This is a genomic window from Streptococcus sp. DAT741, from assembly GCF_009866825.1.
GTDB lineage: Bacteria > Bacillota > Bacilli > Lactobacillales > Streptococcaceae > Streptococcus > Streptococcus ruminantium.
Map to the genome: position 1 here is coordinate 2,017,477 of NZ_CP019557.1, position 57,671 is coordinate 2,075,147.

Consider the following 57,671-nt stretch of genomic DNA (forward strand, 5'->3'; position numbering starts at 1 on the left):
GTCCCATGTCCTTGTCTTCACCGTACAGTAAAAAGATGACATCGTAGGAACCATGGGCCTGAAGATTGGTCAGTAGTACCTCACTCTCCCAACGGTAGCGGAGATTTGCCCGTGTGCAGGTGATAAAATACATCGTTTTCTCTCTTTCTAGTCAACTTGACTTCCATTATATAAAAAAATGTACCTAAATTCAAGCTAGATAGAGACAGAGAGCTACTTTTTTACTAATTTAGCCCAGTATCTATTGACAAGATAGGGTTTCTGTGATAGAATCGCTACAGATTATTATGAGGAAGTAGTACGTCAAGAGAGTACAGGAAGTCTGAGTTTAAGAGGGTTATTTTTGGGGTAACGGATGTAATTCCCACTTCTTAATGGACATGAAACTCCAGCACTTCCAGCCAAAAAACATCACCATTGCAGTGTAGACGTACGTTACTAGCCCAAGGAGTTTATTAGCTCCCCCTTGAAAGTAGGGAGAGATGATAAAAAACACTATTTGAAAGGAGCTATCATGGTAAAAGAATACAAAAAGCCTGAGTTTAAGACGGTTGTTTTTGAAGCAGAAGACGTGATTACAACTTCAAACGGCGTTGCAACTCCAGCACCTCCAACAGAAGACATAGATTAGTTTGAAGAGTTTATAAGAAAGGAGACCAGCATGGTAAAAGCATACAAAAAACCTGAGTTTAAGACGGTTGTTTTTGAAGCAGAGGATGTCATTACTACGTCTAACGGTACTGAAACGCCAGCACCGCCAGCAGAGGAAGAGCGTATCCCTTCCTAGGATCTGTTCGACGGTACTATTAGGTTGATAAATATAGTAGTTCACACTGCTAGAGGATATGACAATATCACGAAACACTATAGAAAGGCGACCAGCATGGTAAAAGCATATAAAAAACCTGAGTTTAAAACGGTTGTTTTTGAGACAGAAGATGTGATTACGACTTCTGGCGCTGAAACACCAGAACCACTAGAAACAACACCGATGCCAACCTAGGTGACACAGTTGGTGGGTACTATTAGTTTGATAAACATAGTAGTTTACATCGCTAGAGTATTATGATATAATGCTGTAAGACATTAAGGAAAGGAGACCCACCATGGTAAAGGAATACAAAAAACCTGAGTTTAAGACAGTTGCCTTCATGTCAGAAGATGTGATTACTACGTCTGGCGGTCTGGCAACTCCAGAACCACCAGTACCACCAGAATCAGATGCTACAAAAGACTATGTCTAAAATAGTACATTCAGCAGAGATAACAAAATAAGAGTATCTCAACCTTATTATACAAAACATTCAAAAACAAAACATTCTTAACAAAAGTGCGTTCCCAAAACGGGACGCTCTTTTTTATGACCTTAAAGAGAGGAAAAGTAGTCAAGCAACCGTGGTATAAAACTTGAGAGAATAGTAGGCCGCCCAGCTCCCACCTCCAGAGTAGTTTGAGGAACCATCATACTAAAAGAAAAAGACCAACCTTGAGCTGAACTGCACCCCAAAAGTTAGAGAATACATCTAACGCTTGGGGGCAGTACAAGGAGAAAGTCAGTCCCTTTCATTGTTCCAACTTGGTCTATTGCTACAGTCCATACCTCACGATAGTAGAGTCAGTACTTTCTCACTCACCGCTTCAGGATTTTAAACAACCTCTCCCGTTGCTGTTTCAGAAATCGCCGTAGGATTCGAGGATGTTTTTTCTGTATCAGCTACCATAACACTACTGGGCGCTTCAGAAATGCTAGTCTGCTTCTGCTTTGGCTTTTCAAGCGGTACAAAAGAGATGACTTTCTCTGCACCACTACCATGTAGTCCAAGACCGACTTCCTTAGAACCATCCTCTCGTTCTATCACCTGCATGCCTTCGGCTTCAAACCTTCCATCAATCTGAATATCATCAAGATGGGCAGTCGTCTCAGCATCATACGCCTTAACTGTGATTCCTGTATAATTTGATAAATTGGAATTGTCTGTCTTACTATTCTGAGCAACATACAAGATACCATTATGTTCTACTGCTCCCTGTAGCAGGCCGATATAATTTAGCTCATCCCGCAGCAGAAATTCCTGTCTACCAGTAGTCAAGTCATGTTTAAATACGATGATATTCGCCCCCTTTTCACGCTCAATGGCTGCTGTAGCATGCTTATCAAGACCGACCAGATACAGGATATTGCCATTTGTTGTTGACCGAGCTATCCCACCAATATCAATCCGAGTATTATTATCCCTCGCATACTGTGCAACCATATCAAGCTGAACAGTGGATACCGCATTTGTATCCGTATTCCAAACATACAGTTTGGTGCCACCTGATGTGATATATTTGAGATTGCCTAGAGCAAGGATGTCATTGTTATGACCAGTTGCTTGCTTGTAGATTCTATCTATTATTTTTCCTTTCGTATCAAATACAGTAACAGGAGAAGCTGCATTATCTTGCAATGAATAAAATTTTCCATCTTCGTAAAAAAATGACTGGAATTTTGTATTCCCAAAATCTACCACTTGATTCAACACCACTTGTTGACCGCTAGATACCGTACGACCATTTAGAACCTTGCCATTGATCATAACAGGGTTTACAGTTCTTGCTTTTCTACTGTCTGCGGCAACTAGCGAGGAAGGAATGGCGAGCATGGATATACATTTTGATGTAAGAAAGATTTTCGTGTTTTTTACAGCAGAATCAGGCTTGTCAATTTTAGAAGTGATGGAATCAATCTTATCAGCAAGCAGATTTCCTGATTCACTGCCACTTGGATCATTACATCCTGTTAGGACTGTACAAGCAATGACACAAGCAAGGCAAATCTTCCCCACTTTACGGTAATTACATTTAAATTTTTTCATACTGTGTCCTTTCACTAAATATTCTCAATAAAAACAGATAAGCTACTTCCTTCGTCCTCGCATTCTTTTCCTCATGCTGCAAAAACGAAGAAGTAGCAAAGAAGTATTTGCTTATAAAACCAAAATAAAAGCCACCATCTGCTCGGACGAGACAGATAATGGCATTCCTGTTGTCAAAAAAGACGACTTGAACTCACAAATCGTCTCACGCAGCAAATTATTCTAAAATACACTCCTATACACTATTCGTCATCAGTTGGAAACTTCCCATTTTTTGCATAACGAAAAAACTTACTTCATCCACTCGTCTGTTACTCATGCTCATGTCGTCGCACCACTAGACAGATGGATATACACGTCACCCTCGCTCTCTACTTGACTCTCTGTAAATCCAGATACTTTCGGATCTACTCGGAAGCTCGTATGACTTACTAGCTTAGTTTTCACTCAGCTCTCACACCTCGTTTACTAACTAACCCAAGCATACACTACCAACAAGGGACGTTTGGTGGGGTTCGCACCTTGAAATGGAAAAGACTTGTTTTTTATCCGACAATCCTATATAATGGTATTGGTTGTTTATGTGGATTGTTGGAGAGTTCTCTCTCCCTTTTCACCTTTTTTAATGTATAGAAGCTATTTAATAATCTGCGGTCTAGCTTTAATAGCTAGAATCATGCAAGCAAGAGATTGCCTTTGATTGCATGGTTGTAGCCATTAAAAAGTTTTCTATCTGTGGTAAAGTTGGTAGTGTCTTCAACAGTATCCTATCCTTTATGAAAAATGTTCCCATGGTAGACTTACACAAAGTTAGAGACTCCTTGCTACGAACTGATGTTGGATACTCAGCCGAGGACTACGAGAAACATAAAGACAGCGTTCCTTACAGTAATCCTGACCGTATATTTTTACTACCGATTGTCTTACATACTACCCAGATTGATTCTTGATAAATCAGATTATATAATCAATTGATTACGTTGTCAACCATTTTTTCAAAAAAATAATAAATCATTCGGAAAGGCTTATTATGTTTACAAGTCGCCTAAAACAATTACGAAAAGAAGCGGGCTTAACTCAAAGAAACATAGCTGATGTTTTCCACACGAGTCCTCAAAGCTATGCTCAATGGGAGAAAGGGTTAAGAAGTCCTTCTAAGGAGAGCATTGAGAAGCTTGCTGATTTTTTTAAGGTCTCCACAGACTATCTACTAGGTAATTCTGATATTAAAAAGCCAACCGAAAAATCCGAAATTGAATTATTGATTGAACAGCTCAGTGATGAACAGAAAAAGGAAACGCTACAGTTTATTAGAAACATTCTTCAGTGATTATTTCCCTCTTGTTTATGGACGGAGGTTTTTCCTTTGTCCAGCAGGCAAGATCTGCTTGATTTTTCCTATATTTTCACAGTTTTTACTACAAAAAAAGCCGCTAGAACCATGTTCTAACGCCCTTCGTATTTTGAGACAGCCCACTGGGCTGTTTTTTTCATCTAACTGCTAATGAGAATCCTACTTTTTTAGTTTATCCCAGAGGATGACCCTATTGTCCTTTAGGGATGTTTGGACATCAATAATGCGCTGGTTGGAGGAGCCGCGAAATTGCAGCATAAGATTGCGCTTGGTGCGGTCGTAGCGCCCATCCACTAAAATATCCAAATAAGATAGCAATTCCAACTTATCTGGAGTTTCTAGCATCAATTCTTCCCATGTGTAGCCTGTCCAGGACCAGATATCCTTGGTAGGTAGTTCTTGCCGAATCCGTTTCACCAAGGGCAAGACGGTGCCTGTATTGAGAAAAGGCTCACCCCCTAGAAGAGTCAAGCCCTGCACATAGGGTTGAGATAAATCATCTAGGATACGGTCTTCTAGCTCCTTGGTGTAAGGAATACCTGCTTTAAAGGACCAGGTTGCTACATTATAGCAGCCTTCACAATGGAAGAGACAGCCACTCACATAGAGGGAGCAACGCACACCTTCACCGTCCACAAAGTTAAATGCTTTGTAGTCAATAATCCGCCCTTGACTAAGCTCCTCACTCTTCCACTCCTGTGGTTTGGGATTGTTCATGTTTTGCTACTAAGAGCGACTAGAAAGTGGCACAGCACTGTAGATTTTATCTTTTTCTACATTCTGAGCTTCCTTCTCAAGTTCAATTAAACTTAGTCACTCCATTCCTTTCTACTTCTGGTTTACGGGAAAACTGCTTGATGATGTAACGGACAGGAAAAGACTTTTTTCTAAGCCGCATTTTCTTCAACAACTTCGGTCAGCCTTCTTCTATCTTGAGCCCGCCAACTGCTAAATCTTCTACGATACATCAAGTCCGTCTAGAGCTCAACCCAATAGCGCTCGATCCCTTCGCGGCAATCGTCCAAAACACCTCCACAGGCCAATATCGTCCGCTGGCTGGCTTCGTTTTTTTCCGAACAGGTCACCAAGACCTTAGAAATATGTTTGGAAGCTGCTTCCTGCAAGCCGAGTCGCAACTGTTCTTTGGCATAGCCTTTTTGGCGCTGACTAGGACGGATAGAGTAACCGATATGTCCTCCTTTGTTGAGCAAAAAGTCATTGAGCCTTAGTCGAAGGTGAAGAAAGCCAATAGCCCGACCAGTCGCATCAAAGGAAACGTATTGAATACAGGGGACAAAACCATCTGGTAGATTCAAGCCTAGTTCATAATCCTGATTTCTCTCCAACCAGTCTAAAAAATCCAAATCTTTAGAGTAAAATCCCCCATCCATGGCACTTCCTTCACGCTCAAACTCCGCAAGCATGTCCAGAATGGTATCCTTATCCTGTTGATTCGGTCGTCTGAGTTGTAACTTTTTCTGGTAAGTAGACATCTAATTCTCCTCTTGGACTCCTTGAATGGAGTATCTGATGGCACAGCCAGTGACTGAGCAAACTCGACTTCGGATCAACGGGATTTACCTTAGTCTCTAGAGACTCCAAAAACTGATGGATGATGGTTTCAAAGCCCCTTTTATACAGCGTATTTTCCCAAGCTCCGAAACCATCTTGCACTTCTTTATCTGCGGTGAATATCCGCATATCTTCCAGATTTTTCAACTGATAGGTAGCCTGCGGGGTCTGGACTTCCATTATTTCACGCCTGCTGCCTGATTGCAAGTTCATGGCAGCCACCGCAGAAGTATTTCCTGCTCGCAAAGTGACACTGACCTGACTCAAGAGTCCCTCTTCGAGATGATAGGAGAAGGTCGCAGCCTCTAACTGACTATCTAACAGATAGAGAGCTGTATCCAAGGGATGAAGAAAGAGATCAAATAGCTTGAATTGCAATTCTCCCGGACTATTCACGTCATTTTTCTCGACAAGAATCCTGCGCTTATCCGACTGCTCCTTTAGTTGTTGAACTTTTGGAGCAAAGCGACGATTGAATCCTGCCATAAGAAAGACTCCTCTGGCCTGCGCTAACTGATATAGGGCTAGAGTTTGCTCGTAGTCTTCGGACAGGGGTTTATCCATGTAGACTGGAATTCCTTGTTCTAAAAATAGTTTTGCCAATTCCACATGAGCTTGTGTTGCAACATGAATCATGACCCCATCCAGTGGAACTTTCGCCAATTCCTGCACAGAATCATAAATGTGGCTATTCACCATACCATCCGCAATCTGGCTCAAGGTCTCCTTATTTCTAGTAAAAAGGTGCCATTCAATCGTTGAAAATTGTTTTAAACAGGGCAAATAAGCTTTTTGGAAAATGCTTCCCAAACCGACCAAGCCAATCTTTAACATGTTTATCTCCTCGTCAAGCCATTCTCCGTTTTTTTCTGCGCTTGCTTCAGCAGGGCCTGCACACGGGCTTTTTTATCATTCTTTACAGTGGAATGCTTCTCATGGTAGCGTTCTACCAAGGCCTTCCCTTTATCATCCAATTGATATTTTCCCATTATATTCTCCTTTTTTTTCTATTCATTTCTATTTGTTAGTCAGTTTTCTTTTTACTCAAAAAGTCGGAAAGACTGGCGAGAAAGCATATAAGAGTCAGGTTAAAAAATTGTAGGCACATACCAATGTCCTTTTACTTTTGAGCATTGACTCAAAACCGTTGTAAGCAGACAAGGCTCTTCCAAACTCTTGATTACTTTGAAGGTTCCCTCATTCACCCGAATGGTAAAAGATAAACTGTAACGATAACAAACTTCCACAGTTGCTCAACACTGTGGAAGCACTTGTCGATTTGATTGTTGATTATAAGCTAGATCCGTTCATGTGCTTAACGCGTGCCGAAATCTCTTTGTGACGGCCTTTCACCATGGGTCTAGCTTGTGGATTACCCAAGTAACCACAGGTACGTTTGACAACGTCTACTAGCTTGGGATCGCTATTGCTGCAATTTGGGCACTTAAAACCACGCTCTGTCGGCTCAAAGTCTCCCTCAAAATCACAGGCATAGCAGTGATCAATCGGAGTATTGGTTCCCAAATAACCGACACGGTCATAGGCATAATCCCAAACTGCCTCCAAGGCCTTGGGATTTTGCTGGAGAACAGGGTATTCGCAGTAATGGATAAAGCCACCACTGGCTCCTGCTTCTGGGTAAATTTTTTCAAAGTCTAGTTTTTCAAAAGGTGTTGGATTTTTCCGTACATCATAGTGGAAACTGTTAGTATAGTATTCTTTATCAGTAATATCCTTGACAAGACCGAATTTTTCTGTGTCCATGCGGCAGAAGCGGTCTGTCAGGCTTTCAGACGGTGTCGAATAAACAGAGAAGTGATAGCCATATTCATCAGACCAGGCACCTGTCAATTCTTTCATTTTTTTAATGATACGAACGGTGAATTCTTTAGCTTCTGAATTGTTCTCCCATTCACCACCGTAGAAAACCGTTGCGACTTCATAAAGGCCGATATACCCCAAGGAAACTGTTGCCCGGCGATTTTTAAAGACTGCATCAACTGCATCCGTCTTTGCCAAGCGTTTTCCAAATGCGCCGTACTGGTAGAGAATAGGAGCATTGGCGGGAATCGCTTCCTTGACTCGTTCGACCCGATAGACCAGAGCATCTTTGGCAATTGTCATCCGCTCCGCAAAGATTTCCCAGAACTTGTCCATATCTCCTGCTGATTCCATGGCAATCCGTGGCAGGTTGACGGTTACAACACCCAGATTCATCCGACCAGAAGTCACATCCTGACCATGTTCATCCTTCCATCCCTGTAGGAAAGAGCGACAGCCCATAGGTACTTTGAAAGAGCCTGTCAACTCGACAATCTTGTCGTAGGATAGCATATCAGGATACATCCGCTTGGTCGCACACTCAATAGCCAATTGCTTGATGTCATAGTTTGGCGAATCCGGCTCCAGATTGAGTCCTCGCTTAACCGTAAAGATCAATTTTGGGAAAATAGCTGTCCGTCCTTCACGCCCCAGTCCCTTGATACGGATATTGAGAATAGCTTTTTGAATCTCTCGCTCAAACCAAGATGTCCCCAGACCAAAACCAAGCGAGGTAAATGGAGTTTGTCCATTGGAAGTGAAAAGAGTATTGATTTCATATTCCAAGGATTGCATGGCATCATAAATATCCTTTTGAGTTTTGGCACAAGCATACTCTTCCTGCTTCTCAGGTAGAACCCAATCCTTGGCATCCTTTAAATGCTTCTGGTAATTGAGTTCGGCATAGGGGGCTAGAACTTCGTCTATGCGGTCTGCCGAACATCCTCCATACTGACTGGAAGCAACATTGGCAATGATTTGCGAAATCTGAGCTGTTGCTGTCTGAATGGACTTGGGACTTTCTACATCTGCATTCCCTATCTTAAAACCTTGAGCTAACATGCCCTTAAAATCAATCAAGCAACAGTTTGTCATAGGTGTGTAAGGGCTATAATCTAAATCGTGATAATGGATATCTCCTTTTTGATGAGCATTGGCTACATGGGCTGGTAAAAGTTTTAACCCAATCGATTTGCCAACAATCCCGGCTGTCAGGTCACGTTGAGTGTTAAAAACGTTAGCATCTTTATTGGCATTTTCATTGACAACCGACTGATCCTTACTCAACAATTTGTGAATCTCAAAGTTAATGTCCGTCGCTTGGTGACGGCGAAAATCGCGCTGGGTTCTGTACTGGATATAGCGTTCTGCCAGTTCATACAGATGAGCCTTGAGTAATTCCTGCTCCACGACTGTCTGAATTTCGTAAATCTGAACATCCTTTTCAAAACGACGGACAATCTCTGCCAAAGACGCCTCCAACACAACCTTCAAACCGGCTTCTGAAACCGGATGTTCCAATTCTTGATTGGCCCGCTGAAGAGCAGAAAAAATCTTATTCTGATCAAAGGATACCATCCGACCATCACGCTTCAACACTGCTAATTCTACACTTTGTAAGACATTTTCTCGCACGTTCATTTGACTACCTCCAAAAGTTTTACTTCTTATAGTCTAGCACTTCACAAAACAAAAATCAATATCTTGTGTCAAAAAACTTAAAATTCTTTCAAAAACACAAGATATAGTTTATTTTCCTGAAAGTAACTGAAAACAAGAGCCTGTCTAGACTCTTGTTTATTCTCCTATGAGTATATAGATTGATAACGGGAGACGGATATGATAGGGGCGGTCAGACTTACGAATTAGAGGTTTCTAACTGCAAACCGCAGGCATGGATTTTATAAACTTTATCACACATTGTATCAATATCTTCTCGATTATGACTTGCAATGATAATCGTGGTTCCCTGCTTAGCCAATTCAAAGAACAAATTTCTCATATTTAGTATGGATTCTTCGTCTAGTGCATTCATAGGCTCATCCAACAATAAAATTTTTGGTTTTTCCATGATAGCCTGTGCAATCCCCATCTTTTTCTTCATCCCTAGCGAGAAGTGTTTGACCTTCTTATCCCGATGTTCAGAAAGACCAACCGTTTCGAGAGTTTGCTCAATGACCTCATTAGAACATTTTTTGTTAATACTTAATAACAACCGCAAGTTATCATATGCAGTCAGGTTAGCTAAAAAAGAAGGTTCTTCAATCAGGACACCCATATCTGAGGCAAAACTGCTGGAATTGGCTATTTCTTTACCATCTATCCAGATTTCACCTCGCTTAGGCTTTATAAGACCTGCTAGCAACTTAAAGAACACTGACTTTCCTGAACCATTCTTTCCGACAATACCAATGATTTCTCCTGCTTTAAAAGAAACCGTAATGGCATCAAATATCTGTTGATGGCCAAAACTAAAAGAAACATCTTTTATTTCTATTGGATTCATATTCTGACGACTCCCTTTCTCTGTATATGTAAAAAAATGAGCACAAGATAGATGCTTACCGAAACAAAGCTAAATCCTAGACTAGTCACCGTATCTGCTATGCTTGATTGAAAACTGATAATGCCCATATAGCAAATCGTCAAAACTGCTGCGGTATGTGTATGACCGATCCATCTATCAAGGAAAAAATACAAGCCACTTAATTGTAAGGTTAAGCATTCAACGGTCAGATACTCAACAAACACTTCAGCAAATGATGACCTTCCCGAAATGAAATAAAAAATCCCTAAGTAAGCTCCCCAATAAATAAGGCTGGCTAAGAAAATAAAACCAGAAATAGAAATAATATGACGGTACTTGTTCTTACTTCTAATGAAAACTAGTGAAAAATATTGATCCGTCATATCAATACAGTAAACAAAGGCACACAAAAAATAGACATACGGAAATAGATATTTGCCGATAGTATAAAAAGTACGGTACCCCATAAGATGGTAATTCAGTACACTGATTTCAAAGTCAGTGTCCAGTAGATATTTACCAGAAACATGTACCAAAACAAACAGGAAAAGCGTCAAAAGAAGACGGCGATAATTGACATATTTTTTTACTAAAATAGACGACATTATTTCTCCTTAATAGAATTGTTTTCTCAGGTACATCTTGCTATTTATAAAGAAAAGTAGTCCGTTTACCAAAAGCCAGTAGCATATATGAGAGACAGTATCAGCTATGTTTGCCACTCGATAGTGCTGAATCGGCAACAAAGGTACAACATAACTCATCTTGTAAACAAATGACTGGAAAAAAATAAAGGCAAGGAGCAGTAAAAAAGATAGTTTTTCTGAAAAAATAAGCCGGAAAAATGTATAGCTATTTGTCAGAAATAAAAGATAGAAAGCAAAATAGATAGTTGTAAAAAAGACCTGATGCAATAGCTCTATATCCATAGATGGCGAACTGTCGAAAATAGCACGATAGATAGAGACATTCTCCGGAGTCCATGATAGCGAAAAGGTAGAACTTGATACACTGATTGCGGCGGCGATAGCTACCAGCAACAATAGAAAGCTACCTAAGAATGCAAGCTGAACCTGCCACTCTATCGCCATAAGCTGCTTGCGGCTGTCCAAGCGAATGATGACCAGACTATTTGAAAAAAACGTAGCTGAAATGAAATAAATTCCCGATAGATATAGCAAGGGAAGTCCAACAACGGACGAATACAAATCACTTTTCAAATAGAGTTGCCACAGCCAAAAATTACCACTCCCCTTGCTCAAGCTACTATACTGCAAAAAGGAAAGGGTAGTCAGTAATACAAAAAGAAAGATATAAAACAAGTATTTCTTCCTATGCAACTTTACAAAACAATCAAGCATCTCCATATCCATCAAGTATCAGCTCCTTTTGTATTTTATAAATTCCTAACACTACCGTCAAAAATAGAATACAGCCTAATTGGCCATATACAAATAGCTCATTTGATGCTGAATTGGCTGTCAAGTCAAAAGTATTGACTGGCTCCAAAACATCTAATCCTACAAATGGAAAAACAAATGATGGAAGGTAGTAAACCAAGAATGGGGCAACTAAGGCTGTCACCTTATTAGGCAAGTAAATGGTCGATACAAAGCTAAGATTTGCGTAGATGAAGGCAAAAAAGGTGCTATGAATAATGGTTATCATCACATACCATAATTGGTTTTCCTGAAAGATAAACGACCAAGCTCCCTTAATATCTCCTAGATATATAGGAGCTCCTATCGGAAAGAGAAGCTGGTTTATAACCAACAGGAGCAACAAGGGAAGAAATAAAGATAGAGACGCTACGCAACCGATCGCAAAGAACTTTGTAAAAAAATAGTTCCTTACAGTCGTTCGCGATAGCACTGCGTAAATCATATTGTGTTCGGTATCCTCTATGTAGGAATGTGAAAAAGGAAAAGACACCAAAATCGGTATAAGGATTGGTAAAATCGCTCCTCCTCCTAGAGAAAAAGCATACAGAAAAAAGGATAGCCCTCCAATACCTTGAATAGACGACCAGCCATTCACCACTCCAACCATCAAGGCTATAAAGGTCAAAGAACAACTAATCAAAAACATCTTTGACTTCAGCCCTCTTTGTAGCTCTGCTAAAAAATAGGACATGAGGGTACTCCTTCTATCATTATCTTATTTTCTCATTTATTTTGATTTTCATCAGGTGTTAACGAATAGGGGAAGAGTCTCCTCATCCCCCTAATACAATTGCCATCGCACTTAAAAAGTTACCATATCACGCTATTTTACCACTCATCTGGACTCCAAGATCCCTGAGCCTGAACTCTCACTACTGTGGTAAGAGGAGTAGCCAAAGCTAGAGTAGTCGTACTACCCGCATAGGCATCTCCACCACCATTGTACCGTAGTATGATGCGACTGCCCGAGGACATCTGTAGACTAGGAGTAATATCTCCACCAGTTCTAGTCAATCGGATAGAGGTCGTCATTCGTTTATTTCCACCTATCGCATAGTTTCGGTTGACACCATTTGAAGAGTTCTCTTTGTAGACTCTACCTGTTGTGATTGCTCCAAATCTAGGAATCGTGACATCATAGTCTGCTATGTCCCGCCCTGAGACATGACTAATCATCAAGACAATACCCATAACCACTAACAAAGCTAGACAACTTCCCGATTACCCTTTTCATACAAAATCATACGAAGCAATCATTCAATTATCTAAACAATATCATTTTTAGAAAACGGTGTCAAACAATAGTTCAAAAAAGTAACCAAAAATTCATATTCCATGCATAGTACACCTCCCTTCCTAAAAAGAGCTTGGGACAAAAAGATTTTCAATTTTGAAAATCTCAATTATCAAGTCCTTTAGATTTATAATTGAACAAAAAAAGCAAACAAAACTAGTTTTCTGACAATCAGAATCTTGGTTTGTTCGCTTTTTATATATGAAATTGGACTATTGTCCCAACCTCTTGATAGGTACTACAACTGTTTCTTCAACTCTGCCACTGCCATCATGACTTCCATCGGTGTCATATTGTAGATGTCTAAGTTTGCCAGTTCATCTAGGACTGGATGTGGGAGAGTTTCTGCGAATACAGCAGGCTGTTCATGCTCCGGCTCGCTCACCAGACTGACCTGACTAGATTGGGCAGACGGTGCATGGCTTTCCAATTCTTTCAAAATGCTATCTGCTCGCTGCAAAAGCTCCTCTGGCATGCCCGCAATCCTAGCTACATGAATCCCATAGGACTTATCAGCTGGACCAGCAGCAATCTTGTGGAGGAAGGTCACTTGCCCATCTTTTTCCAAGGTTGAAACATGGACATTTTCTAGGTGAGAAAGCGTCTGATTGAGCTCGGTCAACTCGTGGTAGTGAGTAGCAAAAAGGGTTTTAGCGCCTATCTTATCGTGAATGAACTCAATAATTGACTGAGCCAAGGCCATACCATCATAAGTAGCCGTTCCCCGTCCCAATTCATCAAAAAGAATAAGGGAGCGCTCCGTGGCCAAACGAACAGCCTTGTTGGCCTCCATCATTTCCACCATAAAAGTTGATTGACCACTAACCAAATCATCCGCTGCCCCAATCCGAGTGAAAATCGCATCAAAAATTGGTAGTTCTGCTTGATCCGCAGGCACGTACGCCCCCATCTGAGCCATGATGACAATCATTGCCAACTGCCGCATGTAGGTTGACTTTCCACTCATGTTTGGACCTGTAATCAACTGCATGTGTGTTGTTGTATCCAAGTGAATAGAATTTGGAATATAGGTCTGCTTACCCATCACCTTCTCAACAACCGCATGACGACCACGATCAATCATCAATTCTCGCTTCTGCGTAAACTGTGGACAGACCAAATATTGTTGCTCAGCAAGAACCGCAAACGCTTGAAGAACATCAATGGTTGCGATGGTTCGAGCCAATTTTTGCAAGCGACCGATGTACTTTTCCACCTCTTGGCGGATGCGCGTGAAAATCTCATATTCCAAATTGGCAGACCTATCACGCGCTTCCAGCATCTGACCTTCAATTTTAGCCAACTCCTCCGTTCCATACCGTTCGGAATTTTTCAAGGTCGCCTTACGAAAGAAATGAGCAGGCACATTGCCCAAGTTAGAATTAGTCACATGAAAATAGTAACCATCTTTTTTATTGTAATCAATCTTGAGATTATTGATTCCTGATGCTTGCCGCTCCTTGGCCTCAATCTCTGCAATCCAGCCTGCCCCCTCACGCATCACCAAGCGATACTGATCCAAAGTCTCATCAAAGCCTGTCTTGATAATATTTCCATCCGTAATAGCCCCCTGAGCTTCTGGGTCAATAGCAGAGCTAATGAGAGCGTGGAGTTCTGGGATCGGGTCTAGCCCAGCCACCAAACTGGCTAAGGTAGGCTCGGCCATCTGTTGTAAAATATTTTTGATAGCTGGCACCTTTCCCAGGGTCTGAGCAAGTTGTAACAAATCCTTGGGCAAGGTCTTACCAAACGACACCCGACTGGCCAGACGTTCAATATCATAGACCCCCTTCAAGGCCTCAATCAAATCACTACGCTCAAAGAAATAATCCAGAAAAACCTGCACAACAGCCTGACGATTTTCAATCCTTTTTTGATCTATCAAAGGACGATTGATCCATGTCCGCAACAACCGCATCCCCATAGCCGTCTTCGTCTCATCCATCAACCAGTACAAACTACCATGTTTCTTTCCTGTCCGACTATTTTCCAGCAAATCAAGACTGGATTTTGTTGCATAATCCATCTGCAAATAGTCTTTGATTTCATAATGAACTACCTTTTGCAGGTGAACCAAGTCACGCTTTTGAGTCTGATGGATATAGCTGAGCAATTTTCTAGCTGCTGCCTGCTCCAAGTCTGTCAATGACGAATCAATCAAATGAATATCGTCAGACAACTCATTTTCAAAAGACAAGAGCAGATTCATCTGATTGGCAAGAACTTGCTCCTCTTCTTCCGAAAGAGCATAGCCAATCACTAGTTCACGCGCCCGTAGGTTACGGATTTCCCCACAAAGGCTGGAAAAATCCTCCAAACTCGTCACAAAAAATTGTCCTGTCGCTACATCCATGTAAGAAAGTGCAAAGTGAATCCCTTCCCGATCAATCGCCACCAAAAAGTTACTATCGGCACCCATCTTGGAAGAGTCTGTCACCGTACCTGGAGTAATAACCTGAACCACTTCGCGTTTTACCACACCGACTGCCTGCTTGGGATCTTCCATCTGCTCCGCAATAGCAACCTTATGCCCCAATTCGACCAAAGTATCAATGTACTGCTGGGCTGCATGGTAGGGAACCCCAGCCATAGGGATGGGGTTTTCTGCGTTCTTATTCCGACTGGTCAAAGATAGTTCTAAAATCTGGGCGGCCTCCACCGCATCTTCATAAAATAACTCGTAAAAATCTCCCATACGGAAAAGCAAAAAAGCATCTGGATATTGAGACTTAATATCCAAATACTGTTGCATTCCTGGAGAAATTTTTTCCACTGCCATTGTTTCTCCTCTCTATTCCAAATAGTAATTTATCTCTGCCTCAACCTGCTGGGCTGCTAACTCATCACGACAAATCACCAAGAGTGTGTTAGCTCCTGCCAATGTCCCCAGAATGGTTTCTGGCTTTTCTGCATCAATAATATTGGCCATTAAAGCCGCTTCCCCCAGCTCAGAATGTAGGACAAGAATAAAACTAGCCCTGTTCACCTTGTATGCGTACTGTGCCAATAATTGGATAAAATTTACTCGCTCTTCCTCAGCTGCCAAAGAATAAAATGAACGCCCATTCTCATGAATTTTTATCACTCCCAACTCACGTAAATCACGCGACAAAGTTGTTTGAGTTACCACTACACCTTGAGCTTCTAGAATCTGTTGAATGTCCATTTGACGTCCTATCTTTTCTTGACGAATCATCGACTTGATTAGTTCATGTCGCTCTGCTTTATTCATCATTGTACCTCAGAATGTATATTTATAGAGATATTATAACATTTTTCACTGCTATTAGCCTAGAAATATGATAAAATATAGTCAAGTGCAATTACTTTCAGACACGAAACCGAGCATGGCATCCAAGTCAGGGGTGACGAGGTGCTAAAGTAATTTCAAAAGACTATAGTTTCAATACCTTTGGAGGAAATCCTATATGAACCAAAAACAGATAATCGCCGAAAGACTGGCAGCTGTGCTTCCAAGTTTGGAAGTTGAGGCTGTCTATGCCTTGCTAGAAAAACCAAAATCGTCCGAAATGGGTGACATCGCATTCCCCGCTTTCTCACTCGCTAAGGTAGAACGCAAGTCCCCACAAGCCATTGCAGCCAGTATCGTAGAAACACTCGATACTACCGGCTTTGAAAATGTCGTAGCAACTGGACCTTACGTAAATTTCTTCTTGGACAAGGCAGGTGTCTCACATAAAGTGCTGACTGATGTCATCTCCGAAAAAGAGCACTACGGTCAACTAAATATCGGTCAAGGAAAAAATGTGACGGTTGATATGTCTAGTCCAAACATTGCTAAGCCATTTTCAGTAGGACATTTGCGTTCGACAGTTATCGGTGATGCTCTCGCTAATATCCATGAAAAACTCGGCTATAAGCCAATCCGTATCAACCACTTGGGTGACTGGGGCAAACAATTTGGTATGCTAATCGTAGCCTATAAACTATGGGGGGATAAAGCGGCTGTTGAAGCAGACCCAATCTCTGAACTTCTCAAACTCTACGTCCGTATCAATGCCGAAGCAGAAGAAAAACCTGAACTTGATGATGAGGCTCGCCAATGGTTCAAGAAATTGGAAGACGGAGATCCAGAAGCACAAGAACTATGGCAATGGTTCCGTGACGAAAGTTTGGTCGAATTTAACCGTATTTACGACAAGCTCGGTGTAACATTCGACAGTTTTAATGGTGAAGCCTTCTACAACGACAAGATGGATGAGGGGATTCAAATCCTCGAAGACAAGGCGCTCTTGCAAGAATCAAAAGGTGCAAAAATTGTAGATCTTGAAAGCTACAATCTTCCACCAGCCCTCATCATGAAAACAGATGGTGCAACCCTCTACATCACGCGCGACATTGCAACAGCTATGTACCGTAAGCGCACCTACGACTTTGTAAAAAGTATCTATGTCGTTGGTCAAGAACAAATCAACCACTTCAAGCAACTCAAAGCCGTACTGAAAGAAATGGGCTTTGACTGGAGTGACGATATGACCCATATCACCTTCGGACTTGTCACCAAGGATAAGAAGAAATTATCAACTCGTAAAGGAAATATCATCCTTCTTGAACCAACTCTTGATGAAGCAATTTCACGCGCTCTCGCACAGATCGAGTCTAAGAATCCTGATCTCGAAAATAAGGAAAAAGTGGCCCATGCAGTCGGTGTTGGTGCTGTCAAATTCTACGATCTGAAAACAGACCGCGACAACGGCTACGACTTTGATTTGGAAGCAATGGTTTCTTTTGAAGGAGAAACAGGTCCTTATGTGCAGTATGCCTATGCCCGCATTCAGTCTATCTTGCGCAAAGCAAACTTTGCACCTGAAGCAGACAACAACTACAAATTAGCTGATACAGAAAGCTGGGAAATCATCAAACATATCCAAAACTTCTCAAATGTTGTAGAACGTGCCGGTGACAAATTTGACCCATCACTGATAGCTAAATATACTATCAATCTAGCTCAGGCCTTCAACAAATACTACGCCCACACTCGCATTTTAGACGAAAGCCCCGAACGTGACAGTCGATTGGCTCTTGCTTACGCTACAGGTGTAGTCCTCAAAGAAGCTCTCCGCCTTCTCGGTGTTAAAGCTCCAGAAAAAATGTAACCACCTCCAGTAAGTGAGACACAAGAGAAACCTCCGTATAGTTCTACCCCACTAGAATGTATACAGAGGTTTTTTCTGGTGTTCAAAACATATCTATCGAAAGTAGCAAGATAAAAACCATCAGTCTACTCGCCAATAACAAGAGCAAAAGCAGTAATAACCGAAGCAAAACACAATGGAAATAGGCCCAAACAAAGAAGCCTGTACCTTTAGTCCTTGTAAGGAAACAGCTGTATAAAGCAAGAAAGAACCTAATTGATAGGAAACTGGTGAACAGAATATTCTAAAAAATGAACTCCTATTACGAATAAGTATGTAAGAGGAATTGTATTCCCTCTACACTTTTTCAAAGGAGAAACTATGAATAGTAGATTATTCACAAGTTCAAAAACGAAAAGAATGACTTATTGTCTCATGACAACCGCCTTTATCACAAGCCTTAGCTTTCAAGCTCCGCAGCAGGTTTTTGCCAATGCCAGAGGAGACGACTATCCCTATACTGCTATTGATGCAGTAGATCCTTGGAGATTGTACACACGACAATGCACTTCTTTTGCAGCATTCAGGCTGAGCGCCGTCAACAATTTTACCCTGCCACCAGCTTACGGAAATGCTGATACATGGGGCCATCGTGCCAGACAAGAAGGATATACCGTAGATATGAATCCAGCAGTGGGCTCCATTGCTTGGTTTGAGATACCTATGCATGTAGCCTGGGTTTCTGCTGTAAATGGTGATTCTGTAGAGATTGAAGAATACAACTATGGTGCACGCTATACCTACGGGCGACGAACAATCCCAAAACACAGTGCCAGTGGCTATATTCATTTCAAAGATCTAGAGAGCGCAAACTCCAGTACTATCTCCACACTTCCTACAGCGACAACATTGGCATCCAGTGGTACCTATACCTTTACCGATCAAGTAGCCATCAAATCCCAAGCTAGTTCTGCTAGTTCTACTATTGATTACTATTTTGCAGGAGAAACTGTCCGTTATGATCAGGTCATCGAAGCCGAGGGCCAACAATGGATTAGTTATATCAGTTATTCTGGTGCTCGACGCTATATTGCCATTGAGACAGTAACAAATACTCTCACTCAACAAGCCACAGTCTATTCTAGTCTCCCTCCATCAGGTATCTACACCATAAAGACACACTCTAGTGTCCGCAACAATCCAAGTCTATCCAGTCCTGAGGTTGCACATTATGATACCGGTGCGAGTGTCTACTACGATAAAGTCGTTACCGCCGAAGGCCGACAATGGATTAGTTATATTAGCTATTCTGGTATCCGTCGCTATATCGCTATTTCTTGACTATGCAAAAGATGCACAATCTCAGGCGATTATGCATCTTTCATTTTTCTAAAAATCTGTTGAATGGTTGGTTTCGCTCAACTCTTGCTTCGGTTTACGCAAGTGGAAGAAGATTGTCACACCAAAATAGATAAGAAAAAGAACAATATTGACTACATAGAAAGCCAAAGTTTGAATCTCTACTATTTGGCGAGTCGTCAAATCTGTATAAATCTGAGTTAGTCCTTTGCTGCCAACGAAAGAGTAGGTATGCAACAAGAGAGTTCCAATGAGATAACCCAGATAAGTGCAGGAAGCCTGCTTATTCTTCCCAAGGAAAAGGAGAACAACTACAGCAACCAAAGTCAATAAAAGAACCACTGCAAAAGCTTTATTGATAAGGTTCGTCTGGAAAGAGATAGACTCTCTCATAAATGTAAACATGGCTTCATCAATTCCCTCTAAATTCTGGAATAATTGACGCATAACTGTTTCATCATATTTGGAGAAGAAGACATTAAAGATACGCAACAAGCTAGCAATGGACGATAATATAACAAAAATATATAAATGTACTGTTTTTTTCATAAACAACCTCCTTGCGTATATTCTACGATTCCTTACAAGTTTTGTCAACGCACTCTCCTAAAGATATGGTATACTAAAAGAAAAGGAGGTGCTGATTATGAAGAAACTTCCCACTTCTATTGGGATAATTATTTTCCTTTCTACTCTGTTGGTTAACTGGTTTTTCCCAAATCTTGCAAGGATACTGAATATCTTTCTAATCTGGGCGATTCTGATTTGCCTTTGCTATACTCTTTATTATTGGTTTCGTTATTGGAGCTATGTCCGTCAACAGAAAAGGTAAAATACAGGCAGAGAGTGGTTTGATAAATTTTGAAAATCTAGTGTTTTCTGCCCGTTCAAATTTGTATTCCTCTTTGAATCCAGACTTGGCTATCTCAATAAAGTGTCGCAAAAAGAGGTTGGGACAATAGTCCAATTTCATATATAAAAAGCGAACAAAACCAGTTTTCTGACAATCAGAATCTTGGTTTGTTCGCTTTTTTTGTTCAATTATAGATCTAAAGGACTTGATAATTGAGATTTTCAAAATTGAAAATCTTTTTGTCCCAAGCTCCTTTGGGTTAGCTGTTAAAGAAACTTCCCTTATTCTTAGCTATTTACATTGACCCGGCGGTAGGTCTCCGTCAGATCTCGTAATTCTGCTTCAATGGTTGGTGTTAGCTGATCTGCTGTCATCCGCCATGTCCAGTTGCCGCCAACCGTATTTGGCAAGTTCATTCGAGCCGAACCATCTAAGCCCAATAGATCCTGCATAGTGACTACTGCCATAAATGCTGGCGAGCCAAAGAGGAGACGGAAAAGAGCATGGTTAATTGTTTCCTCTTCGCGACGGTTGCTGTACTTGTCTAGGAATGCACGCGACCCAGCACTTGTTTCATTTTCATACCATCCAAGAATGGTGTCATTATCATGTGTACCTGTATAGGCTACAACATTGTTGGGATGGTTATGTGGCATTTCGATACTATCACCATTTGGATCAAAGGCGAATTGAAGAACTTTCATCCCTGGAAATCCAGTAGTATCACGTAATTGAATCACTTTATCAGTCACTGAACCAAGATCTTCCGCAATAATATTCAAATCTCCCAATTCACGTTTAATAGTATCAAAAAGTTCAAAACCAGGTGCCTCCACACGACGACCATTGACTGCTGTTTCCTCACCTGCTGGAATTTCCCAGAATGAAGCAAAGCCGATAAAGTGATCGATGCGAACCATATCATAAATCTTGAATGATTCACGCAAACGGGCTACCCACCATGTAAAACCATCATTTTTCATCGCCTCCCAGTCATAAATAGGGTTCCCCCAAAGTTGACCGATTTCTGAAAAAGCATCTGGTGGACACCCTGCAACCACACTGGGCTTGCCTTCTTCATCCGTCTTGAAGAAATGAGGATTAGCCCACATGTCCGCAGAATCTGCCGCAATATAAATCGGCATATCGCCAACAAGCTCAATCCCTTTGGCATTGGCATAAGCCTTTAAAGCACGCCATTGGGTAAAGAATAGATACTGGCTGATGCGATGGTAATCAATCTGGTCTGCAAGTAGCTGACGATAGTATTCTAAGGTATCATGATAGCGCAAACGAGCTCCTTGATCCTCCCAATCTGTCCAAGGTTTTAAATCAAAATGCTCCTTGATCGCCATGTACTCAGCAAAGGTATGAATCCAAAAATCATTCTCCCCTAGAAATGTCCAATAATCCTCTGGCAAACCCTGAGCTTGCATATTTGCAACAACTTTCTCCAATAAAGGACGTCGAGCATGAAAAATTGCTGCATAATCTACTTCAGATGGATTCTGACCAAAATCGATCCCCTGCAAGTCTTCCGCTTTTAGCCAGCCTTTGTCAATCAACAGATCAAAATCAATGAAATGAGTATTCCCCGCAAAAGCTGAAAAGGATTGATAGGGAGAATCTCCATAACTGGTCGTTCCCAGTGGCAGAATCTGCCAGTAGCGTTGCTTCGTCCGAACCAGAAAATCAACAAACTCATAGGCCGCTTGTCCCATGGAACCAATTCCATATTTTCCTGGTAGAGATGAGATGTGCATGAGCACACCACTTTGTCTTGTTTTCATAAGCTCTCCTTATCTAACTGCTTACATAACGCAAACGTTTTCTTCCTCATTATATACTGAAAACGGTAACAAATCAAGAGGCTTTCCAGTTATTATTCCAATATTCAGCAATTTTCATAAATTTTTAGTTTCCTATACTTTGTTTACACATTGTAAAAATCTTCCTCTACTTTTTAAACTTAAAAATTTTTTAAAATTTTTTTATAAAAACCCTTGCAAACGCATTCATTATGTTGTATAATGAAATCAGTTTAAGAAAACGTTTGCGCAAAGCATACGTCACAAAATATTATTTATCTTCGGAGGGAAGAAAATGAAACACAAACTTCTTAAGAGCGTTGCTCTTCTTGCTGCATCAACTGCTGTTTTGGCTGCTTGCTCAAACTCAGGCTCATCAACAAAGACATCTAAGCCTGCAGAAGGCAGCAAAGAATTGACAATTTATGTTGATAAAGGCTATGAGAAATATGTCAACGAAGTCAAAGCTAACTTTGAAAAAGAAAATGGCGTAACCATCAAAGTTAAAACAGGCGATGCCTTGGCTGGTTTGGACAATTTGTCATTAGACAACCAATCAGGATCAGCTCCAGACGTTATGATGGCACCATACGACCGCGTAGGTAGCCTTGGATCTGAAGGTCAACTTTCAGAATTGAAACTTGCAAGCGATAGCAAAGCAGATGACACAACAACTGCTCTTGTAACAAATGGCGGTAAAGTTTACGGTTCACCAGCAGTTATCGAAACACTTGTTCTTTACTACAACAAAAACTTGTTGAAAGAAGCACCTAAGACATTCGCAGAACTTGAAACACTTGCCAAAGATAGCAAATATGCTTTCGAAGGTGAAGCTGGTAAAACAACTGCCTTCCTTGCTGACTGGATAAACTTCTACTACACTTACGGTCTTCTCTCAGGCCACGGTGGCTATGTATTCGGTGAAAACGGTACTAATCCAAAAGACATCGGTCTTGACAACGAAGGCGCTGTTAAAGCAATTGAGTATGCTAAAACTTGGTATGAGAAATGGCCTAAAGGTCTCCAAGATGGTACTGCTGCAAGCAACTTGATTAACACTCAATTTACAGACGGTAAGGCTGCGGCTATCATCGAAGGTCCTTGGAAAGCTGCCGCTTACAAAGAAGCTGGTTTGAACTATGGTGTTGCAACAATTCCAACACTTGCAGATGGCAAGAAATACTCAGCATTTGGTGGTGGTAAAGCATGGGTTGTTCCTACAGGTTCTAAAAACAAAGAAACTGCACAAAAATTTGTTGACTTCTTGAGTTCTACAGACCAACAAAAAGCACTTTATGATGCTACAAACGAAGTGCCTGCTAATACTGAAGCTCGTAAATACGCTGTGGGTAAAAATGATGAGTTGACAACTGCGGTTATCAATCAGTTTGACTCAGCTCAACCAATGCCAAACATCTCTCAAATGAGTACTGTTTGGGAACCAGCAGGTAACATGCTCTTTGAAGCTGCAAGTGGTGCAAAAGATGCTAAAACTGCAGCAACAGATGCTGTTAAATTGATTAAAGATACAATCACTCAAAAATACGGCAACTAGTCAGGTTTAAAGTTGGACTGGGAAGAACTCCCAGTCTACTTTATTACTCAATGAAAAAAGTTGAAAATATATGGTTTATTGGAACAGTTCTCTACACTCATCAATTCAAAAGACCATCTTTAACATCAACAAAGCCAAAAAACAATGAAGGAGACTATGACTATGAAACAAAATCCAGGTAAAGCACTCCTTTTGTCCCTGATCCCAGGTCTGGGACAAATCTATAATAAGCAAAAAGCTAAAGGTTGCATATTTTTAGGAGTTTCTCTTGCCTTCCTTGTTTATTTTATTGCTATTGCCGCCGGTGAATTAGGAAACTTAATCACACTCGGTAGTCAATCTGGGCAAGATAACTCGCTCTTCATGCTGATTCGTGGTTCTTTCCACCTAATCATCACAGTTATCTATCTTGCTTTTTACGCACTCAACTTAAAAGATGCCTTCGATACTGCTAAACGCTGGAACTCTGGCATGCCAGTTGCAACTACTCTGAATGAAATGGTTAAAGGAATTTATGAGAATGGTTTCCCATATCTCTTAATTATCCCATCTTATATTGCAATGACCTTTGCCATCATTTTCCCTGTTGTAGTTACCCTATTTATCGCTTTTACCAACTATGATTTCCAACACTTGCCTCCGGGTTCACTCTTGGACTGGATAGGATTCACTAACTTTTCAAATATCTGGAAACTTAGTACCTTCCGTGCAGCATTTGGTTCTGTCTTAGGTTGGACAATTATCTGGGCTCTTTGTGCTTCTACAGCACAGATTGTTATCGGTATCCTGACAGCTATTATTGCTAACCAACCATTTATCAAGGGGAAACGTATCTTCGGTGTCATCTTCTTGCTTCCTTGGGCAGTACCTGCTTTTGTGACCATCCTGACGTTCAGCAACATGTTCAACGATAGTGTGGGGGCCATCAATACACAGGTATTACCATTTTTGAGCAAATTCTTGCCATTCATTGATAACTTCTTAATCCCTTGGAAAACAGATCCCTTCTGGACTAAAGTTGCCCTCATCATGATACAGTCTTGGCTCGGATTCCCTTATATCTATGTGTTGACACTAGGTATTTTGCAATCTATTCCAAACGACCTATACGAGGCAGCTTACATTGATGGTGCCAGTGCTATTCAAAAATTCTGGAACATCACCTTCCCAATGATTTTAGCTGTGGCAGCTCCTACTCTTATCAGCCAGTACACTTTCAACTTCAATAACTTCTCTATCATCTATCTGTTCAACAATGGTGGTCCAGGTAGTGTCGGTGGCGGTGCAGGCTCAACAGACATCTTGATTTCATGGATTTACAAATTGACAACTGGTACCGCTCCGCAGTACTCTATGGCCGCAGCAGTAACCTTGATTATCTCCATGATTGTCATCAGCATTTCCATGATCGCCTTCAAGAAACTAAACGCTTTTGAAATGGAGGATGTGTAAGATGAAACTATCTGTAAAATTTAAACGCAGACTCAATCATACTTTAACCTATCTCTATCTAATCGCTTTGTCTGTTATCATCATCTATCCTCTTTTGATTACCATCATGTCCGCCTTCAAGTCCGGAAACGTAGTGGCATTTAAATTGGATAGTAGTATTAACTTTACACTAGATAACTTTAGCAAACTCTTTAGCGAAACTCTTTATGGAACCTGGTATTTCAACACTCTAATTGTTGCGTTCTTGACAATGATTATCCAAACTAGCATCGTTGTTCTGGCTGGGTATGCCTATAGCCGCTATAACTTCATCGCTCGCAAGCAAAGTTTGGTCTTCTTCTTGATCATTCAAATGGTGCCAACAATGGCGGCCCTCACAGCCTTCTTCGTCATGGCTCTTATGCTCAATGCGCTTAACCAAAGCTGGTTCCTCATCTTCTTATATGTTGGTGGCGGTATTCCAATGAATGCTTGGCTTATGAAAGGCTATTTTGACACGGTTCCAATCTCACTTGATGAGTCTGCAAAACTTGATGGTGCTGGTCACTTCAGACGGTTCTGGCAAATTGTTCTTCCACTCGTTCGCCCTATGATTGCTGTACAAGCTCTCTGGGCCTTCATGGGACCTTTTGGAGATTACATCTTATCCAAATTCTTGCTTCGTGAAAAAGAATTCTATACTGTAGCTGTTGGTCTTCAAACCTTCATCAGTGATGTGAAGAATATGAAAATTGCTTACTTTGCAGCAGGTGCTATTCTCATCGCCCTTCCAATCAGTATTCTATTCTTCTTCCTACAAAAGAACTTTGTATCTGGTTTAACAAGCGGTGGCGACAAGGGGTAAATCCCTGTCCCACCTTTTCCCTTTTTGGGGCAGAACATTGATATTTATGAAAGGACCAACGAATGCTTCCCTACCCATTTTCTTATTTTTCTAGTATTTTCTCACCGAGAGATATGTTTGCCAACCGCAGATTGATGAAACTTTGGCAGCGGCTATTTACAACGCTTTTTCTGGTTGCGCTTCTGGTGATTCCTAGTTCTTTGCAAACCGTTAGTCTGAAAACCTATCCTTTGGAAAATTTTGTAGAAGGCATCTATCATCCATTGACGGATCAAGTGATGGAAGATCTGCGCCAACATGCAACGATCGAAAACAACCAATTATCCTATACTGGAAATGCAAATTGGGAACAAGTTACCTTTGGCGACACCCCTAGCTCCAGCTCAAATTTTTCTTATCAGTTCGCAAAGCAATTTCTCGTCATTAGAAAGGGAACGGACATCCTAAGCAAACTGACCTATGATGGCATAACAGCCGCTGATTTTTCTAGTAAAGAAAGATTGACAACGGCTATTTCTAAAAGTTGGTACCAAGCCAATCGAGCAATCGTAAGTTTAAGTATTACCTTTGTTTCAACCATCATTTTAGCCAGCAATCTGCTCTTCATTTTATTGGGAGCAAGCTTCTTTCTCTTTCTTACCAAGAAATCACGCTTCTTCCATTTTAAAACATTCGCAGAATGTTATAATTTTTCTCTCAACTGCTTAGGTCTGCCAACTATCATTGCTTGTCTGATTGGACTTTTTGGTCAGCCTGTGACGACCCTTCTAACCATACAAAATATCCTATTTGTGCTATGCTTGTTATGGGTGTTTTTCAAAACGAAATTCAGAGATAAAATCTAGGAGGTCTATATGCGTGCTACTATCAAAGATGTAGCTAAATTAGCTGGTGTCTCACCATCTACAGTTACTCGTGTTATTCAAAATAGCTCTGCCATTAGCCAAAAGACAAAAGACCTAGTCCGAAAAGCTATGGTGGATCTCAATTATCATCCCAACCTCAATGCTCGTAGTCTAGTCAGCAGCTATACGCAAGTAATTGGACTAGTATTACCAGATGATTCGGATGTTTTCTATCAAAACCCCTTCTTTCCCACTGCTTTGAGAGGAATCTCACAGGTAGCTGCCGATCATAATTATGCTATCCAAATCTCTACGGGTAAGAATGAAGAGCAGCGCCTTGAAGCTATTTCTCAAATGGTCTATGGTAAGAGAGTAGACGGTCTCATCTTCCTTTACTCTAAGCCTGATGATCCTCTGGTTCAATTAGCCATTCAGCATAAATTCCCCTTCCTCATTCTAGGTAAGGCAGACTCTCCATTCATATCCCTAGTCGACAACGATAATATTCAGGCTGGATTTGAAGCAACCAACTACTTCATCAATAAAGGCTACACGAATATTGCCTTTGTAGCTGGTAACAAGGAGCTCGTCGTATCACAAGACCGTTATACAGGCTACAAAAATGCTCTCAAGTCTCATCATATTCCTCTAGATGAAAACAAGGTCAAATTTGTTTCAGGCTTCCTTTTAGAAGATAGTTCCTATAAAATTTCCAAGAAATTACTCAAACAAAATATAGATGCTATCGTTACAACCGATACGATGGTGGCTGAAGGCATTGTCAAATATCTCAATGAAGTGGACATCAAATTACCAATTATTTCCTTTGACTCTGTTAAACCAAAACTCAATATTGAAGCCTATGTTGATGTTCATGCCATCAAGCTAGGACGTGTAGCCTTTAATACCTTGCATCAGATTATCAATGACAACAAGCAGGATAAACAAGTCTGCTATCGACGTGTCATTCCACACACTATTATTGAACTTTAATGCTCAAAAACACCAAACTCGTACGAACTCAAATTGTTCATTGAACAACCTGTGACTGAAAATCTATTCGTATCGTAAAAATGAAGATAACGTTTTACTACTGCCAAATCTAGGTATAGACTAAACACTTCGTATGAGCTTGGTTCACTCACCTGCAAGAGCAAACCAAGTATAAGTTTCATGTATAACCTTAGAAAGGAGCCATTTGACTAATGGCATTACGACAATTCCAAGCATTTCTTGATGATGTAGCGACTATTCGTTTGGTTATGGAAAAACGATTTGATTCTGAAAATATGAACTTCTCACTCGAATCGAGCGATGCTACCTCTCAACTGTTTATCCACTCTTGTCTGGAAGTTGACAACCTCATCATTTATTATTTAACCAGCCTACATGCTCTGACACTGGATACAGACTACACCGTCTATGATCAGGATCGTAATAAGGTTGAATTGGGGTACGGTCACATCGTCCGCTCTGCTATTTTCGAGCAAACCTACACCTACAATGGAAAAGACTTGGGGGCTACATACAGACCGCAAGCTACAATTTTCAAGCTCTGGGCTCCGATTTCCAAACAAGTCTTCTTGATTCTTGAAGATCAACCCTATGCGATGACAAAAGGGACAAAAGGTGTCTGGGAAGTAACGGTTGAAGGGGATTTAGATGGCTCTAGTTACCACTATCTTCATAAGGTAAACGGAGAATGGATTTCTGTCCACGATCCCTATGCCCTATCCTCCAAGACCAATTCAGGCGACAGCTACGTAATCAATCTCGAAAAACTCCATCTCGTTCGCCGAGCAAAAACACAATATCCTATTTCTCAGGCTATCGTGTATGAAATGAGCGTGCGAGACTTCTCTTGGCAAAAAGAAGCCGGCTTTAAGCATCGGGGGCAATTCCTAGGCTTGACAGAATCTCCAGTTATGGATGGTATGAAGTTGGGGATGGATTACATCAAAGATCTAGGTGTCACACATATTCAGCTACTACCCGTTTATGATTTTGGCAGTGTTGATGAAAACAAGCCGCAAGCAGTTTATAATTGGGGTTACGATCCTATGCAGTACAATCTGCCAGAAGGCTCTTATTCTAGCCAGCCAAATGATCCTTATGCTCGCATTTTAGAATTGCAAGAAACTATCCAAGCCTATCATGATGCAAATATTTCAGTCATCATGGATGTAGTGTACAACCATGTTTACCATGCTGAGAAGTACTCCTTCGAACTTATTGTTCCTGGTTACTTTTATCGTTATGACGACCATGGCATGCGAACAGATGGCACCTTCTGTGGCAATGATGTAGCCAGTGAGCGCAGTATGGTTCGCAACTACATCAAACAATCTCTTTGCCAATGGTTAGAACTCTATGGATTTGACGGCTTCCGTTTTGACTTGATGGGTATTTTGGACATCGAGACAATCAATCAAATCCAAGCAGAATTATCTGCTATCCATCCAAATGTTTACCTCTACGGTGAAGGATGGAAAATGGCAACTGGGCTAGAGTTTGAAAAGTTGGCACATCAGTATAATGCCGAACAGTTACCACAGATCAGTTTCTTCAATGACGACTACCGAGACACTTTCAAAAAGATACTGCTCAATCCAACTCGTTTAGTTGATAAGCAATTGCATGAAAAAGTACAGCACCTTTTGACCGGTAGCCGCCTCACTCACTTCTTGACTCCTCAACAGTCGCTCAATTACATTGAATGTCATGATAATGCTACTGCTTTTGATTACTTCCATATCGAAAATCCAAATTGGACACCTCAACAGCAAAAGCGTGCTGCTAGCTTCGGTTTGCAATTGATTTTGATTTCTCAAGGGATGGCTTTCATTCACAGTGGACAAGAATTTTTCCGTACCAAGAATGAAATTGATAACACCTATAACACTCCTGACAGTATCAATCGCCTAGATTGGACTCGCGCTGTTTACTACAAGGAGCATATCACATTCCTTCAAGAATTGATTACCTTCCGTAAAAATAATCCTATCCTTAGTCAAGATAGCTATGAAGGCATCCAGAAGACTTGTGATTTCTACTGGTTGACAGAGTATGTTCTCCGTTATCAGGTTCAATCAACTGATAAGACCATCCAGTTTATCATCAATTTTGCTGATAGTGACTTCATCTACAAACGCGAAGAAGACAAAGTAGTTCTCCACAATTACCCTCCGATTGAAAAACACGAAGAGCAGGAAATCATCATTGCTGGACAAAGTATTTGTATCCTTGAGGGATAAAATAGGACCTGAGACGGATGTATCCTGCATCAAATTGAGTTATACTATGCTCAATCCTAAATATTTTTCATAATCTCCTTGAACTCATCGGTCCACTGGCCGGTGAGTTTTTGCATTACAAAAGAAGACAAATCAAAATGAACCCAGTGTTTTTGATTTCCCCTGTATATTCTAGTGGTTCGTTTCACTAGTTACTACAGAGAGACCTCAAGCAACTGGGTTCATCTTCTTATTTTTTCATCAAATCTATAATTTTTCGACCGATACGTTCAAGATCATCCTGCATTCCACGCAGTTCAAAGGTATCAATAACTGGAAAACCAAAACGTTGCGAATACTGTTTTGCTGTCAGACAGTATTGGTGGTTAAAGTTTTTGTTCCCTGATCCAACCACTCCTAGACACCAGTCAACATTATCTTCAATAGCGATAAAATCACCCAAGGGATTCGTTAAAATTTCCACATCACCGTTGTCTACCCCATTTCCTCCCTCTAAATAGGTCGGTAAAAAGGCAACAAAGGGGGCATCTAAGCCATAGAAGGGAATGTCTTGCTTCACCAGATCCTTGACATGAATCAACTCAATCTCCCAATCTGTTTGAAACAGAAAGAAGGACTTCAAGCGTTTGACAAAACTTTCTGTATTGCCACTCAAGCTGATATAGACTAGATAAATTTTTTTCTTCATACGTTTCCTCTTTATCATAAAAAACACTACATATAGAATGTAAATACTATTTTACTCCTACATGTAGTGTTTGTCAATTAGTCACCTTCCACAAAGCGCCCAATAATATTAACATTATCAGCTACCGAGACAAAGGCAGACTTGTCCGCTTTTTTCATGATGTGCTTAAATTCATTAAATTCTGCACGAGTAATAATGGTGATCAGAACAGTCTTTTGTTCATGATTGTAAGCACCCTCTGCCCCATTGATAATCGTTACACCGCGATGAAGCTTCTTGTGAATCATCTTAATGACGCGTTCTGGATGACTTGTAATAATCATAGCCTGCATTCGCTTTTGTTTAACAAAGATGGCATCCGTCATCCGACTAGATATAAAGAGGGCTACCATCGAATACAGAGCATATCGCCAACCAAACATCATCCCAGCAACTAAAAGAATCATGATATTTACAATCAGAGAGATTGATCCTACCTGACGACCAGTCTTCTTCCGAATGAGGATAGACACAATATCCGTACCACCACTGGAAACATTATTCCTAAAAGCAAATCCTATACCTGTACCTAGCATCAACCCTCCGAAAATAGCATTTACCAGTGGATCTGTTGTCAGTGTTACGGGGGGCATAAATTGGATAAAGAGCGAGCTAAATGATACTGTGATAAAAGTAAAAATCGTAAATTTATAACCAATCTTGTACCAGGCTAAAACCAGCAAGGGGATATTGAAAGCATAATAAACCAGGGCAATCGGTACATCCAAGCCAGCATAAGAGTCAGCCAAAGCCGATACAATCTGAGCCAAACCTGTGACACCTGACGAATAGACATTCCCAGGTCGAAAAAAGAAATTCACAGCGATACTAGATAGGAGTCCATAGATGATGGACCCCGACATTCGTTCAGCATATTTTTCTTGAGAAATTCCTGAAATAATGGACCAAAACTTATTTTTTCTGGCCTTTCTTAAAAAACAAACACGTTGCTTTCTGAAAAATTTATTCATCTTCATGTTCAATGCTTAAAGCCAATTCTTCTAATTGAGCACCTGTGACGGTACTTGGAGCTTGGGTCATTGGATCGGAAGCCTTATTGTTCTTCGGAAAGGCAATCACTTCACGAATATTATCTTCACCTGCTAGCAGCATGACAAAACGATCCAAACCAAGAGCTAAACCACCATGTGGTGGGAAGCCATACTCCATTGCTTCCAATAAGAAGCCAAACTGTTCATACGCATCCTCGATTGAGAAGCCAAGCGCTTTAAACATGCGTTCCTGCATTTCCTTTTGGTTGATACGGAGACTACCACCACCTAATTCATAGCCATTTAATACAATATCGTAGGCAACTGCACGCACCTGTGCTAAATCGCCATTCAAATGATGAACCGTATCTTCTGTTGGCAATGTGAATGGATGATGGGCACTCATGTAGCGTTCCTCTTCTTCTGACCACTCAAACATCGGCCAATCAACAATCCAAAGGAAGTTGAACTTGCTTTCATCAAGTAACCCCTGCTCCTTAGCCAGACGGCTACGCAAAGCACCCAAGGTATTGTTGGCGATTTCCAATTCATCCGCCACAAAAAGCACCAAGTCCTTATCTTCCAACTGTAAACTTTCTGTCAAGTTATCTGCAACACCTGTCAAGAACTTGGCAACTGGGCCGACCAGTTCTCCCTTGTCAACCTTGATCCAAGCAAGTCCCTTAGCACCGAATTGCTTAGCGTAATCCGTCAGCTTATCAATATCCTTACGAGAGTGGCTATCTGCAGCTCCTTTGACAACGATAGCCTTAACAACAGGCGCTTCCGAGAAGACTTTAAAGTCAACTTCCTTGACAGTTTCTGTCAAATCTTGTAAAAGCATATCAAACCGAGTATCCGGCTTGTCTGAACCATAAAAGTTCATGGCATCATCATAGGTCATACGAGGAAAAGGGAGGTTCAACTCAATACCTTTAGTATCCTTCAAAACCTTGGCAATCAACCCTTCTACAATATCTTGTATCTCCCCTTCATTCAGGAAAGAGGTTTCCAGATCAACCTGTGTAAACTCAGGTTGACGATCCCCACGCAAGTCCTCATCACGGAAGCACTTAACGATTTGGTAATAACGATCAAAACCAGCATTCATCAAGAGTTGCTTGGTAATCTGCGGACTCTGTGGAAGGGCATAGAAATGCCCCTTGGACACTCGAGATGGCACCAAATAATCACGCGCTCCCTCTGGCGTTGATTTAGTTAACATCGGTGTTTCCACATCAATAAATTCCAATTCATCCAGATAGTTACGGATACTATGAGTCACTGCTGCTCGCAATTTAAGATTATTCAACATCTCTGGTCGACGGAGATCCAAGTAGCGGTACCGCAATCGAGTATCGTCACTAACTTCAATGCCATCTTTAATTTCAAATGGAGTCGTTTTTGCAGCATTTAAAACGGTCAGATTGGTCACCTGCAATTCGACAGCTCCCGTTGAAATAGCAGCGTTCGCCTGCTCTCTCTCTACAACGATACCCGTCACTTCAATGACAAACTCACTACGGAGCCCCTCTGCGCACGCCATCAAATCGGCATCAACCGACTCAGGATTGATGACAAGCTGCATGATTCCTTCGCGATCACGCAAGTCAATAAAAATCAAACCACCCAAGTCACGACGACGACCAACCCAGCCTTTCAAGGTAATTTCTTGTCCGACATGCTCCTTACGAACACGACCAGCATACATAGAACGTTTCATTTTCTTCCTCTTTTACTGATTTTATACCATTCATTCTACCATAAAACAGCTGATTTTTGGGGGAATTTAACAATAAAATTGAAAAACCAGCTTTAGGAAGCTGGTTTAGTATAAAGCATATCCAAATGAGGAATTCCATCCTCCAGATATACTTCAGAAACTGGTTTAAATCCAAGTGATTGATAGAATTTTTCTAAATACGCCTGTGCACCAATCTTAATCTTCTCTTCTTTCCATTCCTTGGTGATGTATTGAATGGCACATTCCATCATGGGTCTACCTAGTCCTCGCCCACGATGACTCGACCTGATGACGACACGGCCAATGGAAGCTTCCTCATAGCTCTGTCCGGATGGTAATAGCCGCAAATAGCCCACTAACTCATCACCATCCATTCCTAAAAGATGAAGACAAGCTGGATCTTTTCCATCCAATTCTGGGTAGGGACAAGCTTGTTCCACAACAAATACATCTGTCCGGAGTGTCAACAAGCTGTAAAGTTCCTGTAAACTTAGTTGATCAAATTCTTTTATTTTCCACTGCATAGGCACCTCTAAGGCAATATATTGCCTGCACTTCTATAAATCTCATACCATTCTGGACGAGTCAGCTCAATCTGCTTTGCTTGCGCAATCTTTGTTAAACGCTCTGGATTCATAGAACCAACAATTGTCTGAATCTTAGCTGGATGACGTAAAATCCAAGCTACCACAATTGTTTCATGTGAAACATGGTAGCGCCCTGCTATTTTTCTAATCGTCTGATTTAATGCAACATAGTCCGGATGGTTATCAAAAACTCCCTGTTGCAAGTCAATCAAAAACGGAGACCAAGCCTGAATCGTAATTTTTTTGAGCTGACAGTAATCAATAAGACCTCCATCTCGCATAGTTGCTGCATCATCTTTCATGTTAACATGAAATCCTGCATCAATCAGTGGAGTGTGTGCCGGTGACAACTGCAACTGGTTGACTGCGAGCGGCTGTTCCAAATAAGACTGGAGCAATTCCATTTGATAAATATTTTGATTGCTGACTCCAAAATGATGAACCTTCCCTTCTTTTTTCAGCTTATAAAATGCTTCCGCTACTTCCTCAGCCTCCATCAAGGCATCTGGTCTATGCAAGGCTAAAACATCCAAATAATCTGTATCTAAGCGCCTAAGAATCCCATCTACCGACTCCAAAATGTAGTCCTTAGAAAAGTCAAAATACCCCTTCCGAATACCACACTTAGACTGGAGAAAAATATCCTCACGCCTGATCCCCACCATTTTAGCCGCTTGAGCAAAACGAACCTCAGATTCTCCACCATCATAAATATCTGCATGGTCAAAAAAGTTAATCCCTTGACCAACTACCGTCTCCAATACTCTAGCTGCTTCTTGCTCGCTCAGACTAGCCATCCGCATACAGCCCAGAGCAATACGTGGCACCTCTATGCCTGTCTTTCCTAATTGTTGCATCTAGTCAACTCCTTTGTAAACGCTTTTCTTATCCTATTATAACAGAAAAACCCAGTTCTCACTGAGTTTTAATTAAAACCATAAATTCTTTTGGCAATCTTATAAACAGCATTAGAAATTTTTCGACCAGGATAACCGTACAAGTTAGTCAGTTGTCCTAACAATCCATTACGGACAATTTTGAACAAAGCTGGATTGTGATCTCGTATATAGTGCCAAAGTTCCTGTTTTTTCATCATGTGTTCAGCAGTTCCTGCACGATTGAGAAGGGCGCATGAAATAATGGTTGTAATCTCCACATGATTGAGCAAATAACTCCGTAAATCGGGATTTATAATCTCCTCCAAATTTAGATTATCTACCAAAATACGATTGACCTTAAGCTGCTGGTCAATCCTCTTAATCATGACAGATTCATTGACGGACTGATCATCTCGACCGATAAAGTAGCGATAAAAATCTACTGGTAAGTAATACATCCTCTCCACAGCCTGTAAAGGTGTAAAAACAAAAATATTATCTACATAGAAGGTGTGTTCTGGCAAGACCAGACCAACTTCGCGTAGTAATTCTGTCCGATAAATCAGGGAATGCATCATGATGTATTGCCCCTTAGAAAAGGCTCCTACATCTTCCCAGCCAAAAATACGATTTTCAGGTAAAACTGTCCGATAGGACATGGACTTTTTCCGAGATTGCTCCTCTTTTTCGTAAACAAAATTGGAGATAAAGGCATCAACAGGAGTTCCTTGATCCTCCAAAGCCTGCAAACTTTCTAAAATTTTCAAATAGGCTCTAGTATCTACCCAGTCATCTGAGTCCACTACCTTAAAATACCTACCACTAGCCTCTCGAATTCCTCTATTGACTGCTCCACCATGCCCCTTATTTTCTTGGTAAATAGCACGAACATTTGGAAATTGAGCCGCCAACTCTTCTGCAATTTCTTGGGTTCGGTCAGTTGAACCATCATTGATAATCAAAATTTCAACCTTGTCTCCACCAATCACAAGGGACTGGACACAGTAATGAAGGTAGGCTTCCGAATTGTAACTCGGAATAGCAATGCTTAGTAAGGTCATCTTTCTCTCCATTTGACACAATTTGTTACTATTCTATCATATTTTTAAGAAAGTTGCTTTTGGTATTTTATTTTTGTTCGGTAAGCTCTCCATAATTGCACAAGTCCTTTGAAAAAATGTCCATTTGCTATCATCAAAATTCCCTCTACCATAGCCCGATCCAGCAAATCTCCGGTCATCTTAGCCATGGCTCTAAACGGCATATTGTAAAGGAAGAGTAAATTGAGATCTGGAGTTCCTTTTCGTTCTGCCTTTTTGAGCAAACCTGCTAACACCTTGTGAACAAATCGCGCCAAAACACTCTTGGCAAATTGAAGCTTCAACACAGGATCATTCATACCTAGTTCTTGACCAACCTGCCACAATTCTTCCGGAACTGGACGACCAAGTAATTGGGAAAACTCCCGATTGGACACTGCTTCAACTTGCACTGCCAAATAGGAAGGAAGCTGCTCAGAGATGGGAAAATTCTCACTCGTTCCTTCCTGTATGATTTCACCAACAATCCGAATATCACTGCTACTCGCTCCGATATATAACAGGTAACTGCCACCTTCCACTTCAAACTGACCTGTCTGACGATTGAAATAACGGAAAGTATAGGTATCAAATGGAATAAAAATACGCTTGGATTCTCCTGCTTTTAGATAGACCTTGTTAAAGCCTTTCAATTCCTTGGTCGGACGATATATTTGACTGTCTTCTTTTCCTACATAAAGCTGAACAACCTCTGCACCGGCTACTGATCCGATATTGGTTACTGTTATAGCTGCTCCTGCTTCGGATACTTCTAATTGATCATACGCAAAACTTGTATAGGACATGCCATACCCAAACGGATACTTGACAGGTTTGTCAACACTTGTAAAGTAGCGATAACCAACATAAAGAGCCTCTTTATAAAGAGCAAATTCTCCTTCTGCTGGGTAATTTGCCGATGATGGAATATCCGTCAAGCCAACAGGATACGTTTCACTCAATTTCCCACTTGGGTTGACACGACCTGTCAAGGCATCGAGCATAGCAGTTGCACCGGCCTCACCTGATAAATATCCATGAAGAATTCCGTGAACATTCCGATCCCAGCTCATATCTACAACAGATCCTGCGGATAAAACAACAACAATCTTTTTGCCAGTCTGTACTAACACTTCTAATAGATCTAATTGATTTTTTGGAAGACTCAAATGACGACGATCCAAACCCTCACTCTCACTCATCTCATCAAGTCCCATGTAGTACAAGATTACTTCTGCCTTCTGAGCTAGCTTAACAGCATTGTCAAGCAAGTCCTTATCTTCCTTGTCTACTCGCTGATAACCTTGTTCGTACCCAATGATGGTTAAAGGATAATCCTTAACACAATCTACTGCTTTTTCCAGTTGTCTAGTATTGATAAGAGAAGAACCGGCTCCTTGGTAGCGTGGATTTTTAGCAAAATCACCAATAAGTGCAATGTTTATATCGCTGGATAGAGGCAAAATATCATCCTGATTCTTCAACAGTACAATGCTTTCTGATGCAGCTTTACGAGCTAACTCATGCTGTCTAGCATAGTCTACAGATTGTCGCGCAGTCTTAGTCAAGTCCAATACAAGGCTGAGCAATTCATCTACACGCTCATCCAATACTTTTTCTGATAAACGTCCTGACTTGACAGCATCAATAATCTCTTTTTGTCCAACTTTCTTGGTACCAGGCATTTCCAGATGACTCCCATTTTCAACACCTAGTACATGGTCATTTGAGCCACCCCAATCCGATACAACAAAACCTGTAAAGCCCCATTCATCACGAAGAATATCGATCAATAGTCGCTTATCCTCATTCGCATAAATACCATTTATTTTGTTATAAGCCGACATAAGAGCCTGAGGCTTTCCTTCTCGTACAGCTATTTCAAATCCAGTCAGGTAGATTTCTCGCAAAGTACGTTCGTCCACTACTGAGTCGGAAGCCATACGACGTAGTTCCTGACTATTTACAGCAAAGTGCTTTGGTGTTGCTGCAACTCCTTGGGATTGGATTCCACGAATCATTGCAGCCGCCAACTTCCCTGTCTGATAGGGATCTTCTGAATAATACTCAAAATTTCGGCCACATAAGGGACTGCGTTTGATGTTAAGCCCTGGTCCCAAAATAACATTGACCCCTAAACTGTTAGCCTCTGCACCAAGACCTTGCCCAACTTGCTCGACTAAGTTCACATCCCACGAATTTGCCAAAGTAGCAGCTGTCGGAAAACAAGTAGCTGGAATAGAGGCATTGAGACCTAAGTGATCCCCTTCGCCTTCTTGTTTTCGGATGCCATGTGGTCCGTCAGATAAAAAAATAGACGGAATACCTTTTTCGGGATAGTCCTGCGTTTCCCAGACAGACTTTCCTGACATAAGAGCTGCCTTTTCTTCTAGCGATAATGTTTGAATAAGATCTGCGTACTTCATGCTATTCTCCTTATCTTCTATCATCCCTATCTTAGCAAAGATAAGAGGTGATTAAAACGCTTTCTTCATAATCTGTACAATTTCAAGCATAATCTGTTCACCTCCAATGAAAATCCAAAATAAACAAGGAAATACAATTGATTACGGAACCTTTCATTTTTTAGAATAAGCTGAAGACTGCTTGAAAAGATTTTCGCAAAGTATCCAAAAAGTCTCCCTAAACTATCGCCTAGAGAGAAACTTTTCATCCTACTTCATGATTACAAACTTCATCATCGGATAGTTAACCGCTACCTGGACCAAGATATTGACCCAATTAGCCGCTATCTGTGCCCATCCCAAACTCAAGCCCCAAGATGTGAAGAGTTGAGTGGTATATGGTGGCAGAACAATAGACAAAATTCCTGCAATTAGAACAGTCAAGATATACCAATGGAGAGTTTTAGAAATATCATTTTCTGCTCCAAATACCAACTGCCTTTGAACAATATAGTTGACAACTTGTGCTACTGCATAGGCTAAAAGGAAGGATAGAAAACCATTCAAACCACCATTTTCTATGGAATAATGAAAGATAAACCAGTGGAAAGGTTGACTTGACAGGACTGTAAAGAAATAATTGGTTGACAGCCAAAGAACACAAAAGTTTGTAATCGTCGCAATATTTGATAGGACATTAAACTTGATAAACTCCCACAAATCTGGGTGTTTGGCAATCCATTCTTTCATATAACCTCCTTGAAAGCAAGAGGGAAGTTCCCCCTTGCTAGGCTACTTCCTTCTCTTCTTTTTTCTTATTTGTTAACTTATACATGCCTAATGCAGTCAGACTGACAAGAATAACATTACCAGCTACAAGAGAAATTAACCACAGTTTCACTTTTGGTTTATAAATATCAAAGGCTGCTGAGTGGGCAACTGTGTAGAGGATATTTTTTGAAGCTCTACGCAAGGCAGCTACTCCTTCCTTTGTACCGGTTGAAGCGACCGTTGGAGCATCTCCAAGCGTTGACAACATGAGATCTCCACCGTTACGAATAGCCTGATCTGGGTTCATGTAACCATGTCCATCATAGTCAGTAATCACCATTCCTCGGAACCCCCATTCGTCGCGCAGAACTGTACTTAGAAGATCCTTATTTCCTCCCGCCCAAAGAGTACCAATACGGTTGAAGGATGACATAATCGCTGTTGCTCCACCTTCTTTAACTGGAATTTCAAAAGCTTTTAGATAAATTTCACGGATCGCTTGCTCATTGGACCAAGTAGCTACCCCTTCGCGGTTATCTTCTTGATCATTGAGTGCAAAGTGCTTGGTGAAAGTATATACTCCATTTTCAAGCGCTTTAGCAACAAGAGAACTTGCCATTTTACCTGAAATCAGTGGGTCTTCTGAATAGTATTCAAAGTTACGTCCTGAGAATGGTGAACGGTGAATATTCACTGCCGGTGCGTATAGACCGACAATACCATGCGCCAATGCTTCCTTAGCAAAAGCATCTCCCATTTTCTTCGCTAGATCTGTGTTCCAGGTAGATGCAACCACAACTTCTGAGTTATACTGAATCCCCTTGATCCCTTGGAAGATACCATTTATACCCGCAGGGCCATCTAAATCAGCTACCGCTGGTTTATCAACTGACTTAATCGCTCGAGTGGCATAACCTCCAAAACCGATTAGACTAGCCATTTCATCAACAGACATTTGAGCAACCAATTTTTCCCAACGCTCATCATCATAATCTGCCTTAATGAGATCTACCAAGCGAAGACCATTATTTTCAGTCTCTACTTTTTCACTTGATGTTTCTGATTTTCCATCAAAACGGAAGTTTGTATTATCAATTTCCTTAGCAATTTGTTCACTTGCTTCCTTGTCCTTTGTGCGCTCTGTCTGCTCAGTACCACTCCAATCATGACGGCTAAGGTAGTTCACATCACCAACTGCGTATTCAAAAGCATTTGTTACTTCTGCCTTATCTGTTGAACGTTGCTTACGAACTTCTTTTTGAGACACTGTATATGTTTTAGAGTCTAAAACATCGTGAGCATTATTCATCAATTTAATTTCGTAGTTTCCAGCATCCAAAACATATGCCTTTTCCGTTTTATAGTCATAGGATGCCAAATCATCGCGGTTAAATGAAATCTTCAATTCTTGGCTTGCTCCTGGTTCCAACTTGTCAGTCTTACCAAAACCTGCAAGAACAACATGAGATTTTTCGATACCACCAGCTACGTAAGGAGCTGTATAGTAAACCTGTGCTACTTCTTTACCAGCAACATCTCCGGTATTAGTAACCTTTACATTTACCTCAATTTGGTTACCATTTTCTTTCATGCTGGTAATATTTTGTGTGAATCTTGTATAACTAAGACCATAACCAAATGGGTATTGAACCGTTTTATGATAAGCTTCCTCGTCAATTTTCCCTGTTGTATTGTCCACAAAACGTGTTTCATAGTAGCGGTAACCGAGGTAGATTCCCTCTTGGTAGTTGACAAATTTGTAATTGAATGTCTGTGGTTCCTTCGCTCCCCAAGGTGTTTTTTCATATGTGGTATTCGTATATGAGAAGTCACCTGTGTTCCAATAAGTTGGGTTTGTAGTCATGTCATAAGCGTAAGTATCCACCAAACGACCTGATGGGTTGACATCACCTGCAAGAATTTTAGCAACGCCATTAAGACCTGTTGAGCCTGGACCACCAATCCAAAGTGCTGCATCAACACCCGTGTCTTTCAAGAAGCCCAACTCCATTTCATTGGAGGAATTGACCAACACAACAACCTTATCAAAATTAGCCGTTACTGTCTTTAGCATAGCTTTTTCAACATTCTGAAGTTCAAGATAATGCTTATCCTTGTCTCCTTGTTGGTAGTTAGCCATATTTTGCGGAAGATCAGCGCCCTCACCACCATTACGTGAAATAACAACTAAGGCCGTGTCGGAGAACTTTTTAGCATTTTTCAATAATGTATCTGAATACTTGTCCTGAGTCGGCTCATAAATATTATAGTCCCCGCCATTCAGTGAAAAGATGTTCCCACCTTCTTTTTTAGGAAGATGCCCCTTGTAAAATTCTGTCAACTCAGCATTCACTTCAAAACCTGCATTTTCAAGACTTTGTTGCAAGTTTATATTTTTTGACTCATCTGCCGCACCCGAACCAGAGCCACCATAGGTCACAGCTACAGAAGAAATCCCAAAAATATTAACTTTTGATGACTTTTTGAATGGTAAGGTTTTATTCTTGTTTTCAAGAAGTACCGTTCCCTCTTCCTGAATTTCTGTTACCAAATCTTTAGAGACGGTTTCTGCCTCCACAATTTTTGCTTGATCTGCGTAAGATGGAGCAAAGTAGGTATCAATGACATTGACAAACATATTGACTGCGTAGTTAGCACCAATAATGATAACACCTAGGAGGGCAAGCAACGTAGTGAAAATTTTGCTTTTCTTACTTGTGAAAACCTTGTTCTGCACTCCACGATAAATAGTGTAACCAAATAAAGCAACTACTGCTAGACCTGCACAAAGCAAGGTTGTTTTTACAACCATAGCTGCATCCCAAGCCTGATAGGAACGAGCATAATCTTCTGCAAATACAGTTACTCCAGCATTACCTGCTAAAGTAGCTAGACCTGCTAAACTAACTTTTTTCAAAGTCCTCATAGAACTTCCTCCTAAATGTTCCAGCTTTTATGTAAGCCTTTTCTTTTTCTTGAATATACTATATCAACTAACTCATCTCATGAAAACCCTTTCTTGATAATCTGTCGTTTTTGCTTCATAATTTGCACTTGCAATCTTTAGGCATATTTGATAAGTCTATTATTCTACAAAATATAAAATTTTGATTGAATATTTACAATAAAAGTGATACTATTATCCCAAAATAGGGGGTGGATACTAGAGTATAAAGACTTGGTTCAACTACTTCATCCAGATTTTTCTAAGAAAAAAATACAAGATGCTTCTATCTCTCTTAGGAAATTAGGGCACAGCTAACAACTCTCCCTCAAACGAAGCATTCATCACCTAATTTTAAGGAGAAGTCTCATGAAAATCGCTATTGTGGAAGATCAAAAAGCTGAACAAGAAAGACTATCAAGTTACATCAGAACCTATTGTCAACAAGCTGGAATAGCTGTCGAGATCAACTGTTTTAATGACGGTCTCCATATTACTAGTGACTATCAAAAACAATTTGATCTTATTTATCTGGATGTCGAAATGGAGGTTATGGATGGTATGACCACCGCCCAAAAAATTCGCTCACTAGATAAGGAAGTCCTATTGGTCTTTGTCACTAACCATTCCCATGTCGCCATTCAAGGTTACTCTGTTGAAGCCATTGATTTCCTTCTAAAACCACTCAATTCCTTTGTGTTTGAGGAACATTTCAAAAAAATTCTCAGAAAATTACTTGCTGCTCAGGAAAAACAAAGCTTGTATATAAAGAGCAAACAATCCACTTTGAAGCTATGTCAGGAAGACATTATCTACCTTGAAAGTCAGGGTCACCAAGTTCATATCCATACAATAGACGGTGAAACAACTATCACTCACAACACACTCAAAAATTTAGAAGCCTTGCTGGATAGAAAACTCTTTGTACGAACACACTCAGCTTATATCATCAATCTCTCTCAAGTTCAAAAAGTAGAAGGAAACCTAGTCTATGTAAAAGGTATCGTTCTACCAATTAGTCGACCAAGGAAAAAGGAGTTTATGGCCGCCCTCACACATTTTATAGGAGATAGTCTGTTATGATTGTCAGTTTCCCGGATATTCCTCGTGTCTACACTGCCATGACAGAAAGTTCAGCTTGTTTATTGGTGTGTTTTTATATCATATCACACGGAAATTGGTTGCGGTATAGTCTGCGAATTACCATCATTTTTCTTGTCCAAATTTTGCTTCAGACTCTGGCTAGCACACTTCCCCTGCTCCTTTGGCCCTTAGGAATGGGAGTCAACATCACTTGGATGTTTATATCTGTTCAATGGCTAGGAGTTATCCACAAGAAAACCACTCTCTATTTGACAGCAAAAGCCTTTATTGCTGCAGAATTAGTAGCCTCAATCACTTGGCATCTCTACTGTTTAATAATTCATCAACAACCTGTGGATAACTTGTGGACACAAGGGGTATTCCTGTTGATAAGTTCATTGGCTGCTTATTTTCTTATCTACCTCCAAGATAAAAAAATTCACTTGGAAGAACTGGAGAAAATCATCGAACAGCGAGATGTCACTGTTGCAGTTTTTACAACCTTATCCATCTTTGTTCTCAGTAATATTGGTTTCATCCTATCTGGCACACGTCAATTTCAAGATTCGACTAATATTTTTATCCTCCGAACAACTGTTAATCTCTCTGGTCTCCTGCTCCTTTTCACTCAAGAATCCCAACAATATGACCGCTACCTGCGACAAGAATTGACTTCAATCAATAATATTTTTCAACTTCAATATAAGCAATATCAAGCCTATCGTGAAAATAGTGAACTCCTTGACCGTAAGGTCCATGATTTGAAGCATCAACTGGCCATCATTCAGCAAGAAGCAGATAAAAATAAGAAGGACCAATATTTACGGGAAATGAGCGAAGTTATTCAGGCACTTGAAGCTAAAATTGAAACCGGCAATCCCGTCCTAGATACCATTCTCAGCCAAAAAAACCATTATTGTCTACAAAACGGCATTAACTTTACCTGTATCGTCCAAGGAGAACTACTCCACTTCATGGATGTCATGGATATTTCAGCTCTCTTTGGAAATGCCATCGACAATGCTATTGAAGCTGTGGAAAAAATCAATCATTCTGAGCAACGCCTAATTACCTTAAAAGTAGCTAGCCATGAGCAATTTCTCATCATCCGCTTAGACAACTATGATACCTCCTCGCTAGACTTATCCACAGGTCAACTCCCAGAAACCTCAAAATCCAATAAAGATTATCACGGATTTGGTCTGAAAAGCATGGAATATGTAACCAATAAATATGGAGGAAATCTGACACTCAATAAGGAAGATAACTGGGTACAGCTAAAAATTATCCTCCCTCTATATCCATAGAAAAATCCCACTTGTCTTGGGATTTTTTCATGTCTATAAAAGAATGTAGAGACCCATCAACATTTATACCTCTTTCCCAAAAACTCCCAGTAGCACCTTCGATAACCTGGTGCAGCTTAAAAAAAAAGATCCTATCCAAAACAGATAGAATCTTATCCTTCATGAAACTTCCAAAAAAGGATGATTATTTTTTCGCAAAGCTTGCTGCTTGCTCACCAGCCTGACGACCAAATACGATGATGTCCGCCACTGCATTACCACCGATACGGTTTTGACCATGAACTCCGCCAGTTACTTCACCAGCAGCATACAAGCCAGTGATTGTTGAACCGTCTGTCTTCAATACTTCAGTATTTGTATTGATCTTCACACCACCCATCGTATGGTGAACACCCGGAGCAACTTTAATAGCATGGTAAGAACCTGTGTTCAAAGCATGGTCCATACCTGATTTACGCCCAAAGGCCTCATCATTTTTATCTGCAACAGCCTTGTTCCATGTATCAAGTGTTTTTTGGAGAGCATCGGAAGAAACACCAATTTCTTTAGCCAAATCTGCAATGGTTGCACCAGTCTTCACAAGACCTTTTGCTTCATACTGAGCAATAGCCTTCACACGATCTTTCAGCGCACTATCAAAAACAACGTAGGCATAGTTTGGTTCCAAAGCATTGATAGCTGCTGAAACTTTATCGCGTGTTTCCATTTCGTTGAAGAAACGCTCACCTTTAGAATTTACAAGAATCGCACCCTCACCACGGACTGCTTCCGTAATCAAGTAAGAAGTTTCTTGTTCGACAGTTGGGTGAATTTGGATTTGATCCATATCTACAGTCGCACCACCCTCTGATTCAGCAAGTGCGATACCATCACCAGTTGAACCTTCTTGGTTTGTCGTCACATAACCTTTAAGAGCTGGTTTGAATTTAGAAACCATATCCAAATCTGCACCGAAACCACCTGTAGCCAAGACAACTGCTTTGGCAGAAACTTTCTTAGTTTCGCCGGCAATCTTCACTTCAACACCTGTTACAGCACCGTCTTTATCTTGTAGTTTTGTAACGTCTGCATTCACAAAAATCGGAACTTTCCGTTCAACAAGATTACGATAAAGGCCATTGACCAAGTACCCTCCAACAGCTGAACCATCCGCTGGGCGGTGAGTACGTTTTTCACTCATACCACCAGTGGTAGTAAGGTTGCTAAGGGTAATCCCCATACCATCTAACCAGTCAATCGCAGGAGCCGAATGATCTACAAGGTAACGAAGTAATTCAGGATTATTTGTTCCCTTACCACCCTTGAGTGTCTCTTCATAGAATTTATCATTTGTATCCTTAATACCCTCTGCTTCTTGGAATTTCGTCTGAGAAGCATTCATCCCAGCCGATGATTTGGCAGTGTTTCCGCCAACAATAGGCATTTTTTCCAATACGACAACATTGGCGCCAGCATCTTTAGCTGAAATTGCAGCAGACATCCCCGCACCACCAGAACCAATGACGATAACATCATAGCTATCTTTCAGCTCAGATGGATCAGTATATACTTTTTCAGATGCACCCGATACAGCCTCTTCTTTTGAGGAAGATGTTGTTGCAGATGAAGATGTCTTAGCCTTCTCTGACTTTCCTCCACATGCTACTAAAAACACTACAGCAAGTAGACTCATCAATAAGCCTAACCAAGCCTTCTTTTTCATGGTAAACCTCCAATTTTTATCTTACTCTAGTATTATACAAGATTGTGAAATGTTTTTCAATGTATTTTGAAAGTTTTTTCACAAACTTGCATCATTAAAGTATGTCCCTGTTAAATATCTGTGCACATTTAGAAGCATGGAGTTGATGTTTTGTCTACTTCTGCTTGATATTATAATCTGAAGCATAAACATAAGGGCGGAATGATTCTAAGAGTAAACAATTTTCTCTACAACACAAAACTAAAAAGTCAGAATCCCACTAAAGTGCGAGTTTCTAACTTTTTTTGTGAAACCTTTGGGATTAAAATAACCACCCAAATGGCATCTATCATTTTCCAACAACTGGTGGAATCGAGAGAACTGCAAATAATAAGGAACTGGTACATAGTAATCCCGCAATAAACCAATATCTTAATCTTTTCATTTCAATTCTCCTTTAATATGTTCTCGCATTGATTCAGCTGCAATTCTTACCAAATCATCATTTTCAATCTGATAAACAGCAATCGCTTGTTCTAACACAGATAGAGCTTCTCTTGGTAAACCCTTAGCATAAAGAATATTAGCTCTTAAAAGCAAAGTATGGCCTAACAAATATAAACTGTGATGTTCTCTCTGTAAGTTCAAACTTTGATTTCCATGAATTAAAGCCTCATCATACCTTTCAGCTAGGACAAGAGTTCTGGAAAATCCATAAAGAAAATGGAGCTGCTGCTGAATTTCAAATGCTTGACGATAATGAGGCAAGATGCTTTCAAAAATGGAAATAGCCTCTTCAAATTTCCCTATTTCTGAATACAAAGTTCCCAACATCGTTCCAGCACGTAGACGCAAAACCTCATCCTCGGCTTCATGAAACAGAGTAAAAAACTCTTCAATGGCTTCCTGAACATCTCCCTGCTTTCCATAATAAATCATGGCTTGCATGTATTTGAAATATTCCCGTTCCTGACGCGTAACCTGATTCTTATTTGTAACTTTAATAATGTAGGCTAGTGTATCATAGTCTCTTTTGTACAAGAGATTTCGGATTTTAGCAGTGTAAAAGCGATTGCTCCCTTCCATATTTTCCTGAAAAACCTCCTGAACGTAGTAGGGATCAATTTTTAACTTTTTAACCAAAGCATCAAATAGTTCGACTGATGTACTAACTTCTGCTTTTTCAATTTTACTGATGAGAGCTTGGGTACAAATACCCTCTGATAATTTTTTTTGGGTCCAACCCTTTTCTTTTCGTTTATTTTGAATTAAACGAGCAATCTTTTCTCTCATCATCTCTACCTGTCTTGCTGTTATTTATTTCATTATAACACGAATCTGGGCGAAAAGATTTTGTATCATCTATTTGATTGCTCTTCCATTCGTTATTTTATTCAGAATTAAATTTATACTTTAGTCATTGACTCGATAACCACTTGTCCATTTCTTAATTCCCAGACTTGATTGTAAAGCATCTTATCCGATTCACTATAATGATGTGCAATTTCAATAAGTGTAATATCCATTTCCAATAGCATTTTTCGGATATGCTCAGCAATCTTCTTATCCAAAGAAGCAGAAAATTCATCCACCAAAAGGATATTGTACTGTCTTATCAAAACTCTAGCGATAGCTAGCCTTGCTCGCTCACCCCCTGACAACTCTTCCCCGTTATTGCCAACTGAAAAATCCAAACCTCGTTTCATTACAAGCTCACCTAGGCCAACTCGTTTCAAAGCACTGATAAGCTCATCTTCTAGAAATTCTTCCCCAAGCGTCACATTAAAGCGTAGTGTATCATCAAATAGTACAATCTCTTGTGGGATATAGCCAATCGTCGCATATAAGTCGTCTTGAGAAAACTCACCTAATACACAATTGTCTAAACGAATTGTTCCGCTGATAGGATCTATCTCTCTAAAAATAGTTTCAAAAAGGCTAGATTTCCCCGCACCAGACTCCCCCATTAAAAGGATCTTATCATTTTTCTTAACTTTAGCATTTAGTGTGTATAAAGGTTGTTCATGTCCAATCGCGCTATTTTCAAAAGAGAACTGATTAACTGCCCTCTTCTTGCCTGTTGAACGAGGAGGTAAGCTGTTCTTCTCTAAATATCTTTCTACCTTATGTTTGATGGGCTTTGCAGCATTGATATTATTCCAGTAGTTAAGGGCATTTTCTAAAGGACTTAGGACTCTATCACTTGCTAAAAAGACAGCAACAAGTCCACCGACACTAACTTTACCCTCGACCGCCAACCATCCTCCCAAGGCAAATGGTAGTAAACCTGCAACTCCTCCAGCAACCCCTAATACCAGATTGATCCAATTACGAATAAGTCCCAATCTATAGCAACTCTGCTCAGCCTTATTTAAGGATTTTATAAAACGCTCTAGAAAATAAGAACTTCTTTGATAATGTTTAATAGTTGAGATAGCTCGCAAATTTTCATTCACTTCCCTGATAAAATTCTCATTGGCTTCACTTGAGACTTCACTTGATTTTTTGATCATTTTAGAAAAAAACTGAGGAAGAACTATCGGAAGAAAAGAAAATCCGATAAATATGGAGGATACCTGCCAACTAATTGTAAAAATATAAATTGCAGAAACCGCAGAAAACCAGATACAGTAGATTAGTTTGATCCAAGAGTCTAAATAATCACTTTGCAAGGTAGCAATATCATGATACAGCATGTTTTGGATTGTTTCAGTTACCTGACGGCTTGTAAAAGTTCGCTTAAAAACTGCCAACTTTACTTTTTCAGAGAAATAAATGAGTGCCTTATCGTTAAAAACTTGCCATAAACAATATGTTCCTTTCAATAAGATATAACCTGATATACCATATAGGCAGACCTTAAGCAATCCCTGTAAGTCCCCACTTTGAATATTTTCTATGATGCCGCTTACCATAACAGGTATGACGAGAGTGTCTAAACCCGTTAATAGAGCAAAAAACAAAGCTGCACCAATATATCTATAGTTGAAATACTGTGTTAATCTCATGATAACTCCTTATCTAAAGTGAAAAAATAGCTTGGGACAATGATGTTTTCTGTTTTGAATACATGGTATCTTTTCAAAACAAGAAGGATCCCTGAAGTACCAGTAGTTAAATCAGCTAACCACGAACAAAGAAGGAAGCTTACATCCACTCTACTTACAATGAATACTTTTGAGTCCTTAATCCCCATCAATTTTATCCATTTGATAAGTATGGATTGTATGTTTATAACTACTACTGTTACATAATCCTCCGCGGAAAATAAGCAAATTTGCACCAGCTTCCTTTCGAGACAATTTTTAAATTGTGCAATACTGACATATCGGATTCCTATTTCTTCTGGCTTTTTAGGATGATTCAATATTATATCTTTTCTTATTTTATGTAAACACATTTTATAACAAATTCCACCTTTTTTATTTAAATATAATTATTTTGATATTTTTTTAGCAAAAAACATTGCATCCATTCCTCTTCAAACTTACAAAATGTGTTATAACATATTGCAATCTCAACCATAGTAAGCACTCAAAAATACCAAATCAATATGCCACAATATCGGATTCCACGGTTTCCGCCATACCCACGCTAGTTTATTGCTTAATTCTGGCATTCCTTACAAGGAACTTCAGCATAGGTTAGGCCATTCGACCTTATCCATGACCATGGATATTTATAGCCACCTCTCAAAAGAGAACGCAAAAAAGGCCGTCTCGTTTTACGAAATAGCCCTAAAAGCTCTTTAACTGAACAAATCACTGAACAAATGCAAAAAACAACGTTTTAAGACAAAGCAAAAAGCCCACTGTTGTAGGCTTTTCGTAAGATATTTCTTAAAATTAAAGCATTTTGTTGTAGAATTCTACGACAAGAGCTTCGTTGATCTCTGGGTTGATTTCATCACGTTCTGGCAAGCGAGTCAATGAACCTTCAAGTTTTTCAGCATCAAACGATACGAAAGCTGGACGACCAAGAGTTGCTTCAACAGCTTCAAGGATAGCTGGAACTTTGATTGATTTCTCACGAACTGAGATAGTTTGACCAACTTCTACACGGAATGATGGAATATCAACACGTTTACCATCAACAAGAATATGACCATGGTTTACGAATTGACGAGCTTGACGACGAGTAGTTGCAAGACCAAGACGGTAAACTACATTGTCCAAACGACGCTCCAAAAGAAGCATAAAGTTGAAACCAAGAGTACCTTGCTTGATTTTAGTAGCTTGTACGAACAAGTTACGGAACTGTTTCTCACCCAAACCGTAAGAAAAACGCAATTTTTGCTTTTCAGCTAATTGCAAACCGTATTCTGACAACTTGCTACGGTTGTTTGGTCCATGTTGACCTGGTACGTAGTTACGACGTGCCAATTCTTTACCTGTACCTGTCAATGACAAGCCAAGACGACGAGCTTGTTTCCAAGATGGTCCTGTATAACGTGACATAATAATGTCCTCCTAAAAATAATACTATTTGTAGGAAATAACGTCTTAGACAAACCTAATTCGTGCAGCTTGCCTTCGCCCAAACAGCAAAGGTTACTGGTATTGCAGACAAGCTGTTGACGAGCTTTATTTTGTCCTGCTGTTATTTCACACGAACTTTAGTATAACACAAAAAAAAGGCTCTGTAAAGCCCTTTTCATTCTCTAATCCAAATAGTGAATTAAAATCTTCTCTGTTAAAATATCAGAGTAAGTATAAGATTCCACAAAAGTATTATTGGGATCTTCAAATTCAACGATAAAGAGTGACTGGTAAACCTCCACAATGCGCCCTTGTTTATTCTTTTCACGTTTACGGCCATTCTCAAGCGTTAGCTCTACAATTTGACCCTCATGATCCTTAATATCTTGCTTGATTTGCTTCATCTTAGCAACATCTGTAAATGCATCGCTCATTCTCTATCCATCCTCTCTCTTGGAAATACTTGCAAATTTATTGTACTCTTTTTGGAACATGAGTTCCACGGTACCACGTGCACCCGAACGGTTTTTTTCAATAATGACTTCAACCGTATTATTCGGAATACCTCCGTTTTCCTGCTCTCCACGTTCATAATAGTCATCACGATAAAGAAATGCAACAATGTCTGCATCCTGCTCGATAGATCCCGACTCACGAATATCCGATAAGACAGGACGTTTATCCTGACGTTGCTCAACGCCACGAGAAAGCTGACTAAGAGCGATAACAGGCACTTTCAATTCCTTAGCCAGAATTTTTAACTGACGGGAAATCTCTGAAACCTCTTGTTGACGATTTTCACGACCTGTCCCAGTAATCAGCTGAAGGTAGTCAATCAAAATTAAGCCAAGATTCCCAGTCTCCTGTGCTAATTTTCTAGAACGAGACCGAATTTCTGTAATTTTAATCCCCGGTGTATCATCAATATAAATACTAGCTCTAGCTAAATTTGCCTGAGCCACCATATACTTATTCCATTCTTCCTGAGTCAAGTGTCCCGTACGAATGGACCGCGAATTGATAACTCCCTCCGATGCCAACATACGATCAACCAGACTTTCCGCACCCATCTCCAAAGAAAAGATAGCCACAGTCAACCCTAATTTTGTCCCAATATTCTGAGCAATATTGAGGGCAAAAGCTGTCTTACCAACTGCAGGACGAGCTGCTAGAATGATCAACTCTTCCTCATGAAGCCCTGTTGTCATAGCATCTAAAGCCGGATAACCTGTTGCAATACCTGTGATCTCAGAAGTCTGCTTAGCACGAGTTTCAAGGCTATCAAAATTCACGTTCAAAACGTCATCAATCCGCTTGAAACCGCTACGACTAGTACCCTCACTGACATCAATTAAGGCCTTTTCTGCATTAGCAATAATATCATCCGAACCATCTGCTCCTTCATAAGCCTGGTTCACCGCATCTGTCAAATGAGCAATCAACTTACGAAGGTTTGATTTTTCCGCAACAATCTTGGCATAAAATTCTGCATTGGCCGCAGTTGGCACAGAGCTAATAATCTCTGCCAAATAACTTAAGCCACCAATATTTTCCAAGTTACCATGATTCACTAAATAATTGCGCATGGTGGTTGCATCAATCGCCTCATTCTTATCAGAAAGTGCAATCATAGCTTTAAAAATAAGCTTATGAGCATGCTTGAAAAAGTCTTCAGCCTCAATGTATTCACGGACAAAGACCAATTTACCTTCATCTAAGAAAATTGCACCTAGAACCGACTGTTCAGCTAAAATATCCTGAGGTTGAACCCGTAACTCTTCTAACTCTGCCAAGACTTCTACCTCCTCACTGACTATTGGGCTTAAGCCTCTTTAATACTTAAATGAATAATGCCAATTACATCTTGGTAAATCTTAACTGGTACATCAATTAAACCAAGCGCACGAATCGGATGATCCAGTTGAATATGTCGCTTATCTACTTTGATACTAAATTGTTTTTCTAACTCCTCGGCAATCTTCTTACTGGTGATAGAGCCAAAGGTACGACCATCTGGTCCAACTTTTTCGATAAATTTTACTAAAGTCGCTTCTTCAGCTAGTCTAGCCTTAATACTTTCTGCTTCAGCCATCATCTCCGCATGCGCTTTTTCCTTGGATTTTTCTTGACCACGAAGAGCACTAATTGCCTGATTGGTCGCCTCTTTCGCCAAATTTTTCTTAATCAAGAAATTTTGGGCGTAACCAGTGGGAACTTCCTTGATTTCTCCCTTCTTTCCTTGACCTTTTACATCTGCTAAAAAGATTACTTTCATATTCTATCCTCTAACTTTCCTTTACTTCTTCACGGATCTTATCCGTCAATTTTGCACAGACTTCTTCAAGTGTTTGATTGTAAACCTGAGCTGCTGCTAGATTAAAATGACCTCCGCCGCCCATTTCTTCCATAATACGCTGAACATTAACCTTGCTATGGCTCCTTGCAGAAATAGCTACATACCCTCTGATATTTTGCGTCACCACAAAAACTGCTTCAATCCCTGCCATATCCAAAATCGTGTTGGCTGCCTTACTCGGAATAATTGTATCATACTCCTTAGTTTTATCAGCACAAGCGATAACAATATGTGGCTCAACTTTTTGTCCACGCAAAATTAGCTCATTGATCTGACGATAATCATCAAAATCTGTTGCCGAAATTTGCTGAATCTCCAAACTATCACTACCATGTGTCCGCAAATAGCTAGCCACATCAAAAGTCCGACTCGTCACGCGAGATGTAAAGTTTTTGGTATCTAGCATAATTCCTGCCATCAGCAAACTGGACTGTATGCGATTTAATTTATGGTGCTTATCATTTTGGAATTGGATCAACTCTGTCACCAACTCACTAGCAGAACTAGCTCCACTTTCGATATAAGTTAATGCAGCATTATTTGGAAAATCTGCATCTCGACGATGGTGGTCTACAACCACCACCTGTGTAAATTGCTCATAAAAATCCTTATCCAAGGTCAAACCAATTTTCGAATGGTCTACCATGATTAACAAGGACTGAAAGGTCACCATCTTCTTAGCTTCCTCAACGGTTATCAAATTAGAACAATTTTCATCCTTCAGTCTTTTTATCGCACGCTCAATATCTGGTGCCATCTCAGCAGGATTATATACAGTATAGGCATTATTCATAATATTTTGAGCAAAGTACTGCATTCCAACTGCTGAACCCAGCGCATCCATATCTAGGTTACGATGGCCCACCACAAATACAGCATCAACCGACTTGAGCTTATCTGACACCGCTGTCATCATAGCACGAGTTCGTGTACGAGTCCGTTTTACCGATGAGGCTGACCCACCACCAAAGAACAGTGGCTGCTTACTCTCATCATTTTCCTTTACAACAACCTGATCTCCACCACGAACCTCGGCTAAGTTGAGATTTTGAAGAGCAATTTGCCCAATTTGGTGATGATTTTCATTGCCATAAGCCAAACCCATACTCAAAGTTAAACCAAGATCCAACTTTTTAGCTTCTTCACGAAACGTATCAATAACAGAAAATTTATTCTCAATCAATTTCTCTAAAACAGCATAATCCGTAAAGAAATAGAAACGATCCATCGTCCCACGACGGTAGTAAATGCCATAATCATGACAGAAATCTGAAACATACTGGGCCAAAAACGAATTGACCTGACTGATCTGTGAATCCGTCACAGTATCTTCCAGCTCATCATAATTATCAACCGATATAATCCCGATAACCGGACGACTTCCAATCAAACTATTGGTTGCTGAATATTCTGTAGAGGCATCAAAAAAGTAAAATAAGCCTTTCTCAAAGTCAACAGATACAGCGTACCTCTTACCAGAAAAATTTGCATAAACTCGCTCATCATCCAGACCAACATTGATAATTTCACGTAATTTTTTCTGATCAAACTCACCATTTTCCTGAGCAAAAATCAACTCAGCAAAAGGATTGAACCACTCTACTTGATTGTTATCTGGTCGAACCTTAATAACTCCAACTGGCATCTTATCTAGCAGTGCCATCAAGCCAGAATTAGCTTGGTTGTTTAGGTACTCAATCTGCTCTAATTCACTAAATTCATAGGAATGTTTTTGGTAAATAAACAACGTAGTCAGCAATAAAAGGCTCATAAACAACGCAAAAACTGCATAAAATCCCATTGGAAACATGCGATAAACAAGAGCTAATGCTCCAAATAAAATAATGCCTATCATGACAAAGTGAATTGTCGAAAATCGAAATCTTTTCATCACTAACCTCTGCTTGCCATTCTACCATAAATTCAGCTAAAAAGCTACTTCTCACACAATTTTAAAATAGTTGACATATAGATGAAATAGAGAGAAAAAACAGCCTTATTGACTGTCTTTTAACTTCTTCTTCGAAATGGAGCGACTACGCCCTTCAAGGTAGACCATAAGGATAGAAATATCCACTGGATTAACCCCTGAAATCCGACTGGCTTGCCCAATAGTTTCTGGAGAGATTAACTTGAATTTTTGACGCGCTTCTGTCGCAATGGAATCAATATCATCCCAATCAATATCAACCGGAATGCGTTTTTCCTCCATACGTTTCATCTTTTCAACCTGATCCATGGCTTTGGCAATGTATCCCTCATACTTGACCTCTGTCTCAATCAGTTCAATAGTCTTAGCATCCAGAACCTCTGCTGCAGGACCTATAAAGGCTACCACATCAGCATAAGTCACGTCTGGTCGACGCATGAACTCCTTGGCTGTCAATGCATCTGTCAACGGCTTAAAGCCCATGGCAACAACTTTTTCATTGATTTCTTTAATTGGCTTGAGTTTAATAGAATCCAAGCGTTTCATCTCATTATCAAACTTATTTTTGTGAATTTGAAATACTCGCCAACGATCATCGTCCACCAAACCTACTTGCCGACCGATTTCTGTCAAACGCATATCCGCATTGTCATGCCGCAAAATCAAACGATACTCAGCACGACTTGTCAAGAGACGGTAAGGTTCTACTGTTCCCTTGGTCACTAAATCGTCAATCATGACCCCTATATACCCATCGCTTCGTTTCAAGATGAGTTCTGGTTTTCCTTGTACCTTGAGAGCAGCATTGATCCCTGCAATAATCCCCTGACCTGCCGCTTCTTCATAGCCTGATGTTCCATTGGTTTGCCCCGCTGTAAAGAGACCTGAAATTTTCTTAGTTTCAAGCGTTGCACGCAACTGGTGAGGCATAATCATATCGTACTCAATCGCATAACCTGTCCGCATCATTTGGGCATTTTCCAACCCTTTAATAGAGTGAATCAAGTCCTGTTGAACATCTTCTGGCAGACTAGTAGAAAGACCTTGCACATAGATTTCATCTGTATTACGGCCTTCTGGTTCTAAGAAAAGCTGATGGCGGTCCTTATCAGCAAAACGGACAATCTTGTCTTCAATGGATGGGCAGTAACGCGGCCCGATTCCTTTGACAATCCCTGAAAACATAGGCGCCCGATGAAGGTTACTGTTAATAATCTCATGGCTTTTCTCATTGGTATAGGTCAACCAACAAGGGACTTGCTCTTGTAGATAGTCGTCATCTTTGGACAAGAAAGAAAAGTGATTTGGCTTTTCATCACCTGGTTGAATTTCAGTTTCTTCGTAGTTAATACTCCGAGCGTTGAGACGTGGTGGCGTTCCTGTCTTGAAACGACCGATTTCCAACCCCAACTCTTTTAGATTATCTGCTAGTGTAATCGAGGCCAAACTATTATTTGGTCCTGACGAATATTTGAGATCTCCAATGATAATCTCACCACGCAGTGCCGTACCAGTTGTCACAACAATCGCCTTAGCAGAAAATAGCTGATTGGTCGCAGTCCGAACGCCAACTACCTTGCCATCTTCCACCAAAATCTCATCGATCATGGTTTGACGCAGAGTCAGATTATCCTGACGCTCCACTGTTCGTTTCATCTCTGCCGCATACTCAGCCTTATCTGCCTGAGCGCGTAGAGCTCGAACAGCCGGTCCCTTACCCATGTTGAGCATTTTCATTTGAATATAAGTCTTGTCAATATTCCGTCCCATCTCACCACCAAGAGCATCGATTTCACGTACCACAATTCCCTTGGCAGATCCACCAATAGATGGGTTACAAGGCATGAATGCCACCATATCCAGATTGATAGTCGCAAGCAGGGTCTTACATCCCATACGACTAGCTGCCAGACCTGCCTCTACACCAGCATGACCTGCTCCAATCACAATAACATCATAATTTTCAGCAAATGTGTAAGTCATGTTCTATTTTCTCCTTCACGTTCGTGATGTGTTTCATTTGTCCATTCCAATTTGGCAATTCCTTTGTCAGAAAGGCTGGTACCACATCTAAGTTTACAAGATTGTCAAGGTCAATCCATTCACAAGCTTGTTTTTGTTCACCTTCTATCATCTCATTCGGCATTTCTCCAAGAGGTTGGACTATAAAGTGAAACTCAATATTATGAAAGGTTAGTTTCTCTTGTGTAAATTGATTTTCAACGACAAAAGCTAGTTGATTAACCAGACAGTCAACACCCAATTCCTCTTTGACTTCTCGAATAACAGCATCTCGTACTAACTCATTGACTTCGATCGCTCCACCAATCGTGTAGTAACGTCCCTTATCGTCTTTAGTTAGAAAAATCTTCCCGTCTTTTATGATTAAAGCAGTCGCACGAACACCAAAGGACTGATTAGCCATTATCGTACGAAAATCCATTTTCTATCCCCCATATCAAAAAATAGTCAAAACTCTCGAAAACTGTACGTCAAAAACGCACAATTCCCATGAGCTTTGACCATCATAGTTCTTGTTATATTATTCTATCAAAATATGCTGACAAGTCAAGTCAAAAAAACTTTACAAACCTGTCAACAAAATATATTCAAAAATCGCTCAAACTTTACAGATTTGTCAACTCTTCTACTACTTAAGTCTATCTGTTTATCATGGAAAACGATAACTTGTTAAAATAATTTTAGCACTTTTTGACATCTAAAAGCCGATTGGCTTGACATGGTGCCAATCGGCTATCCTAATTTCTTCCCTTT

48 protein-coding genes and 1 pseudogene (1 of these 49 running past the window's edge) are annotated in these 57,671 nt (G+C 40.4%); 14 read left to right on the forward strand and 35 right to left on the reverse strand.

From position 1 onward, the window contains the following. A protein-coding gene (locus BZG42_RS09530) for a PqqD family protein (protein WP_155995292.1) crosses the window boundary here: on the reverse strand, positions 1-133 show its start. 1,058 nt of this gene lie to the left of the window's left edge; only the first 133 of its 1,191 coding nucleotides appear in the window; it begins with the start codon at positions 131-133; the stop codon falls past the left edge of the window. Between the two features lie 528 nt (positions 134-661). Between BZG42_RS09530 and BZG42_RS10225 the strand changes: the two genes are divergently transcribed. Together BZG42_RS10225 and BZG42_RS09535 are read left to right on the forward strand one after the other, a co-directional pair. Further along, positions 662-787 carry a hypothetical protein gene (locus tag BZG42_RS10225; protein ID WP_265574959.1) on the forward strand — a complete coding sequence of 42 codons (126 nt, stop codon included), beginning with the start codon at positions 662-664 and terminating at the stop codon, positions 785-787. Positions 788-1,106: 319 nt separating this feature from the next. Further along, positions 1,107-1,244, forward strand: coding sequence for a hypothetical protein (locus BZG42_RS09535; protein ID WP_155964201.1), 138 nt, complete (start codon positions 1,107-1,109; stop codon positions 1,242-1,244). A 402-nt stretch (positions 1,245-1,646) separates the two neighbouring features. Here the strand turns inward: BZG42_RS09535 and BZG42_RS09540 are convergent, their stop codons facing one another. Further along, on the reverse strand, positions 1,647-2,858 hold the full coding sequence (locus BZG42_RS09540) for a hypothetical protein (protein WP_155995293.1): 1,212 nt from the start codon (positions 2,856-2,858) through the stop codon (positions 1,647-1,649). 1,030 nt (positions 2,859-3,888) lie between these two features. On the opposite strand from BZG42_RS09540, the gene BZG42_RS09545 reads away from it, so the two are divergent. Beyond that, the gene (locus BZG42_RS09545) at positions 3,889-4,188 is read left to right on the forward strand and encodes a helix-turn-helix domain-containing protein (protein ID WP_155964198.1); all 300 of its coding nucleotides are present in this window, start codon (positions 3,889-3,891) and stop codon (positions 4,186-4,188) included. A gap of 183 nt (positions 4,189-4,371) precedes the next feature. Here the strand turns inward: BZG42_RS09545 and nrdG are convergent, their stop codons facing one another. The 12 genes from nrdG to argR all read right to left on the reverse strand — a co-directional run bounded on the left by nrdG (position 4,372) and on the right by argR (position 16,100). Then, complete coding sequence (nrdG, locus tag BZG42_RS09550; protein ID WP_120172400.1) at positions 4,372-4,929, reverse strand: anaerobic ribonucleoside-triphosphate reductase activating protein; 558 nt, start codon at positions 4,927-4,929, stop codon at positions 4,372-4,374. Between the two features lie 260 nt (positions 4,930-5,189). Beyond that, on the reverse strand, positions 5,190-5,705 hold the full coding sequence (locus tag BZG42_RS09555) for a GNAT family N-acetyltransferase (RefSeq protein WP_155995294.1): 516 nt from the start codon (positions 5,703-5,705) through the stop codon (positions 5,190-5,192). After that, a complete protein-coding gene (locus BZG42_RS09560; protein WP_155995295.1) occupies positions 5,653-6,618 on the reverse strand; it encodes a Gfo/Idh/MocA family protein in 966 nt (321 codons plus the stop codon). Before BZG42_RS09560 ends, BZG42_RS09555 begins: the two co-directional genes overlap by 53 nt. 2 nt (positions 6,619-6,620) lie before the next feature. After that, positions 6,621-6,773, reverse strand: coding sequence for a hypothetical protein (locus BZG42_RS09565; protein WP_120172403.1), 153 nt, complete (start codon positions 6,771-6,773; stop codon positions 6,621-6,623). Positions 6,774-7,074: 301 nt separating this feature from the next. Next, positions 7,075-9,246, reverse strand: a complete 2,172-nt coding sequence (gene nrdD / locus BZG42_RS09570; RefSeq protein ID WP_024532289.1) for an anaerobic ribonucleoside-triphosphate reductase — start codon at positions 9,244-9,246, stop codon at positions 7,075-7,077. Between the two features lie 217 nt (positions 9,247-9,463). After that, positions 9,464-10,111 carry an ABC transporter ATP-binding protein gene (locus tag BZG42_RS09575; RefSeq protein ID WP_155995296.1) on the reverse strand — a complete coding sequence of 216 codons (648 nt, stop codon included), beginning with the start codon at positions 10,109-10,111 and terminating at the stop codon, positions 9,464-9,466. Continuing rightward, on the reverse strand, positions 10,108-10,737 hold the full coding sequence (locus BZG42_RS09580) for a hypothetical protein (protein WP_155995297.1): 630 nt from the start codon (positions 10,735-10,737) through the stop codon (positions 10,108-10,110). The genes BZG42_RS09575 and BZG42_RS09580 overlap by 4 nt, the downstream gene beginning before the upstream one ends. 9 nt (positions 10,738-10,746) lie before the next feature. Beyond that, positions 10,747-11,454, reverse strand: a complete 708-nt coding sequence (locus tag BZG42_RS09585) for a hypothetical protein (protein ID WP_155995298.1) — start codon at positions 11,452-11,454, stop codon at positions 10,747-10,749. Positions 11,455-11,485: 31 nt separating this feature from the next. After that, the gene (locus tag BZG42_RS09590) at positions 11,486-12,265 is read right to left on the reverse strand and encodes an ABC transporter permease (RefSeq protein ID WP_155995299.1); all 780 of its coding nucleotides are present in this window, start codon (positions 12,263-12,265) and stop codon (positions 11,486-11,488) included. Between the two features lie 137 nt (positions 12,266-12,402). After that, entirely contained in the window at positions 12,403-12,771 is a 369-nt protein-coding gene (locus tag BZG42_RS09595; protein ID WP_227985522.1) for a hypothetical protein, read from the reverse strand. Positions 12,772-13,106: 335 nt separating this feature from the next. Then, positions 13,107-15,647, reverse strand: a complete 2,541-nt coding sequence (gene mutS / locus BZG42_RS09600) for a DNA mismatch repair protein MutS (protein WP_155995301.1) — start codon at positions 15,645-15,647, stop codon at positions 13,107-13,109. Positions 15,648-15,659: 12 nt separating this feature from the next. After that, positions 15,660-16,100: an arginine repressor gene (gene argR / locus BZG42_RS09605; protein ID WP_024532295.1), complete on the reverse strand. Its 441-nt coding sequence runs from the start codon at positions 16,098-16,100 to the stop codon at positions 15,660-15,662. A 196-nt stretch (positions 16,101-16,296) separates the two neighbouring features. Between argR and argS the strand changes: the two genes are divergently transcribed. Further along, a complete protein-coding gene (argS, locus tag BZG42_RS09610) occupies positions 16,297-17,985 on the forward strand; it encodes an arginine--tRNA ligase (protein WP_024532296.1) in 1,689 nt (562 codons plus the stop codon). A 360-nt stretch (positions 17,986-18,345) separates the two neighbouring features. After that, positions 18,346-19,305: an SH3 domain-containing protein gene (locus BZG42_RS09615; RefSeq protein WP_227985520.1), complete on the forward strand. Its 960-nt coding sequence runs from the start codon at positions 18,346-18,348 to the stop codon at positions 19,303-19,305. 48 nt (positions 19,306-19,353) lie between these two features. Here BZG42_RS09615 and BZG42_RS09620 read toward each other — a convergent pair whose 3' ends face one another. After that, entirely contained in the window at positions 19,354-19,872 is a 519-nt protein-coding gene (locus BZG42_RS09620; RefSeq protein ID WP_155995302.1) for an ABC transporter permease, read from the reverse strand. Positions 19,873-20,463: 591 nt separating this feature from the next. After that, a complete protein-coding gene (malQ, locus tag BZG42_RS09625) occupies positions 20,464-21,966 on the reverse strand; it encodes a 4-alpha-glucanotransferase (RefSeq protein ID WP_024531527.1) in 1,503 nt (500 codons plus the stop codon). A 313-nt stretch (positions 21,967-22,279) separates the two neighbouring features. Between malQ and BZG42_RS09630 the strand changes: the two genes are divergently transcribed. The 6 genes from BZG42_RS09630 to pulA all read left to right on the forward strand — a co-directional run bounded on the left by BZG42_RS09630 (position 22,280) and on the right by pulA (position 29,934). Next, positions 22,280-23,539: an extracellular solute-binding protein gene (locus tag BZG42_RS09630; protein ID WP_024531526.1), complete on the forward strand. Its 1,260-nt coding sequence runs from the start codon at positions 22,280-22,282 to the stop codon at positions 23,537-23,539. Positions 23,540-23,695: 156 nt separating this feature from the next. Next, positions 23,696-24,991: a sugar ABC transporter permease gene (locus BZG42_RS09635; RefSeq protein ID WP_024531525.1), complete on the forward strand. Its 1,296-nt coding sequence runs from the start codon at positions 23,696-23,698 to the stop codon at positions 24,989-24,991. A gap of 1 nt (position 24,992) precedes the next feature. Continuing rightward, a complete protein-coding gene (locus BZG42_RS09640) occupies positions 24,993-25,835 on the forward strand; it encodes a sugar ABC transporter permease (RefSeq protein WP_024531524.1) in 843 nt (280 codons plus the stop codon). Between the two features lie 134 nt (positions 25,836-25,969). Continuing rightward, a complete protein-coding gene (locus BZG42_RS09645; RefSeq protein ID WP_236563890.1) occupies positions 25,970-26,680 on the forward strand; it encodes a hypothetical protein in 711 nt (236 codons plus the stop codon). A 9-nt stretch (positions 26,681-26,689) separates the two neighbouring features. Next, positions 26,690-27,673 carry a LacI family DNA-binding transcriptional regulator gene (locus tag BZG42_RS09650; protein WP_155964901.1) on the forward strand — a complete coding sequence of 328 codons (984 nt, stop codon included), beginning with the start codon at positions 26,690-26,692 and terminating at the stop codon, positions 27,671-27,673. Positions 27,674-27,885: 212 nt separating this feature from the next. Next, positions 27,886-29,934: a type I pullulanase gene (gene pulA, locus BZG42_RS09655; protein ID WP_024531521.1), complete on the forward strand. Its 2,049-nt coding sequence runs from the start codon at positions 27,886-27,888 to the stop codon at positions 29,932-29,934. A 229-nt stretch (positions 29,935-30,163) separates the two neighbouring features. On the opposite strand, the gene nrdI is transcribed toward pulA, so the two are convergent. The 9 genes from nrdI to BZG42_RS09700 all read right to left on the reverse strand — a co-directional run bounded on the left by nrdI (position 30,164) and on the right by BZG42_RS09700 (position 42,043). After that, positions 30,164-30,622 carry a class Ib ribonucleoside-diphosphate reductase assembly flavoprotein NrdI gene (nrdI, locus tag BZG42_RS09660; RefSeq protein WP_024531520.1) on the reverse strand — a complete coding sequence of 153 codons (459 nt, stop codon included), beginning with the start codon at positions 30,620-30,622 and terminating at the stop codon, positions 30,164-30,166. A 77-nt stretch (positions 30,623-30,699) separates the two neighbouring features. After that, complete coding sequence (locus tag BZG42_RS09665) at positions 30,700-31,638, reverse strand: YitT family protein (protein WP_155963412.1); 939 nt, start codon at positions 31,636-31,638, stop codon at positions 30,700-30,702. Then, complete coding sequence (aspS, locus tag BZG42_RS09670; RefSeq protein ID WP_155995304.1) at positions 31,625-33,376, reverse strand: aspartate--tRNA ligase; 1,752 nt, start codon at positions 33,374-33,376, stop codon at positions 31,625-31,627. Before aspS ends, BZG42_RS09665 begins: the two co-directional genes overlap by 14 nt. Before the next feature lie 92 nt (positions 33,377-33,468). Beyond that, the gene (locus tag BZG42_RS09675; protein ID WP_120172416.1) at positions 33,469-33,921 is read right to left on the reverse strand and encodes a GNAT family N-acetyltransferase; all 453 of its coding nucleotides are present in this window, start codon (positions 33,919-33,921) and stop codon (positions 33,469-33,471) included. An 8-nt stretch (positions 33,922-33,929) separates the two neighbouring features. Further along, the gene (locus BZG42_RS09680) at positions 33,930-34,841 is read right to left on the reverse strand and encodes an aldo/keto reductase (protein ID WP_155995305.1); all 912 of its coding nucleotides are present in this window, start codon (positions 34,839-34,841) and stop codon (positions 33,930-33,932) included. Between the two features lie 68 nt (positions 34,842-34,909). Then, positions 34,910-35,923, reverse strand: coding sequence for a glycosyltransferase family 2 protein (locus BZG42_RS09685; RefSeq protein WP_024531515.1), 1,014 nt, complete (start codon positions 35,921-35,923; stop codon positions 34,910-34,912). Between the two features lie 44 nt (positions 35,924-35,967). After that, the gene (locus BZG42_RS09690) at positions 35,968-38,367 is read right to left on the reverse strand and encodes a glycoside hydrolase family 3 C-terminal domain-containing protein (protein WP_155995306.1); all 2,400 of its coding nucleotides are present in this window, start codon (positions 38,365-38,367) and stop codon (positions 35,968-35,970) included. Positions 38,368-38,616: 249 nt separating this feature from the next. Next, the gene (locus tag BZG42_RS09695; RefSeq protein ID WP_120172419.1) at positions 38,617-39,096 is read right to left on the reverse strand and encodes a GtrA family protein; all 480 of its coding nucleotides are present in this window, start codon (positions 39,094-39,096) and stop codon (positions 38,617-38,619) included. A 37-nt stretch (positions 39,097-39,133) separates the two neighbouring features. Further along, on the reverse strand, positions 39,134-42,043 hold the full coding sequence (locus BZG42_RS09700) for a glycoside hydrolase family 3 protein (RefSeq protein WP_155995307.1): 2,910 nt from the start codon (positions 42,041-42,043) through the stop codon (positions 39,134-39,136). A gap of 387 nt (positions 42,044-42,430) precedes the next feature. Here BZG42_RS09700 and BZG42_RS09705 point away from each other — a divergent pair, with 387 nt between their 5' ends. Further along, positions 42,431-43,144 carry a LytR/AlgR family response regulator transcription factor gene (locus BZG42_RS09705; RefSeq protein WP_155995308.1) on the forward strand — a complete coding sequence of 238 codons (714 nt, stop codon included), beginning with the start codon at positions 42,431-42,433 and terminating at the stop codon, positions 43,142-43,144. Beyond that, positions 43,141-44,451 carry an ATP-binding protein gene (locus BZG42_RS09710; protein WP_227990244.1) on the forward strand — a complete coding sequence of 437 codons (1,311 nt, stop codon included), beginning with the start codon at positions 43,141-43,143 and terminating at the stop codon, positions 44,449-44,451. The genes BZG42_RS09705 and BZG42_RS09710 overlap by 4 nt, the downstream gene beginning before the upstream one ends. A gap of 184 nt (positions 44,452-44,635) precedes the next feature. Here the strand turns inward: BZG42_RS09710 and BZG42_RS09715 are convergent, their stop codons facing one another. The 3 genes from BZG42_RS09715 to BZG42_RS09725 all read right to left on the reverse strand — a co-directional run bounded on the left by BZG42_RS09715 (position 44,636) and on the right by BZG42_RS09725 (position 49,140). Next, complete coding sequence (locus tag BZG42_RS09715; protein WP_120172422.1) at positions 44,636-46,153, reverse strand: flavocytochrome c; 1,518 nt, start codon at positions 46,151-46,153, stop codon at positions 44,636-44,638. A 420-nt stretch (positions 46,154-46,573) separates the two neighbouring features. After that, a complete protein-coding gene (locus BZG42_RS09720) occupies positions 46,574-47,425 on the reverse strand; it encodes a tetratricopeptide repeat protein (RefSeq protein ID WP_159780134.1) in 852 nt (283 codons plus the stop codon). 113 nt (positions 47,426-47,538) lie between these two features. Next, positions 47,539-49,140, reverse strand: a complete 1,602-nt coding sequence (locus BZG42_RS09725; RefSeq protein ID WP_155995310.1) for an ATP-binding cassette domain-containing protein — start codon at positions 49,138-49,140, stop codon at positions 47,539-47,541. Positions 49,141-49,692: 552 nt separating this feature from the next. Here BZG42_RS09725 and BZG42_RS09730 point away from each other — a divergent pair. Then, a pseudogene (locus BZG42_RS09730) lies at positions 49,693-49,884 on the forward strand (tyrosine-type recombinase/integrase); the annotation flags it as partial. A gap of 93 nt (positions 49,885-49,977) precedes the next feature. Here BZG42_RS09730 and rpsD read toward each other — a convergent pair. The 7 genes from rpsD to BZG42_RS09765 all read right to left on the reverse strand — a co-directional run bounded on the left by rpsD (position 49,978) and on the right by BZG42_RS09765 (position 57,339). After that, positions 49,978-50,589, reverse strand: coding sequence for a 30S ribosomal protein S4 (gene rpsD / locus BZG42_RS09735; RefSeq protein ID WP_024531503.1), 612 nt, complete (start codon positions 50,587-50,589; stop codon positions 49,978-49,980). A 203-nt stretch (positions 50,590-50,792) separates the two neighbouring features. Further along, positions 50,793-51,044, reverse strand: coding sequence for a Veg family protein (locus tag BZG42_RS09740; protein ID WP_002938218.1), 252 nt, complete (start codon positions 51,042-51,044; stop codon positions 50,793-50,795). A gap of 3 nt (positions 51,045-51,047) precedes the next feature. Continuing rightward, positions 51,048-52,403 carry a replicative DNA helicase gene (gene dnaB / locus BZG42_RS09745; protein ID WP_024531502.1) on the reverse strand — a complete coding sequence of 452 codons (1,356 nt, stop codon included), beginning with the start codon at positions 52,401-52,403 and terminating at the stop codon, positions 51,048-51,050. Positions 52,404-52,432: 29 nt separating this feature from the next. Then, entirely contained in the window at positions 52,433-52,885 is a 453-nt protein-coding gene (rplI, locus tag BZG42_RS09750; protein ID WP_155963199.1) for a 50S ribosomal protein L9, read from the reverse strand. Between the two features lie 10 nt (positions 52,886-52,895). Beyond that, positions 52,896-54,857 (reverse strand): DHH family phosphoesterase, encoded by a 1,962-nt coding sequence (locus BZG42_RS09755; RefSeq protein WP_024531500.1) that lies wholly within the window; start codon positions 54,855-54,857, stop codon positions 52,896-52,898. Positions 54,858-54,962: 105 nt separating this feature from the next. Further along, positions 54,963-56,879 (reverse strand): tRNA uridine-5-carboxymethylaminomethyl(34) synthesis enzyme MnmG, encoded by a 1,917-nt coding sequence (mnmG, locus tag BZG42_RS09760; RefSeq protein WP_155974358.1) that lies wholly within the window; start codon positions 56,877-56,879, stop codon positions 54,963-54,965. Next, the gene (locus BZG42_RS09765) at positions 56,860-57,339 is read right to left on the reverse strand and encodes an NUDIX hydrolase (protein ID WP_155964909.1); all 480 of its coding nucleotides are present in this window, start codon (positions 57,337-57,339) and stop codon (positions 56,860-56,862) included. Before BZG42_RS09765 ends, mnmG begins: the two co-directional genes overlap by 20 nt. Positions 57,340-57,671: the final 332 nt, after the last annotated feature.

Excerpts from the sequence above, each read along its gene's own strand:
- BZG42_RS09630 (WP_024531526.1), top strand. The coding sequence starts at position 22,280 with ATGAAACACAAACTTCTTAAGAGCGTTGCTCTTCTTGCTGCATCAACT.
- BZG42_RS09740 (WP_002938218.1), bottom strand. The coding sequence starts at position 51,044 with ATGAGCGATGCATTTACAGATGTTGCTAAGATGAAGCAAATCAAGCAA.
- BZG42_RS09705 (WP_155995308.1), top strand. The coding sequence starts at position 42,431 with ATGAAAATCGCTATTGTGGAAGATCAAAAAGCTGAACAAGAAAGACTA.
- BZG42_RS09720 (WP_159780134.1), bottom strand. The coding sequence starts at position 47,425 with ATGAGAGAAAAGATTGCTCGTTTAATTCAAAATAAACGAAAAGAAAAG.
- BZG42_RS09620 (WP_155995302.1), bottom strand. The coding sequence starts at position 19,872 with ATGAAAAAAACAGTACATTTATATATTTTTGTTATATTATCGTCCATT.
- BZG42_RS09675 (WP_120172416.1), bottom strand. The coding sequence starts at position 33,921 with ATGCAGTGGAAAATAAAAGAATTTGATCAACTAAGTTTACAGGAACTT.
- BZG42_RS09555 (WP_155995294.1), bottom strand. The coding sequence starts at position 5,705 with ATGTCTACTTACCAGAAAAAGTTACAACTCAGACGACCGAATCAACAG.
- argS (WP_024532296.1), top strand. The coding sequence starts at position 16,297 with ATGAACCAAAAACAGATAATCGCCGAAAGACTGGCAGCTGTGCTTCCA.
- BZG42_RS09560 (WP_155995295.1), bottom strand. The coding sequence starts at position 6,618 with ATGTTAAAGATTGGCTTGGTCGGTTTGGGAAGCATTTTCCAAAAAGCT.
- BZG42_RS09755 (WP_024531500.1), bottom strand. The coding sequence starts at position 54,857 with ATGAAAAGATTTCGATTTTCGACAATTCACTTTGTCATGATAGGCATT.
- BZG42_RS09650 (WP_155964901.1), top strand. The coding sequence starts at position 26,690 with ATGCGTGCTACTATCAAAGATGTAGCTAAATTAGCTGGTGTCTCACCA.
- nrdG (WP_120172400.1), bottom strand. The coding sequence starts at position 4,929 with ATGAACAATCCCAAACCACAGGAGTGGAAGAGTGAGGAGCTTAGTCAA.
- mutS (WP_155995301.1), bottom strand. The coding sequence starts at position 15,647 with ATGGCAGTGGAAAAAATTTCTCCAGGAATGCAACAGTATTTGGATATT.
- BZG42_RS09715 (WP_120172422.1), bottom strand. The coding sequence starts at position 46,153 with ATGAAAAAGAAGGCTTGGTTAGGCTTATTGATGAGTCTACTTGCTGTA.
- malQ (WP_024531527.1), bottom strand. The coding sequence starts at position 21,966 with ATGAAAACAAGACAAAGTGGTGTGCTCATGCACATCTCATCTCTACCA.
- argR (WP_024532295.1), bottom strand. The coding sequence starts at position 16,100 with ATGAATAAAGCAGAGCGACATGAACTAATCAAGTCGATGATTCGTCAA.
- nrdD (WP_024532289.1), bottom strand. The coding sequence starts at position 9,246 with ATGAACGTGCGAGAAAATGTCTTACAAAGTGTAGAATTAGCAGTGTTG.
- BZG42_RS10225 (WP_265574959.1), top strand. The coding sequence starts at position 662 with ATGGTAAAAGCATACAAAAAACCTGAGTTTAAGACGGTTGTTTTTGAA.
- nrdI (WP_024531520.1), bottom strand. The coding sequence starts at position 30,622 with ATGAAGAAAAAAATTTATCTAGTCTATATCAGCTTGAGTGGCAATACA.
- rpsD (WP_024531503.1), bottom strand. The coding sequence starts at position 50,589 with ATGTCACGTTATACAGGACCATCTTGGAAACAAGCTCGTCGTCTTGGC.
- BZG42_RS09685 (WP_024531515.1), bottom strand. The coding sequence starts at position 35,923 with ATGACCTTACTAAGCATTGCTATTCCGAGTTACAATTCGGAAGCCTAC.
- BZG42_RS09765 (WP_155964909.1), bottom strand. The coding sequence starts at position 57,339 with ATGGATTTTCGTACGATAATGGCTAATCAGTCCTTTGGTGTTCGTGCG.
- BZG42_RS09635 (WP_024531525.1), top strand. The coding sequence starts at position 23,696 with ATGACTATGAAACAAAATCCAGGTAAAGCACTCCTTTTGTCCCTGATC.
- BZG42_RS09575 (WP_155995296.1), bottom strand. The coding sequence starts at position 10,111 with ATGAATCCAATAGAAATAAAAGATGTTTCTTTTAGTTTTGGCCATCAA.
- mnmG (WP_155974358.1), bottom strand. The coding sequence starts at position 56,879 with ATGACTTACACATTTGCTGAAAATTATGATGTTATTGTGATTGGAGCA.
- aspS (WP_155995304.1), bottom strand. The coding sequence starts at position 33,376 with ATGAAACGTTCTATGTATGCTGGTCGTGTTCGTAAGGAGCATGTCGGA.
- BZG42_RS09710 (WP_227990244.1), top strand. The coding sequence starts at position 43,141 with ATGATTGTCAGTTTCCCGGATATTCCTCGTGTCTACACTGCCATGACA.
- BZG42_RS09580 (WP_155995297.1), bottom strand. The coding sequence starts at position 10,737 with ATGTCGTCTATTTTAGTAAAAAAATATGTCAATTATCGCCGTCTTCTT.
- rplI (WP_155963199.1), bottom strand. The coding sequence starts at position 52,885 with ATGAAAGTAATCTTTTTAGCAGATGTAAAAGGTCAAGGAAAGAAGGGA.
- BZG42_RS09590 (WP_155995299.1), bottom strand. The coding sequence starts at position 12,265 with ATGTCCTATTTTTTAGCAGAGCTACAAAGAGGGCTGAAGTCAAAGATG.
- pulA (WP_024531521.1), top strand. The coding sequence starts at position 27,886 with ATGGCATTACGACAATTCCAAGCATTTCTTGATGATGTAGCGACTATT.
- BZG42_RS09545 (WP_155964198.1), top strand. The coding sequence starts at position 3,889 with ATGTTTACAAGTCGCCTAAAACAATTACGAAAAGAAGCGGGCTTAACT.
- BZG42_RS09640 (WP_024531524.1), top strand. The coding sequence starts at position 24,993 with ATGAAACTATCTGTAAAATTTAAACGCAGACTCAATCATACTTTAACC.
- BZG42_RS09700 (WP_155995307.1), bottom strand. The coding sequence starts at position 42,043 with ATGAGGACTTTGAAAAAAGTTAGTTTAGCAGGTCTAGCTACTTTAGCA.
- BZG42_RS09690 (WP_155995306.1), bottom strand. The coding sequence starts at position 38,367 with ATGAAGTACGCAGATCTTATTCAAACATTATCGCTAGAAGAAAAGGCA.
- BZG42_RS09565 (WP_120172403.1), bottom strand. The coding sequence starts at position 6,773 with ATGGGAAAATATCAATTGGATGATAAAGGGAAGGCCTTGGTAGAACGC.
- BZG42_RS09680 (WP_155995305.1), bottom strand. The coding sequence starts at position 34,841 with ATGCAACAATTAGGAAAGACAGGCATAGAGGTGCCACGTATTGCTCTG.
- BZG42_RS09695 (WP_120172419.1), bottom strand. The coding sequence starts at position 39,096 with ATGAAAGAATGGATTGCCAAACACCCAGATTTGTGGGAGTTTATCAAG.
- BZG42_RS09645 (WP_236563890.1), top strand. The coding sequence starts at position 25,970 with ATGAAACTTTGGCAGCGGCTATTTACAACGCTTTTTCTGGTTGCGCTT.
- BZG42_RS09540 (WP_155995293.1), bottom strand. The coding sequence starts at position 2,858 with ATGAAAAAATTTAAATGTAATTACCGTAAAGTGGGGAAGATTTGCCTT.
- BZG42_RS09615 (WP_227985520.1), top strand. The coding sequence starts at position 18,346 with ATGAATAGTAGATTATTCACAAGTTCAAAAACGAAAAGAATGACTTAT.
- BZG42_RS09725 (WP_155995310.1), bottom strand. The coding sequence starts at position 49,140 with ATGAGATTAACACAGTATTTCAACTATAGATATATTGGTGCAGCTTTG.
- BZG42_RS09535 (WP_155964201.1), top strand. The coding sequence starts at position 1,107 with ATGGTAAAGGAATACAAAAAACCTGAGTTTAAGACAGTTGCCTTCATG.
- BZG42_RS09665 (WP_155963412.1), bottom strand. The coding sequence starts at position 31,638 with ATGAAGATGAATAAATTTTTCAGAAAGCAACGTGTTTGTTTTTTAAGA.